This window comes from Brevundimonas sp. 2YAF1 (assembly GCF_052114745.1).
GTDB lineage: Bacteria > Pseudomonadota > Alphaproteobacteria > Caulobacterales > Caulobacteraceae > Brevundimonas.
Map to the genome: position 1 here is coordinate 113,520 of NZ_JBFRFI010000007.1, position 54,017 is coordinate 167,536.

At 68.5% G+C, this 54,017-nt stretch carries 60 protein-coding genes, 1 other RNA gene and 1 pseudogene (2 of these 62 cut by a window edge); 28 read left to right on the forward strand and 34 right to left on the reverse strand.

Translation table 11 applies throughout. From position 1 onward, the window contains the following. Positions 1-811 carry the 3' end of a lytic transglycosylase domain-containing protein gene (locus AB4Y68_RS11185; RefSeq protein WP_441455764.1) on the forward strand. Its footprint begins 917 nt before the window's first position, so 811 of the gene's 1,728 nt are visible here — the last part of the coding sequence; its start codon lies off the left edge, out of view; it ends in the stop codon at positions 809-811. Positions 812-1,001: 190 nt separating this feature from the next. Here AB4Y68_RS11185 and AB4Y68_RS11190 read toward each other — a convergent pair whose 3' ends face one another. Beyond that, positions 1,002-1,658: a glutathione S-transferase family protein gene (locus tag AB4Y68_RS11190; RefSeq protein ID WP_441455765.1), complete on the reverse strand. Its 657-nt coding sequence runs from the start codon at positions 1,656-1,658 to the stop codon at positions 1,002-1,004. 30 nt (positions 1,659-1,688) lie between these two features. Beyond that, positions 1,689-2,009: a DMT family transporter gene (locus tag AB4Y68_RS11195; RefSeq protein WP_441455766.1), complete on the reverse strand. Its 321-nt coding sequence runs from the start codon at positions 2,007-2,009 to the stop codon at positions 1,689-1,691. A 206-nt stretch (positions 2,010-2,215) separates the two neighbouring features. Between AB4Y68_RS11195 and purB the strand changes: the two genes are divergently transcribed. The 3 genes from purB to AB4Y68_RS11210 all read left to right on the forward strand — a co-directional run bounded on the left by purB (position 2,216) and on the right by AB4Y68_RS11210 (position 4,796). Beyond that, the gene (purB, locus tag AB4Y68_RS11200) at positions 2,216-3,517 is read left to right on the forward strand and encodes an adenylosuccinate lyase (RefSeq protein WP_441455767.1); all 1,302 of its coding nucleotides are present in this window, start codon (positions 2,216-2,218) and stop codon (positions 3,515-3,517) included. A 25-nt stretch (positions 3,518-3,542) separates the two neighbouring features. Further along, positions 3,543-4,037: a DNA-deoxyinosine glycosylase gene (locus AB4Y68_RS11205; RefSeq protein ID WP_441455768.1), complete on the forward strand. Its 495-nt coding sequence runs from the start codon at positions 3,543-3,545 to the stop codon at positions 4,035-4,037. A gap of 129 nt (positions 4,038-4,166) precedes the next feature. Next, on the forward strand, positions 4,167-4,796 hold the full coding sequence (locus AB4Y68_RS11210) for a fasciclin domain-containing protein (RefSeq protein ID WP_441455769.1): 630 nt from the start codon (positions 4,167-4,169) through the stop codon (positions 4,794-4,796). Between the two features lie 75 nt (positions 4,797-4,871). Here the strand turns inward: AB4Y68_RS11210 and AB4Y68_RS11215 are convergent, their stop codons facing one another. Together AB4Y68_RS11215 and AB4Y68_RS11220 are read right to left on the reverse strand one after the other, a co-directional pair. Beyond that, on the reverse strand, positions 4,872-5,027 hold the full coding sequence (locus AB4Y68_RS11215; protein WP_441455770.1) for an IPTL-CTERM sorting domain-containing protein: 156 nt from the start codon (positions 5,025-5,027) through the stop codon (positions 4,872-4,874). A gap of 21 nt (positions 5,028-5,048) precedes the next feature. After that, positions 5,049-5,372 (reverse strand): DUF1476 domain-containing protein, encoded by a 324-nt coding sequence (locus AB4Y68_RS11220; protein WP_441455771.1) that lies wholly within the window; start codon positions 5,370-5,372, stop codon positions 5,049-5,051. 260 nt (positions 5,373-5,632) lie between these two features. On the opposite strand from AB4Y68_RS11220, the gene purC reads away from it, so the two are divergent. Together purC and purS are read left to right on the forward strand one after the other, a co-directional pair. After that, the gene (gene purC, locus AB4Y68_RS11225; protein WP_441455773.1) at positions 5,633-6,391 is read left to right on the forward strand and encodes a phosphoribosylaminoimidazolesuccinocarboxamide synthase; all 759 of its coding nucleotides are present in this window, start codon (positions 5,633-5,635) and stop codon (positions 6,389-6,391) included. Continuing rightward, entirely contained in the window at positions 6,391-6,630 is a 240-nt protein-coding gene (gene purS / locus AB4Y68_RS11230; protein ID WP_441455775.1) for a phosphoribosylformylglycinamidine synthase subunit PurS, read from the forward strand. The genes purC and purS overlap by 1 nt, the downstream gene beginning before the upstream one ends. Before the next feature lie 157 nt (positions 6,631-6,787). Here purS and AB4Y68_RS11235 read toward each other — a convergent pair whose 3' ends face one another. Next, complete coding sequence (locus AB4Y68_RS11235) at positions 6,788-7,957, reverse strand: class I SAM-dependent methyltransferase (RefSeq protein ID WP_441455777.1); 1,170 nt, start codon at positions 7,955-7,957, stop codon at positions 6,788-6,790. 117 nt (positions 7,958-8,074) lie between these two features. Between AB4Y68_RS11235 and AB4Y68_RS11240 the strand changes: the two genes are divergently transcribed. From AB4Y68_RS11240 to purQ, 4 genes are all read left to right on the forward strand, one after another. Next, positions 8,075-8,542, forward strand: coding sequence for a YbhB/YbcL family Raf kinase inhibitor-like protein (locus AB4Y68_RS11240; RefSeq protein WP_441455778.1), 468 nt, complete (start codon positions 8,075-8,077; stop codon positions 8,540-8,542). Beyond that, positions 8,539-8,964, forward strand: a complete 426-nt coding sequence (locus AB4Y68_RS11245) for a hypothetical protein (protein ID WP_441455780.1) — start codon at positions 8,539-8,541, stop codon at positions 8,962-8,964. Before AB4Y68_RS11240 ends, AB4Y68_RS11245 begins: the two co-directional genes overlap by 4 nt. A 112-nt stretch (positions 8,965-9,076) precedes the next feature. After that, positions 9,077-10,324, forward strand: coding sequence for an MFS transporter (locus tag AB4Y68_RS11250; protein WP_441455781.1), 1,248 nt, complete (start codon positions 9,077-9,079; stop codon positions 10,322-10,324). Between the two features lie 33 nt (positions 10,325-10,357). Next, a complete protein-coding gene (purQ, locus tag AB4Y68_RS11255; protein WP_441455782.1) occupies positions 10,358-11,020 on the forward strand; it encodes a phosphoribosylformylglycinamidine synthase subunit PurQ in 663 nt (220 codons plus the stop codon). On the opposite strand, the gene AB4Y68_RS11260 is transcribed toward purQ, so the two are convergent. After that, positions 11,017-12,090, reverse strand: a complete 1,074-nt coding sequence (locus tag AB4Y68_RS11260; protein ID WP_441455784.1) for an aspartyl/asparaginyl beta-hydroxylase domain-containing protein — start codon at positions 12,088-12,090, stop codon at positions 11,017-11,019. The two genes, purQ and AB4Y68_RS11260, sit on opposite strands and share 4 nt — an antisense overlap. Before the next feature lie 60 nt (positions 12,091-12,150). Then, positions 12,151-12,438 (reverse strand): hypothetical protein, encoded by a 288-nt coding sequence (locus tag AB4Y68_RS11265; RefSeq protein WP_441455785.1) that lies wholly within the window; start codon positions 12,436-12,438, stop codon positions 12,151-12,153. A 121-nt stretch (positions 12,439-12,559) separates the two neighbouring features. On the opposite strand from AB4Y68_RS11265, the gene AB4Y68_RS11270 reads away from it, so the two are divergent. The 4 genes from AB4Y68_RS11270 (at position 12,560) to AB4Y68_RS11285 (ending at position 17,451) form a co-directional block, all read left to right on the forward strand. Beyond that, entirely contained in the window at positions 12,560-13,357 is a 798-nt protein-coding gene (locus AB4Y68_RS11270) for a hypothetical protein (protein WP_441455786.1), read from the forward strand. 57 nt (positions 13,358-13,414) lie between these two features. After that, positions 13,415-15,625 (forward strand): phosphoribosylformylglycinamidine synthase subunit PurL, encoded by a 2,211-nt coding sequence (purL, locus tag AB4Y68_RS11275; protein WP_441455788.1) that lies wholly within the window; start codon positions 13,415-13,417, stop codon positions 15,623-15,625. Beyond that, positions 15,625-15,999: an indole-3-glycerol-phosphate synthase gene (locus tag AB4Y68_RS11280; RefSeq protein ID WP_441455790.1), complete on the forward strand. Its 375-nt coding sequence runs from the start codon at positions 15,625-15,627 to the stop codon at positions 15,997-15,999. The genes purL and AB4Y68_RS11280 overlap by 1 nt, the downstream gene beginning before the upstream one ends. A gap of 66 nt (positions 16,000-16,065) precedes the next feature. Beyond that, the gene (locus AB4Y68_RS11285; RefSeq protein ID WP_441455791.1) at positions 16,066-17,451 is read left to right on the forward strand and encodes a cytochrome P450; all 1,386 of its coding nucleotides are present in this window, start codon (positions 16,066-16,068) and stop codon (positions 17,449-17,451) included. A 127-nt stretch (positions 17,452-17,578) separates the two neighbouring features. Here AB4Y68_RS11285 and AB4Y68_RS11290 read toward each other — a convergent pair whose 3' ends face one another. The 5 genes from AB4Y68_RS11290 to AB4Y68_RS11310 all read right to left on the reverse strand — a co-directional run bounded on the left by AB4Y68_RS11290 (position 17,579) and on the right by AB4Y68_RS11310 (position 20,097). Further along, on the reverse strand, positions 17,579-18,400 hold the full coding sequence (locus AB4Y68_RS11290) for a TIGR00282 family metallophosphoesterase (protein ID WP_441455793.1): 822 nt from the start codon (positions 18,398-18,400) through the stop codon (positions 17,579-17,581). Further along, a complete protein-coding gene (locus AB4Y68_RS11295) occupies positions 18,397-18,942 on the reverse strand; it encodes a 5-formyltetrahydrofolate cyclo-ligase (protein WP_441455794.1) in 546 nt (181 codons plus the stop codon). The genes AB4Y68_RS11290 and AB4Y68_RS11295 overlap by 4 nt, the downstream gene beginning before the upstream one ends. A 234-nt stretch (positions 18,943-19,176) precedes the next feature. Beyond that, a non-coding RNA gene (ssrS, locus tag AB4Y68_RS11300) (6S RNA) lies at positions 19,177-19,337 on the reverse strand. 164 nt (positions 19,338-19,501) lie between these two features. Continuing rightward, on the reverse strand, positions 19,502-19,840 hold the full coding sequence (locus AB4Y68_RS11305) for a cell division protein ZapA (protein WP_441455796.1): 339 nt from the start codon (positions 19,838-19,840) through the stop codon (positions 19,502-19,504). Next, the gene (locus tag AB4Y68_RS11310) at positions 19,840-20,097 is read right to left on the reverse strand and encodes a hypothetical protein (RefSeq protein ID WP_441455797.1); all 258 of its coding nucleotides are present in this window, start codon (positions 20,095-20,097) and stop codon (positions 19,840-19,842) included. Before AB4Y68_RS11310 ends, AB4Y68_RS11305 begins: the two co-directional genes overlap by 1 nt. Positions 20,098-20,196: 99 nt before the next feature. On the opposite strand from AB4Y68_RS11310, the gene tkt reads away from it, so the two are divergent. The 4 genes from tkt to AB4Y68_RS11330 all read left to right on the forward strand — a co-directional run bounded on the left by tkt (position 20,197) and on the right by AB4Y68_RS11330 (position 26,207). Further along, positions 20,197-22,191, forward strand: coding sequence for a transketolase (gene tkt / locus AB4Y68_RS11315; RefSeq protein WP_441455798.1), 1,995 nt, complete (start codon positions 20,197-20,199; stop codon positions 22,189-22,191). A 249-nt stretch (positions 22,192-22,440) separates the two neighbouring features. Continuing rightward, positions 22,441-23,634 (forward strand): formate-dependent phosphoribosylglycinamide formyltransferase, encoded by a 1,194-nt coding sequence (gene purT / locus AB4Y68_RS11320; RefSeq protein ID WP_441455800.1) that lies wholly within the window; start codon positions 22,441-22,443, stop codon positions 23,632-23,634. A gap of 247 nt (positions 23,635-23,881) precedes the next feature. Then, positions 23,882-25,969 carry a carbon starvation CstA family protein gene (locus AB4Y68_RS11325; protein ID WP_441455802.1) on the forward strand — a complete coding sequence of 696 codons (2,088 nt, stop codon included), beginning with the start codon at positions 23,882-23,884 and terminating at the stop codon, positions 25,967-25,969. After that, positions 25,962-26,207, forward strand: coding sequence for a YbdD/YjiX family protein (locus tag AB4Y68_RS11330; RefSeq protein ID WP_441455804.1), 246 nt, complete (start codon positions 25,962-25,964; stop codon positions 26,205-26,207). The genes AB4Y68_RS11325 and AB4Y68_RS11330 overlap by 8 nt, the downstream gene beginning before the upstream one ends. Here AB4Y68_RS11330 and AB4Y68_RS11335 read toward each other — a convergent pair. Then, positions 26,184-27,311 (reverse strand): S41 family peptidase, encoded by a 1,128-nt coding sequence (locus tag AB4Y68_RS11335; protein WP_441455805.1) that lies wholly within the window; start codon positions 27,309-27,311, stop codon positions 26,184-26,186. The two genes, AB4Y68_RS11330 and AB4Y68_RS11335, sit on opposite strands and share 24 nt — an antisense overlap. 289 nt (positions 27,312-27,600) lie before the next feature. Between AB4Y68_RS11335 and gap the strand changes: the two genes are divergently transcribed. From gap to fba, 4 genes are all read left to right on the forward strand, one after another. Next, positions 27,601-28,608 (forward strand): type I glyceraldehyde-3-phosphate dehydrogenase, encoded by a 1,008-nt coding sequence (gene gap / locus AB4Y68_RS11340; RefSeq protein ID WP_441455806.1) that lies wholly within the window; start codon positions 27,601-27,603, stop codon positions 28,606-28,608. A 188-nt stretch (positions 28,609-28,796) separates the two neighbouring features. Beyond that, on the forward strand, positions 28,797-29,057 hold the full coding sequence (locus tag AB4Y68_RS11345) for an endonuclease domain-containing protein (RefSeq protein WP_441455867.1): 261 nt from the start codon (positions 28,797-28,799) through the stop codon (positions 29,055-29,057). Positions 29,058-29,149: 92 nt separating this feature from the next. Then, the gene (locus AB4Y68_RS11350; protein WP_441455807.1) at positions 29,150-30,343 is read left to right on the forward strand and encodes a phosphoglycerate kinase; all 1,194 of its coding nucleotides are present in this window, start codon (positions 29,150-29,152) and stop codon (positions 30,341-30,343) included. 301 nt (positions 30,344-30,644) lie between these two features. After that, a complete protein-coding gene (fba, locus tag AB4Y68_RS11355; protein ID WP_441455809.1) occupies positions 30,645-31,730 on the forward strand; it encodes a class II fructose-bisphosphate aldolase in 1,086 nt (361 codons plus the stop codon). A gap of 188 nt (positions 31,731-31,918) precedes the next feature. Here the strand turns inward: fba and AB4Y68_RS11360 are convergent, their stop codons facing one another. Continuing rightward, on the reverse strand, positions 31,919-32,557 hold the full coding sequence (locus tag AB4Y68_RS11360; RefSeq protein ID WP_441455811.1) for a DUF2799 domain-containing protein: 639 nt from the start codon (positions 32,555-32,557) through the stop codon (positions 31,919-31,921). 75 nt (positions 32,558-32,632) lie between these two features. Here AB4Y68_RS11360 and AB4Y68_RS11365 point away from each other — a divergent pair, with 75 nt between their 5' ends. Both AB4Y68_RS11365 and rpoH read left to right on the forward strand, forming a co-directional pair. Further along, positions 32,633-33,634, forward strand: a complete 1,002-nt coding sequence (locus tag AB4Y68_RS11365; RefSeq protein ID WP_441455812.1) for an RluA family pseudouridine synthase — start codon at positions 32,633-32,635, stop codon at positions 33,632-33,634. 228 nt (positions 33,635-33,862) lie between these two features. Next, complete coding sequence (rpoH, locus tag AB4Y68_RS11370; RefSeq protein ID WP_441455813.1) at positions 33,863-34,747, forward strand: RNA polymerase sigma factor RpoH; 885 nt, start codon at positions 33,863-33,865, stop codon at positions 34,745-34,747. A 179-nt stretch (positions 34,748-34,926) separates the two neighbouring features. Here the strand turns inward: rpoH and AB4Y68_RS11375 are convergent, their stop codons facing one another. The 9 genes from AB4Y68_RS11375 to AB4Y68_RS11415 all read right to left on the reverse strand — a co-directional run bounded on the left by AB4Y68_RS11375 (position 34,927) and on the right by AB4Y68_RS11415 (position 45,738). Further along, positions 34,927-35,733 carry a response regulator gene (locus tag AB4Y68_RS11375; protein WP_441455814.1) on the reverse strand — a complete coding sequence of 269 codons (807 nt, stop codon included), beginning with the start codon at positions 35,731-35,733 and terminating at the stop codon, positions 34,927-34,929. A gap of 115 nt (positions 35,734-35,848) precedes the next feature. Next, on the reverse strand, positions 35,849-37,144 hold the full coding sequence (locus AB4Y68_RS11380) for an adenylosuccinate synthase (protein ID WP_441455816.1): 1,296 nt from the start codon (positions 37,142-37,144) through the stop codon (positions 35,849-35,851). Between the two features lie 77 nt (positions 37,145-37,221). Next, the gene (locus tag AB4Y68_RS11385; RefSeq protein WP_441455818.1) at positions 37,222-37,845 is read right to left on the reverse strand and encodes an NYN domain-containing protein; all 624 of its coding nucleotides are present in this window, start codon (positions 37,843-37,845) and stop codon (positions 37,222-37,224) included. Positions 37,846-37,949: 104 nt separating this feature from the next. Further along, positions 37,950-39,107 (reverse strand): phosphoserine transaminase, encoded by a 1,158-nt coding sequence (locus AB4Y68_RS11390; protein ID WP_441455820.1) that lies wholly within the window; start codon positions 39,105-39,107, stop codon positions 37,950-37,952. A gap of 43 nt (positions 39,108-39,150) precedes the next feature. Next, positions 39,151-40,053: a DnaJ C-terminal domain-containing protein gene (locus tag AB4Y68_RS11395; RefSeq protein ID WP_441455821.1), complete on the reverse strand. Its 903-nt coding sequence runs from the start codon at positions 40,051-40,053 to the stop codon at positions 39,151-39,153. A gap of 251 nt (positions 40,054-40,304) precedes the next feature. Next, positions 40,305-44,030, reverse strand: coding sequence for a baseplate multidomain protein megatron (locus AB4Y68_RS11400; RefSeq protein ID WP_441455822.1), 3,726 nt, complete (start codon positions 44,028-44,030; stop codon positions 40,305-40,307). Beyond that, positions 44,031-44,474: an NlpC/P60 family protein gene (locus tag AB4Y68_RS11405; protein ID WP_441455823.1), complete on the reverse strand. Its 444-nt coding sequence runs from the start codon at positions 44,472-44,474 to the stop codon at positions 44,031-44,033. Continuing rightward, positions 44,471-45,124, reverse strand: a complete 654-nt coding sequence (locus tag AB4Y68_RS11410; protein WP_441455825.1) for a DUF2163 domain-containing protein — start codon at positions 45,122-45,124, stop codon at positions 44,471-44,473. The genes AB4Y68_RS11405 and AB4Y68_RS11410 overlap by 4 nt, the downstream gene beginning before the upstream one ends. A 2-nt stretch (positions 45,125-45,126) precedes the next feature. After that, on the reverse strand, positions 45,127-45,738 hold the full coding sequence (locus AB4Y68_RS11415) for a phage distal tail protein, Rcc01695 family (RefSeq protein WP_441455826.1): 612 nt from the start codon (positions 45,736-45,738) through the stop codon (positions 45,127-45,129). Between the two features lie 161 nt (positions 45,739-45,899). Between AB4Y68_RS11415 and AB4Y68_RS11420 the strand changes: the two genes are divergently transcribed. Continuing rightward, complete coding sequence (locus AB4Y68_RS11420; RefSeq protein ID WP_441455828.1) at positions 45,900-46,601, forward strand: DUF805 domain-containing protein; 702 nt, start codon at positions 45,900-45,902, stop codon at positions 46,599-46,601. A 77-nt stretch (positions 46,602-46,678) separates the two neighbouring features. Here the strand turns inward: AB4Y68_RS11420 and AB4Y68_RS11425 are convergent, their stop codons facing one another. From AB4Y68_RS11425 to AB4Y68_RS11460, 8 genes are all read right to left on the reverse strand, one after another. Then, entirely contained in the window at positions 46,679-47,209 is a 531-nt protein-coding gene (locus AB4Y68_RS11425) for a phage tail tape measure protein (RefSeq protein ID WP_441455830.1), read from the reverse strand. Positions 47,210-47,352: 143 nt separating this feature from the next. Then, positions 47,353-47,523, reverse strand: a complete 171-nt coding sequence (locus AB4Y68_RS11430) for a phage tail assembly chaperone (RefSeq protein ID WP_441455832.1) — start codon at positions 47,521-47,523, stop codon at positions 47,353-47,355. Then, complete coding sequence (locus tag AB4Y68_RS11435; protein WP_441455833.1) at positions 47,520-47,810, reverse strand: GTA-gp10 family protein; 291 nt, start codon at positions 47,808-47,810, stop codon at positions 47,520-47,522. The genes AB4Y68_RS11430 and AB4Y68_RS11435 overlap by 4 nt, the downstream gene beginning before the upstream one ends. Beyond that, on the reverse strand, positions 47,810-48,220 hold the full coding sequence (locus AB4Y68_RS11440; RefSeq protein WP_441455834.1) for a phage major tail protein, TP901-1 family: 411 nt from the start codon (positions 48,218-48,220) through the stop codon (positions 47,810-47,812). The genes AB4Y68_RS11435 and AB4Y68_RS11440 overlap by 1 nt, the downstream gene beginning before the upstream one ends. Positions 48,221-48,375: 155 nt before the next feature. Further along, positions 48,376-48,783, reverse strand: coding sequence for a DUF3168 domain-containing protein (locus AB4Y68_RS11445; protein ID WP_441455836.1), 408 nt, complete (start codon positions 48,781-48,783; stop codon positions 48,376-48,378). Then, on the reverse strand, positions 48,780-49,082 hold the full coding sequence (locus tag AB4Y68_RS11450; protein WP_441455837.1) for a phage head completion protein: 303 nt from the start codon (positions 49,080-49,082) through the stop codon (positions 48,780-48,782). Before AB4Y68_RS11450 ends, AB4Y68_RS11445 begins: the two co-directional genes overlap by 4 nt. After that, a complete protein-coding gene (locus AB4Y68_RS11455; RefSeq protein ID WP_441455838.1) occupies positions 49,079-49,345 on the reverse strand; it encodes a head-tail connector protein in 267 nt (88 codons plus the stop codon). Before AB4Y68_RS11455 ends, AB4Y68_RS11450 begins: the two co-directional genes overlap by 4 nt. Before the next feature lie 160 nt (positions 49,346-49,505). After that, entirely contained in the window at positions 49,506-50,732 is a 1,227-nt protein-coding gene (locus AB4Y68_RS11460; protein ID WP_441455840.1) for a phage major capsid protein, read from the reverse strand. Between the two features lie 107 nt (positions 50,733-50,839). Here AB4Y68_RS11460 and AB4Y68_RS11465 point away from each other — a divergent pair, with 107 nt between their 5' ends. Next, a complete protein-coding gene (locus AB4Y68_RS11465) occupies positions 50,840-51,646 on the forward strand; it encodes a hypothetical protein (RefSeq protein ID WP_441455841.1) in 807 nt (268 codons plus the stop codon). 40 nt (positions 51,647-51,686) lie between these two features. Further along, positions 51,687-52,166, forward strand: a complete 480-nt coding sequence (locus AB4Y68_RS11470) for a hypothetical protein (RefSeq protein ID WP_441455843.1) — start codon at positions 51,687-51,689, stop codon at positions 52,164-52,166. Here the strand turns inward: AB4Y68_RS11470 and AB4Y68_RS11475 are convergent. Together AB4Y68_RS11475 and AB4Y68_RS11480 are read right to left on the reverse strand one after the other, a co-directional pair. Next, entirely contained in the window at positions 52,148-52,552 is a 405-nt protein-coding gene (locus tag AB4Y68_RS11475) for an HK97 family phage prohead protease (protein ID WP_441455844.1), read from the reverse strand. The two genes, AB4Y68_RS11470 and AB4Y68_RS11475, sit on opposite strands and share 19 nt — an antisense overlap. A 170-nt stretch (positions 52,553-52,722) precedes the next feature. Continuing rightward, positions 52,723-52,947, reverse strand: a complete 225-nt coding sequence (locus tag AB4Y68_RS11480) for a hypothetical protein (protein ID WP_441455846.1) — start codon at positions 52,945-52,947, stop codon at positions 52,723-52,725. 18 nt (positions 52,948-52,965) lie between these two features. On the opposite strand from AB4Y68_RS11480, the pseudogene AB4Y68_RS11485 reads away from it, so the two are divergent. Then, positions 52,966-53,062 (forward strand): annotated as a pseudogene (locus tag AB4Y68_RS11485) (hypothetical protein); the annotation flags it as partial. Positions 53,063-53,087: 25 nt separating this feature from the next. On the opposite strand, the gene AB4Y68_RS11490 reads toward AB4Y68_RS11485, so the two are convergent. Continuing rightward, positions 53,088-54,017, reverse strand: partial view of a phage portal protein gene (locus tag AB4Y68_RS11490; RefSeq protein ID WP_441455847.1) — the 3' portion only. It continues 237 nt past the right edge of the window; the window shows 930 of its 1,167 coding nt (coding positions 238-1,167); the start codon falls outside the window, past its right edge; its stop codon occupies positions 53,088-53,090.

Sequence of the window (54,017 nt, forward strand, 5' to 3'; positions counted from 1 at the left end):
GGGCGTGGAGACGCGCGAACTGAACGCCTTCATCCAGACCGACGAGACGGCGCGCCGCACGGTGGCCCTGTACGAGGTCGGCCGCCGCAGCGACGCCGAACAGGCCGCGCGCGACGGCATGCGGTCCGCCGGCGACGACGGCGCGCGCCGCCTGTGGGCCGGTCTTTACCGCACCGTCGCTCCCAACCGCGCGGCCCAGGCCGAGGCCAGCCGCATCGACGCGACCCGCTATCCCATGCCGGAGCTCTCGCCCGAGGGCGGCTTCACCGTCGAAAAGGCGCTGGTCTATGCGATCGCGCGCAAGGAAACCGACTTCAACGCCAGCGCCCGGTCCGGGGCCGGCGCCTATGGCATGATGCAGGTGATGCCGGCGACCGCCGCCTACATGACCGGGGATCAGGGCTACGTCCGCAATCCCGAGCGGCTGTTCACGCCCGCGACCAACCTGAAGCTGGGTCAGGACTACGTGAACCGCCTGTTCCAGATCGAGTCCTTCCAGGGCGATCTGCTGAAGGCCGTGGCCTCCTACAACGCCGGACCGGGACCGATGCTGGCGGCGATCCGCAAGCTGGGGCCGGACGCCGATCCCCTGCTGCTGATCGAGACGATCGACGTGCCCCAGGCCCGCGAATACGTAGAGAAGGTCGTGGCGGCCTACTGGATCTATCAGCGGATGCTGGGCGCGCCGCTGAACACGCTGGACGCCGTGGCGTCAGGCGCCAAGGCCGTGCCGATCCGCCTGGACTATGTCGCGCCGCCGCCCGTCCCTCTGCAGGTGGCCGAGGCCACGACGGTCGGCGGTACGCGTTAGGTCGTCAGACCACGCTGGACAGCAGCATGGCCCAGACGAAGGCGAAGGCCAGGGCCGCGAAGAAATAACTGCGCGCCGTCCGGCCCCAGTTCGTATTCCGGCTGATTGTCCGCATCGCCCGTCCCCCACGGCCTCCCGCCGTGAGTACAGCCTGCAACATCACTCGTTAATCGTCGGTTTTCGGCCGAGGTTAAGCCGCGTTAGCCACGGCGTCCTCGCCCCAGGCGATGAAGTCGGGCTGAGCCAGCAGGGCGTCGACATAGGCGCGCGCCACGCCGTCCGTGTCGCCATGGGCCGCCAGGTCGATCTGGAAATGACGGAAGCGCGCCGCCACCGGCGTGAAGAAGGCGTCGGCGATCGACCATTCGCCATAGAGGTATTCCCCGTCGGCACCGAACCGGGCGCGCGCCTCGCGGAAGATCTGCACCAGACGGCGGATGTCGGCGGCGACCGCCTCGCTGGTCGGGGCCGGGCAGCGGTCAGGACCGACCATGGAATGATCGGGCGCCATGCCGCATTCGGTGCGCAAGGCCATGAAGCCCGAATGCATCTCGCAGACTACCGACCGGGCCTGCCAGCGCGCATGGGCGTCGGCGGGCCACAGCCGGGCCTCGGGGAAGCGTTCGGCGCACCAGACCGAGATCGACAGGCTGTCCCAGATGGTCTCGCCGTCGACCTTCAGCACCGGCACGCGACCGGCGGGGGAATGACGGGCGATCTGTTCGGCGGTGTCGGGCCGGTTCAGGCGCACCACCGTCTCGACGAAGTCCGCGCCGCAGCGCTTCAGCACCAGCCACGGCCGCAAGGACCATGTGGAATAGAGCTTGTCGCCGATCACCAGTTCCATGGCCGTTTTTCCCTGTCAGGCTGTCGCCTATCAATGGCTGGACGCGAGCTTCAGCACAACCAGGCCCGAGACGATCAGCGCCACCCCGCCGATGCGCATGGGCGTCAGCGCCTCGCCCAGCACCATGACGCCGACGACGAAGGCGCCCACCGCGCCGATGCCGGTCCAAATGGCGTAGGCCGTGCCCAGCGGCAGGGTCTTCATCGCCATCGACAACAGGCCGAAGCTGACGACCATGAAGGCGATGGTTCCGATGGTCGGCCAGGGCTTGGTGAACCCGTCCGAGGCCTTCATCAGAAAGGCCCAGACAACCTCGAGGCCGCCGGCGAGAAGAAGGAAAATCCAGGCCATGACGGTGCTCCCTTGCATGGCGAGCCGGGTCGTCCCGGCGGTCATGCCCCAGAAGGGAGAGGTCGTCCTCTGAAGCCGCCTATCTGGGACAGGGCGGGTGGAAGTCAAGGCCGACCCTCCTTTCACCTTGCGGGAGAAGGATTCGTGAAGCTGGAAAGTCCTAGCCGCCTTGACTCCCTGCCCCTCTGGACCGACACGACCGGTCCATGATCACGCGCTATACCCGCCCCGACGCCGTCGCCATCTGGTCGCAAGAGACCAAGTACAAGATCTGGTTCGAGATCGAGGCCCACGCCGCCACCAAGATGGCCGAGTTGGGGGTGATCCCGCAGGACGCCGCCGACGCCATCTGGGCCAAGGGCAAGGACGTGGTCTTCGACGCGGACCGCATCGACGAGATCGAGCGCACCACCAAGCACGACGTCATCGCCTTCCTGACCCATGTGTCGGAAATCGTCGGCGAGGAAGCCCGCTTCCTGCACCAGGGCATGACCTCATCGGACGTGCTGGACACCTGTTTCGCGGTGCAGCTGGCGCGCTCGACCGACCTGCTGCTGGGCGGCGTCGACCGCGTTCTGGCCGCGCTGGAAGTCCGCGCCAAGGAACACAAATACACCCCGACCGTCGGCCGTTCGCACGGCATCCACGCCGAGCCCGTGACCTTTGGCCTGAAGCTGGCCGGCTATCACGCCGAGTTCCAGCGCGCCAAACGCCGCCTGATCACGGCGCGCGAGGAAATCGCCACCTGCGCCATCTCGGGCGCCGTCGGCACCTTCGCCAACGTCGATCCGGCGGTTGAACAATACGTCGCCGACAAGATGGGTCTGGCCGTCGAGCCCGTCTCGACCCAGGTCATCCCCCGCGACCGTCACGCCGCCTATTTCGCCGCCCTGGGCGTCGTCGCCTCGTCGATCGAGCGCCTGGCCGTCGAAATCCGTCACCTGCAGCGCACCGAGGTGCTGGAAGCCGAAGAATTCTTCGACAAGGGCCAAAAAGGCTCGTCGGCCATGCCGCACAAGCGCAACCCGATCCTGACCGAGAACCTGACCGGCCTGGCTCGTCTGGTCCGCTCGGCTGTGGTCCCGGCCATGGAAAACGTCGCCCTGTGGCACGAGCGCGACATCAGCCACTCCTCGGTCGAGCGCGGCATCGGCCCCGACGCCACGGTCCACCTGGACTTCGCCCTGCACCGTCTGGCGGGCGTGATCGAGCGCCTGAACATCTATCCCGAGAACATGCAGAAGAACATCGACCGCCTGGGCGGTCTGGTGCATTCGCAGCGGGTCATGCTGGCCCTGACGCAGGCTGGCGTGTCGCGTGAGGACGCCTATGCGGCGGTTCAGGAGAACGCCATGAAGGTCTGGCGCGGCGAAGGCGCCTTCCTCGACTTCCTCAAGGCCGACGCCCGCGTCACCCTGCCCGCCGACCAACTAGAAGCCCTGTTCGACCTCGACTATCACACCAAGAACGTGGACGTGGTGTTCAAGCGGGTCTTCGGCGAGGGCTGAACCTACTGAGCGAAGGCGCGTGATCATGCGAAAGCGCGCCTTCGATCCCGTCGTCGATGCGAACACCCGGCTGTTGATCCTCGGCAGCCTGCCCGGCGAAGCGTCATTGGCCGCCGGTCAGTATTACGCCCATCCGAGAAACGCCTTCTGGCGGCTGCTGGGCAATCTTCTGGATCAGCCGGACCTGCATGAGCGCGCTTACGCCGACCGTCTGGCGGCGCTCAGGGCGCGGGGCGTCGGCTTGTGGGACACGGTGGCCGAGGCCGAGCGGATCGGCAGCCTGGATACGGCCATTCGCCTGCCTATCCACGCCGACCTGCCCCGCCTGGCCGCCGCCCTGCCCGATCTGCGCGCCATCGCCTTCAACGGCGGCAAGGCGGCGCAGTTGGGACGCCGCATTCTGGCGGGGTCGGCGATCACGGCCGCCCTGGTCGACCTGCCCTCCTCCAGCCCCGCCCATGCGCGCCCGTTCGAGGAAAAACGCCGGCAATGGTCGGCGCTTGCGCGCTTTCTGTCCTGAACGGTCGGGACCGGTCGATCACGGGCCGCGCCGGATAATTTGAAGTAGGACGCATCCTTTTGCGGTCCTGAACCGTAGTTCTCCCCGAAGCCGCCGCCCCATGAGCGGCTGTCGATGGAGAGAGACGCCATGAAGATGACCCGTACCGCCACCCTCGTCACCGTGTCCGCCGCCGCCCTGCTGGCGCTGGCCGCCTGCAACAACCAGCCTAAGAAGGAACAGGCGCCGGTCGAAGCCATGCCCCCGGAACCGACGGCGATGGAGCCGGCCTCAACCGAACCCATGGTCGGCGGCGTGGCCATGAGCCCGACGGAAACCATCGTCGCCAACGCCTCCAAGGCCCCGAACCTGAGCACCCTGGTCAGCGCTCTCAAGGCCGCAGGCCTGACCGGCACCCTGGAAGGCGCCGGCCCCTTCACCGTCTTCGCGCCGGACAACGCCGCCTTCGACAAGATCCCGGCAGCTACGCGCGACAACCTGATGAAGCCGGCTGAAAAGGCGGCCCTGACCAAGATCCTGACCTATCACGTCGTGCCCGGCCGTCTGACCGCCGCCGATATCGCCGCCGAGGCCCAGAAGGGCGGCGGCACGGCCACCCTGACCACCGTCGAGGGTGAGAAGCTGATGGTCAAGGACGCCGGCGGCGGCAGGTGGGAGATCACCGACGCCAAGGGCGGGAAAGCGACCATCACCCAGGCCGACGTCGGCCAGTCGAACGGCGTGGTCCACGTCATCGACACGGTGCTGATGCCGAAGTAGCCGTATCCGCGTCGCTCAATGCAAAAGGCCGCTGCCGGAGAACGGCAGCGGCCTTGTTTCTTGCTGATCCGAAGATCAGACCGCCGTCGCGCGGAACCGGCGCGAGGCGAAGACGCCGCCGCCGATCAGCAGCAGGCCCGTCAGACCCCACAGTGTCCATTCACTCGTGGTAGGCACGGCGGTGGGGGCGGCGAACTGCCAATGCGTTGATTGAACGAGAAGCTCAGCCAAGGACGCTTCTCGTTCGAAGGCTTACTCGCCGGCGCGGATCTGTTCGCGGGCGATCGAGGCCAGTTCGTCCATCTTGGAGCGCAGCTCGCCTTCGGACACGGTCAGGCCCGAGCCCTTGAAGTCGCCGGCGACCTTGCGGAAAACGTCTTCCTCGCCCGGCTGCTCGAAATCGGCGCGGACCACGGCCTGCGCGTATTGGTCGGCGCTGTCCGGCGACAGGCCCATCTTCTCGGCCGCCCACAGGCCCAGCATCTTGTTGCGACGCGCGATGGCCTTGAACTCTTGTTCCTGATCGAGGGCGTATTTGGACTCGTAGCCCTTTTCCCGATCGTCGAAGGTCGTCATGCGGTCGTCACTCCAGTGGCGGACGAAGCGAGGTCCGCATGGCCCGTCTATAGCCCCCTTCCGTCCGAACGCAACCGGACTTGCGGTCGCGGTTCCGACGCCGCGTCGCGGGAGGATATTTGTGTCACAGACGCCCTTCGGTTAAAGGGCGTGCGATCTTATATACCGTCGTCGATTCAGGATCGCGCCGCCCATAGCCGTCGGGCCGCGCGTTTTTCGTCTTGAGGACAGTCTGTTTTCTTCCCTTCCGGGACACGACCATGAATTCCAAGCGCAAGAAGCTCTACGAGGGCAAGGCCAAGATCCTTTACGAGGGTCCCGAGCCGGGTACGCTGATCCAGTATTTCAAGGACGACGCGACCGCGTTCAACGCCCAGAAGAAGGCCGTGCTGGAAGGCAAGGGCGTGATCAACAACCGCATCAGCGAGTTCATCATGTCGCGCCTGAACGGCATCGGCGTGACCAACCACTTCATCAAGCGCCTGAACCTGCGCGAGCAACTGATCCGCGAAGTCGAGATCATTCCGCTGGAAGTCGTCTGCCGCAACATCGTCGCCGGCTCGCTGGCCACCCGCCTGGGCCAGGAAGAGGGCACGCCACTGCCCCGTTCGATCATCGAATTCTATTACAAGAAGGATGAATTGAACGACCCGATGGTGACGGAAGAGCACATCACGGCCTTCAACTGGGCCACGACCCAGGAACTGGACGACATCCTGGCCATGACGGTCCGCGTCAACGACTACCTGTGCGGCATGTTCGGCGCCGTCGGCATCACCCTGGTGGACTTCAAGATCGAGTTCGGCCGGGTGTGGGAAAACGACTTCGCCCGCGTCATCCTGGCCGACGAGATCAGCCCGGACTCCTGCCGCCTGTGGGACAGCAACACCGGCGAGAAGCTGGACAAGGACCGCTTCCGTCGCGACCTGGGCGACGTGATCGAAAGCTACACCGAGGTGGCCCGCCGCCTCGGCATCATGAAGGACATGCCGACCGTGATCCAAGGAGGACTGCACTAATGGCCAAGGTCAAGATTCACGTCTTCCTGAAACCCGGCGTGCTGGACGTTCAGGGCAAGGCCGTCGAAGGCGCCCTGCAGGGTCTGGGCTGGACTGGCGTCGCCAACGCCCGCGTCGGCAAGATGATCGAGTTCGACCTCGACGACAGCGTCGCCGACAAGGAAGCCGAGGTGAAGCGCATGTGCGACACCCTGCTGGCCAACACGGTCATCGAAAGCTACCGGATCGAAGTCGCCTGACGGCGAGAACACATCAGACGATCAAGGCCGCCCTTCGGGGCGGCCTTTTTTGTTTTCAACACGAAGTGGTGGAGGGACCAGCCCCTCGCAAATCAAGCCCCTCCGTCACGCCGGCTTCGCCCCCGCGCCACCTCCCCATTTCATGGGGAGGTGAAGCTCATTCGCAGAGATAATCCCGGCTCAGCGGCACTGCGGTCTGCTTCTTCGTCAGCTGCAGCTGGAAGACCATGTGCCCCAACTCACGGAAGGCGACTTCGCTGGAGGCGAGGTAGTATTCCCACATCCGGCAGAAGCGCTCGTCATACATGGTCAGCGCCTCGTCGCGGCGGGCGAGGAAACGGGCGCGCCAGTTCTTCAGCGTCTCGGCATAGTGCAGCCGCAGCACCTCCATGTCCGTCACCCACAGACCCGACCGCTCGATGGCCGGCAAGACCTCGGACAAGGGCGGGATATAGCCGCCGGGGAAGATGTATTTCCGAATCCACGGCTGGGTGCGCATCGGCGGATTCTTGCGTCCGATGGAGTGGATCACGGCCACGCCGTCGTCGTTCAGGAGACGGGCGACGGTCTGGAAATACTCGTCGTAGTTCGGCACGCCGACATGTTCGAACATGCCGACCGAAACGATGCGGTCGAAGGTCTGGTTCAGGTCACGATAGTCCTGAAGCCGGAACTCCGCCTGCGCCGACAGGCCACGCGCGGCGGCCCGATCATTGGCCGTGCGGTGCTGTTCAGTGGACAGGGTCACGCCCGTGACGCGCGCGCCGCGATCAGCCAGCGACAGGCCCAGTCCGCCCCAGCCGCAACCGATGTCCAGCGCCGTTTGCCCCGGCGACAACAGCAGCTTGTCGATCAGACGGCGCTTCTTGGCGACCTGGGCCTGCTCCAGCGTCGCATCCGGCGCTTCGAAGAAGGCGCAGGAGTATTGCAGGTCCTCGTCCAGAAACAGCCGATAGAAGTCGACCGTCAGGTCATAGTGATGATGCACGTTCTGACGCGCATGCCGCCGATCGTTGGCCTGTTCTGCGCCTCGGCGAATGCGCTCCAGCAGGCCCAGCTTCGGCACGCGGGGACGGAGCGCCATCTGCGAGGCGGCCAGTTGCAGGAAGTCGTAGATGTCGCCGCCTTCGACCCGAAAGGCGCCGTCCATGAAGGCCTCGCCCATCGCCAGGTCGGGATTGGCCGCAATGGCCAGCGCCGCCTTCCCGTCCGTGATCACCGCCGTGAGTTCGGGCTCGCCCGGTCCCGCCGTCAACTCGCGCCCGTCGGGTAGCCGCACCCGGATGGCGCGCGTGCGGAAGGTTCGGTCGAGAAGGGACTGCAGCATCCGGCTCTCCGCGCTTTGAACGTCGATGAAGCTTAGCTTAGGAACAGACTGTCGCAACGCAACGGTGTCAAACCCCGACCGTTCCGTTCACGGCCAAAGAACAAGGGAGCCCCGCTGATGACCTTCACCCTCACCTCCGCCGATTTTCGCGACGGCGACGTCCTGCCCGACGCCCAGGTGATGGCGCAGGGCAATACCTCGCCCCAGTTGTCCTGGTCCGGCGCGCCGGCCGGCACGAAAAGCTTCGCCATCACCTGTTTCGACCCGGACGCCCCGACCGGTTCGGGCTTCTGGCACTGGACGGTGGCGAATATTCCCGCCGACGTGACCGAACTGGCCGCGGGCGCCGATCTGCCCAGGGGCGCGGTTCAGGGCCGCACGGACTTTGGCGAGCCGGGCTTCGGCGGCGCCGCTCCGCCGCCGGGTCATGGGCCGCACCGCTATGTCTTCACTGTCTTCGCCGTGGACACGGACAGGCTGAACGTAAGCAACGCCGATTCCGGCGCCGTCTTCGGCTTCAACCTGCACTTCCACACCCTGGCCAAGGCCTCGATCACCGCCACCTACGAGAACACCGGCGGGTGACGCTCGCGCTCAAGGATCACGACCAGCGCTTGGCGGCGGTCCCTGACCTGTTCCGCCGCCTGATGGAGCAGCCGCTGCACCCGCTCACCCGCGCGCGGCTGCCGACCCGCGCCGCGGTCTATGTCTTTTATCACGGGGACGAGCCGATTCACGTCGGCAGCCCGCCGCATCTGGAGGAACGGCGGATGCTGGCGCCGTCGGTGCGGCTGTCGCTGGCGGCCAGGGTGCACCGACCGGTCGGCGGCGGCGTCCTCCGGATCAGCGTCAGCGAACCTCCGCCTCGCCACGGCCGCCGCGAGCCGATCGCGGCGCGCTGGCTGCCTCTGCCCGATGATCAGGACCGGTTGCTGCTGGAGCTTTACGCCGCCCAGACCCTGGGCCTGTCGATGTCGCACCCCAGGGTTCGTGCCAGCCTGGCCTGAACGGGGCCGCCGCCGCATACAAAGCGTGATGAGGCGCCCGGCCAAGGTTGCGCCTTGGGTCTCGCTCCCTATTTTGCGACGCAGCGTAAAATTTGTTGCATTGCGATAGTTCATGGCCCCCACCGACGCCGCCCCCTGTCTCGACGATGTCGACGGCGGTTCTCCAGCCGTCGTCTCGGCGGCGCTGGCCGCCCCCGGCAAGGTGGCGCTGGTGCTGCTGGCCCTGGCCATGGGCGGTTTCGCCATCGGGGTCACCGAGTTCGCAGCCATGAGCGTCCTGCCCGACTTCGCGGCAGGTCTGGGCGTCGATGAGCCGACCGCCGGCCACGTCATCAGCGCCTATGCCGCCGGCGTGGTCGTGGGGGCGCCGATCCTGGCGGTTATGGGCGCACGCGCGCCGCGCTGGCTGCTGCTGATTGGCTTTATGGCCCTGTTCGCCGTCGGCAATGCCCTCAGCGCCATCGCGCCGACCTATGAGTGGATGCTGGCCTTCCGCTTCCTCAGCGGCATTCCGCACGGGGCCTATTTCGGGGTGGCGGCGCTGGTGGCGGCGTCGCTGGTGCCGCTCAGGCTCAGAACGCGCGCCGTCTCGACCATCCTGCTGGGCCTGACCGTGGCCACCGTGGTCGGCGTGCCGGTCGCCACCGCCGTCAGCCATAGTTTCGGCTGGCGCTGGACCTTCGCCATCGTCAGCGTGCTGGCGATCGTCACCATGGCTCTGGTCGCCCTGTTCGCCCCGCGCGATCCGGCCCACGCCGACGCCAGCCCGATGCGCGAGCTGGGCGCCCTGAAGCGAGGCCATGTCTGGCTGACCCTGGGCGTCGGCGCCGTGGGCTTTGGAGGGATGTTCGCGGTCTATGCCTATCTGGCCTCGACCCTGATCGCCGTGACCGGCGTCGGGCCTGAGGTCCTGCCCTGGGTCTTCGCCGTGTTCGGCCTCGGCATGCTGACCGGCAACCTGCTGGGGGCCTGGGCCGCCGACCGTTACGGCATGAAGGCGGCGGGCGGGCTGCTGCTGTGGAGCGCGGCGGCGCTGGCCCTGTATCCGTTCGCGGCTCCGCACCTGTGGGCCATGCTGATCGTGGTCTTCCTGATCGGCGGCGGCGGCGGGCTGGGCTCGGTGCTGCAGACGCGGCTGATGGACGTGGCCGGCGATGCGCAGACCCTGGCCGCCGCCCTGAACCACTCGGCCTTCAACACCGCCAACGCCATCGGCCCCCTGCTGGGCGGCATGGCCGTGGCGGCGGGCTGGGGCTGGACCTCGACCGGCTGGGTCGGCGTCGGCCTGTCGCTGGGCGGTTTCGCGGTCTGGGTCGTCGCCTGGGTGACCGGACGCAAGACGGTCCAAAGCCACGCCTGACATCCCCATCAAATGATGCTAGGAGCCCCGCCCATGAGCGCAGCCGTCATCGTCTTCCCCGGTTCCAACTGTGATCGCGACTGCAAGGTCGCCATCGAACGTTCCACTGGCGAACAGGTCCAAATGGTCTGGCACGCCGAGACCGAACTGCCCACGGGCCTGGACCTGATCGTCCTACCGGGCGGCTTCTCCTACGGCGACTATCTGCGCTGCGGCGCGATGGCGGCCCAGGCTCCGATCATGCAGGCGGTCAAGAAGGCCGCCGACGACGGCGTCGCCGTCCTGGGCATCTGCAACGGCTTCCAGGTCCTGTGCGAAGCCGGCATGCTGCCGGGCGCCCTGCTGAAGAACGCCGGACTGAAATACGTCTGCAAACCGATCAGCCTGACCGTCGCCAACGGCCAGACCCGCTTCACCTCGGGCTATCAAGGCCAGCGCGAAGTCGTCATGACCCAGGGCAACGGCGACGGTAACTACTTCGCCGACGACGAGACGCTGAAGCGCATCGAGGGCGAGGGCCAGGTGGTCTTCCGCTACGTCGACAACCCCAACGGCTCGGTCGCCGACATCGCCGGCCTGCAGAACGAGCGCGGCAACGTCCTGGGCATGATGCCCCACCCCGACCGCGCCTTTGAAGCCGAACTGGGCTCCGCCGACGGCGCGACCCTGTTCCAGAGCATCTACGCCGCGGCCTAAACCCCCAGCTTCGGCGCGCCGCCTCCGGCTGCGTCGATGACGGCGAACAGGGCGCGGATCAGGTCCTGTTCCTCGGCCGTGATCTCGGGCTTCCACACGTCGAAGATCAGGATGGTGCGTTCGCGCCCGCTGTCGTTCCACGCCTCGTGCTCGATGGTGTCGTCAAAGGCCCAGGCCTGCCCCTCTTTCCATTCCCGCGTTTCGCCCCCGACGCGGAACTGCGAGCCGGGCGGCGCGGCCAGCGGCAGGTGGCAGATCAGCCGCGTGTTGATCAGGCCGTGGTGCGGCGGGATCTTCGCGCCCGCCTGAAGCTTCGAAAACAGGATCGACGGCGAGCGGCCCGGGATGCGGCACAGGGGCGCTTTCGCCAGGACCCGCATCGTCTCGGGACAGCGGGCGGCGATCGCGGGGACCTCTGCCCCGTCCTTCCACAGGAAGACCGCGCTCCACGCGGCGTTCTCCAGCATCCCCGCCTGATCGCTTTTCGGCCGGTTGGAGCGATCCTCGACGTAGGGGGCGAACAGGGCCGGTTCGGCCAGGACGGCGTCCAGTTCGGCCCGGATCGCCGGCGCCGCCGCCTCGACCCCGCCCAGCCAGTCGACCGTCTCGCGCGGCTGGAACTCGATCTGCGGCAGGCCCGGGAACATGTAGAATTTCGGCTGCTGATAGTAGAGCCGACGCTTGCCGGTCATCAGGTCCAGCGAGGCGGCGAAACGCGCGCTGGACGTCGCCGGGTCAAACCCGCGCGCCTGCAGTCCATCACACAGGCCCCGTTCGAACCGCCGCGCGCCCTCGGCCTGGGCCTGACCCGCGCGCTCCAGTTCGGCTCGCACATCGGGCGGCGGCGCAGTCATCACCCGCCCCTGCGCCAAGGCGGCGCCGTAGAAGGTCATGGCCGAACGGGCATCGCCCTGACCGGCCAAGGCGTCCGCCTTCAGCACCAGGGCGCGCGGATCGCGCGGGTTCACCCGCAGCAGGGCCTCGGCGCAGGCGGACAGGGCGGAGAAGTCGGAACGGTCCCGCGCGGCGCGGGCCTGCGTCAGCAAGGTCTGGGGATCGGCCGGACGCACATCGCTCTGCATCCGCTGATGGAACGATGATCGGCCAGCGTGGTCAAGCGCCAGTGACGATCAGGCGTCCGAGGTTTTCGACGACTGCTCCTCGTCGTCTTCGTCCAGAACGCTGGCGCTGCGCCCCAGGGCGTCGCCGCCCAGTTCGGGCTCCTCGTCCTCAGACCCGGGTTCAGCGTCTTCGGCGCGCTCCAGCGTGCCCTCGGCGCCGGATTCGTGGATCGCCGCCAACTCGCGCGCGCCGACGCCCAGCCCCTGTTCCAGAGCTCGGTTGGTTTCGACTTCGCTCGGCTCGCCGTCGTCGCTCGTGACCGGCGGTTCCTCCTCGGGGCGTTTCGGATCGGCCATGGCGCATCTCCTTTGCAAGGGGTCTGTCCTGAACTAAGCGGGGCGCGCGCCTCGCGGTTCCGGTGAACCAAACCCGCGCCCGGCGCGTAAGTAGGGCGAAGCTGAGCCGGAGACGCCGTCCATGTCCGCCATCGAACGCCCCACGCCCGCCCAGAGGACCCGGCGACTGGTCGTCCTGGCCGCCGCCGTCTTCGCCGTCGTGATTCCCATTGTGCAGAACCTGGGCGGTTTCGGCCTGTCGCAGGCCGAGTTCGCGGCGGACGGCAATCAGACGCTGCAGGTGGCGGGCTACGCCTTTTCGATCTGGGGCCTGATCTATCTGGGCCTGCTGATCTACGCCGGGCGGCAGGCTCTGCCGCAGACGGGCGAAAGCGTGCTGATCAATCGGATGGGCTGGCCCTCGGCCGTAGCGCTGTTCGGCATCGGCATGTGGATCGTGGCCGCCGCCCTTGACCTTAAGGCGGCCAGCGTCGTCATCATCTTCGCGTCGCTGCTGGCCCTGCTGGTTCCCCTGCTGGCGGTCGCTCAGACCATTCGGACGACGGGCGCGATGGACCGCGATCGCTGGTTCCTGATCTGGCCGCTGGCGGCGCTGGCGGGATGGCTGACCATCGCCTCGCCGCTGAACCTGATCACCACGGCCACGGCCTTCGACGCCCTGCCCGCCGTCCTGTCGCCCACCGGCTGGGCCATCGCCGCCGTCGTGGTCGTGGTGCTGGTCGGGGCGGCGGTGACGATGAGCCTGCGGACCCTGGCCTATCCCCTGCCCATCGCCTGGGGTCTGGTAGGCGCCTTCGTGGCGGAACAGGCGCGGAATCCGGTCCTGGCCTTCACCGCCCTGGGCGCCGCCTTCCTCCTGGTCGTCGTCGCCGTCATCCTCGTCTTCAGCCTGAAACGCGGGATCGAGCGTCCTCATTGAACTGTTGGGATCGCGCCGGGCTGACAGGAGGCTCAGACCCGGCTAGAAGCCCCGCCCATGAGCGCTCCGCAAAAGACCACCGCTGAACTGGCCGCTGAATACGGTCTGGCTCCGAACGAGTATCAGGTCCTGCTGGACCGGCTGGGCCGAGAGCCCAACCATGTCGAGCTGGGCGTCTTCTCGGTGATGTGGTCCGAGCACTGCTCCTACAAATCCTCCAAGAAGCAGCTGATGAAGTTCCCGGTCACGGGACCGCGCGTCATCTGCGGCCCGGGCGAGAACGCCGGGGTCATCGACATCGACGACGGCGACGCCTGCATCTTCAAGATGGAGAGCCACAACCACCCCTCCTATATCGAGCCCTATCAGGGCGCGGCGACGGGCGTGGGCGGCATCATGCGCGACGTCTTCACCATGGGCGCCCGCCCGGTGGCCCTGCTGAACGCCCTGCGCTTTGGCGAGCCCAGCCACGAGAAGACCAGGCATCTGGTCAAGGGCGTGGTCAGCGGCATCGGCGGCTACGGCAACTGCGTCGGCGTGCCGACGGTCGCCGGCGAGACCAATTTCCACAAGGGCTACAACGGCAACATCCTAGTCAACGCCATGTGCGTGGGCATCGCCAAGGCCGATGAGATCTACTATTCGGCCGCGCCGGAAGCAGGCCATGACGTGGTTTACTTCGGCTCCAAGACGGGCCGCGACGGCATCCACGGCGCCACCATGTCCTCGACCGAGTTCGACGACGAATCGGAATCGAAGCGCCCCACCGTCCAGGTCGGCGATCCGTTCGCCGAGAAGCTGCTGATCGAGGCCACGCTGGAGCTGATGGCCTCGGGCGCCGTCGCCGCCATCCAGGACATGGGCGCGGCGGGTCTGACCTCTTCATCCGTCGAGATGGCGGGCAAGGGCGGCGTCGGCGTCGAACTGGACCTCAACAAGGTGCCCCAGCGCGAAGTGGGCATGACCGCCTATGAGATGATGCTGTCGGAAAGCCAGGAGCGGATGCTGGCGGTCCTCAAGCCCGGCTTCGAGGACGACGGCTATCGCATCTTCCAGAAGTGGGGTCTGGACTTCGCCGTCATCGGCAAGACGACGGACACCGGCCATCTGGTGCTGAAGCATCACGGCGAGGTGGTCTGCGACGTGCCGCTGGCACCGCTGTTCGACGACGCCCCCCTGTACGACCGTCCCTGGGTCCAGCCTGAGCTGCAACCGCGCCTCGACCCGTCGGACGTTCCCGCCCCCGAGAGCTGGAACGACGCGGTGATCAAGGTCATCGCCTGCCCCGACATGGCCTCCAAGCGCTGGATCTGGGAACAGTACGACCGTCACGTCATGGCCGACACGCTGCAGGACTCGTCGACCGGCGCCGACGCCGGCGTGGTCCGCGTCCACGGCACGGACAAGGGTCTGGCCGTCACCAGCGACTGCACCCCGCGCTATGTCCAGGCCGACCCCTATGAAGGCGGCAAGCAGGCCGTGGCCGAGGCCTGGCGCAACCTGACGGCCGTGGGTTCGCGTCCCATCGCCATCACCGACAATCTGAACTTCGGCAACCCGCAGCGCCCCGAGATCATGGGCCAGATCGTCCGCGCCACCGACGGCATGGCCGAGGCCTGCCGCGAGCTGGACTTCCCCGTCGTGAGCGGCAACGTCAGCCTCTATAACGAGACCAACGGCGTCGCCATTCCGCCGACCCCGACGGTCGGCGCGGTCGGCCTGCTGAGCAACTATGACGTCGTGACCAGCTTCAGCGGCATGGCCGAGGGCGATGTCCTGGTCCTGATCGGCGAGACGGTCGGCGAGCTGGGCTCGTCCATCTATCTGCGCGAGGTTCTGGGCCGTGAAGAAGGCGCCCCGCCGCCGGTCAACCTGAAGCTGGAACGCAAGACCGGCGACTTCGTGCGCGGTCTGATCGAGGCTGGCGAACTGACCGTGGTCCACGACCTGTCCGACGGCGGACTGGTCGGCGCCGCCGCCGATCTGGCCCTGGCATCCGACGTCGGCATCGAACTGAACGCCTCCAGCGCTGCGCACGCCCACGCCTTCCTGTTCGGCGAAGACCAGGCCCGCTATCTGGTCGCCGTGGCCGACGCCGCCCCCCTGCTGGCGCAAGCCAAGGACGCCGGGCTGCACGCCTCGGTCGTCGGCGTGGCCAAGGGTCGCGACTTCGCCTCGTCGGGGCCGAAGGGCGAGCTGTACCGCATCCCCGTCGACCACCTGCGCGAGATCCACGAAAGCTGGATGCCGAACTGGATCGAGGGCTGATGCGCGCAAGGGCGCGGATTGGCGCCGTCGCTCTCGTCGTCGCCAGCGCGGCCCTCACGGCCGCCTGCGACATCGAGGGCGGCGACCCGGTCCAGCACGCCCTGCGCGACGCCTCCGCCGCCCGGCACGCGGCGGCGCTGAAGACCACTGAGGAAGAACAGGCGGCCGCCGCGCGGCGCGCCTCCGTTCAACCGGCCACAGCCCCCGTCGACGAGCTTTCGCGCCTGATCGCCGCGCGCCGTCAGGCCGTCGCGGACACCCGCGCCCTGCTCGCCGCCACCACCGACCCCGCGCTCAAGGCCCAACTGACCGGCGACCTGAAGGCCGAGGAAGGCCGGTTGCGGGCGCTGGAGGCGCGGCAGGCGGCCCAATAGGTCCGAACGCCCTTCCTTTCGGCGCCATCGTCAACACATATGGATCGATCCTGAGAAGGAGCGATCATGACCGCCGCCGCGCCGACTGCCCCATTCCGGCCCTGGACGCCGCCGCGCCGGACGCGGCCGCTGCCCTTCCTGTCCTTCTTGTGGCAGAGCTGGCGCGATCCCCTGCTGATCTGGTCCGAGCGGCATTTCACCGAACCGCAGCTTTACGGCAAGGGACCAATGGGGACGGTGATGGTGGTCAGCCATCCCGAGGGCGTGCGCCACGTCCTGACCGAAAACGCCTCCAATTATGAGAAGGGCGCCTTGCAGCGCCGGGTTCTGGGCCCGCTGCTGGCCGAAGGGCTGCTGCTGACCGAGGGGGACGTCTGGCGGCGCGCCCGGCGCATCCTGGCCCCTCTGTTCACCCCCGCCCGCACGGCCAAGACGGCCCGCCGCATGGCCCAGGTCTGCGCCGCCCGGGTCGCGGGATGGAAGCTGGACTACGGCGCGCGAGTGCTGAACATCGACAGCGAGATGTCGGGCCTGACCTTCGACATCCTGTCGGCAGCCCTGTTCTCGGACGAACTGGCGGGCGACGCCAAGGGCTTCGAGCAGGCGTTGAACCGCTATCTCAGCATCGGGGCGCGCATCGACCCGCTGGACGTGATCAACGCCCCCGGCTGGATCCCGCGCCTGGGCCGCACCGCCAGCTATGGCTCGGCGCGCTTCTTCGAGGAAAGGGTGGCGTCACTGGTCGCCGCCCGGCGCAAACGGATGGAGGCCGGCGAGGCCGCCCCCGACGATCTGCTGACCGCGCTGCTGGCCGCGCGCGACGAGACCGATGGAGCCGCCCTGACCGACCGCGAGGTGGCGGCCAACATCCTGACCTTCATCCTGGCGGGGCATGAGACGACGGCCCGGACCCTCGGCTGGACCCTGCACCTGATCTCGCGCAGCCCCGAGGTCGCGGCCCGGCTGAAGACCGAGGCCGACGCCTTTGACCCCGCCCAAGACGACTGGGCCGCGCGCCTGCCCTGGACGCGGGCGGCGATCGAGGAGGCCATGCGCCTGTTCCCGCCCGCTCCGACCCTGATGCGGCTGGCGCTCAAGCCCGACGTGATCGGCGGTCAGGCGATCGAGGCCGGCACCGCCGTCATCATCTCGCCGTGGATCCTGCATCGCCACGAGACGTTGTGGGAGGAACCCGACGCCTTCCGCCCCGAACGCTTCCTGCCCGAGAACCGCAAGGCCATCGACCGCTACGCCTACATCCCCTTCAGCGCCGGGCCGCGCGTCTGCATCGGCGCCGCCTTCGCCCTACAGGAAGCGATGATCGCGCTCGTGACCATCCTGCACGGCGCCGAGGTCGAGGCCATCACCCCCGTCGAGCCGCGCCCCACCCACCAGATCACCCTGCGCAGCCGCCAACCGATGCGGCTGAGGCTGCGGGCGCGACGGGGCTAGCCCCTCTCCTCCGTCATCCTCGGGCTTGACCCGAGGATCGAGCGCAGCGGCCCGCTCACCCTTCCAGATGTCGCGCAGGCGGACGGTCCGATCCCCGGGTCAAGCCCGAGGATGACGGCGTGGGGTTTCAGACCTGCGGGATGGCCTGGCTCAGTCGCCCGCCGACGCGGATGGCTTCGACGCGGATGGCCAGACCCGTGCGGTCGTCGGTCTCGACGAAGACGCCGCAGATGGTGGCCGGGCCGCTGGCGGGGACGTAGCGCCCACCCGACAGGCGGGTGGTGAAGCGGCGCAGCGGCTCTTCCTTGTCGTTGCCGATCACCGAGTCATAGTCGCAGCAACCGCCGGCGTCGGTCTGATAGGCCGTGCCGTGGGGCAGGATCTGGGCGTCGGCGGTCGGGACGTGGGTGTGGGTGCCGACCACCAGGCTGGCGCGGCCGTCGCAGAAATGGCCCATGCCCATCTTCTCGCTGGTCGCCTCGGCGTGCATGTCGACGATGACGGCGTCGGCGACGACGCCCAGAGGCGCGGCCTCCAACTCGCGCTCCACAGCGCCGAACGGGTCGTCCATCGGGTCCATGTGAATCCGGCCCAGGACGTTGATGACCAGCACCCGGCGGCCGTCGGCGGTGATGAAGACATCGGCGCCGCGTCCCGGCGCGTCCATCATGCGCGGATAGTTGGCGGGACGGATCAGGCGCGGCTCGCGCACGATATAGGTCAGGGCCTCGCGCTGGTCCCAGCTGTGGTTGCCCAGGGTCAGGACGTCGGCCCCGGCGGCGAAAATCTCGCGCGCCGTGTTCTCGGTGATGCCGAAACCGCCCGCGGCGTTTTCGGCGTTGACCACCACGAAATCCAGTTTGAGGTCGCGCCTCAGCCCCGGAAGATGGTCCGAAAGTCCATCGCGCCCGGACTTGCCGACCACGTCACCAAAAAATGCCAGTCTCATTGGAAGGCTCTATAGCCCTTCTCAGTCAGAACGCCATGCAGGCGCATGTCATGCGGCTCCAGAGCCAGGCGTTCGACCTCTTGCCCGGCATAGGCGAAGCCGACGCGCATAGCGTCCGGCAGGCTCGCAAAAGTCCGGTCGTAATAGCCGCCCCCCTGCCCCAGCCGTCCGCCGTGAGCGTCGAAGGCCAGCAGCGGCGCCAGGATCAGGTCGGGAACGACGATCTCGCTCAGCGGCAGAGGCGCGGGGCATCCTGCGGCGTCCAACTCCAGCGGCTCGCCCGGCGTCCAGGCGCGAAAGATCATGGCGGCGTCGCGTTCGACCACCACCGGCAGGCACAGGCGGCGGCCCACCTGATGCAGGGCGACAGCCAGGGCGTCCGCATCCAGTTCCGAGCCCATGGCGCGATAGAGGGCGACGGTCGCGCCGGGCGGCAGGGCCTCGGCGTGACCCGCCGCACGCTCGGCGGCCTCGGGGTCGACCTCGGCCAGTCGCTTGCGCAGCGCGCGCATGGAGGAGCGGAGTTCGTGTTTGGAGGTCATGGGGCTTCTCTACACCAGCGGTGCCTGTCTTTCCTCCCCACTCTGTGGGGAGGAGGACCGCGTAGCGGTGGAGGGGGCGGCGTAGACGGATGACGCCGCGTCGCCCCCTCCGTCTCGTCGGCTACGCCGTCGATCCACCTCCCCATTCGCTCCGCGAACAGGGAGGAAGAAGCTTCCGCGCTCAAGCAGCAAGCCCCCGCGGGGCGAGCGATAGCGCACTAAGAATGATGGGGTGGCGGCGCCGCAAGAGCCGTGAAGAACGTTTAAATCCTCTCGACCTGGGTAGCCAGGTGGGCTCCGTGTGACCAAGCCCTCGAGCCCGGTCAGGGACAGATCCCTTTGAGTGAATTAAGGTCAGAAGGAAATGTTGTCTTCGACGTGAGCCGCAGCAGGACCCGCCGTCGAACAAGATAGGCGTTCCGAGGCGTTTCAACAATGGCGAACCACCGCCCGTCGTCCCGGAAAGCACGCAGCGCTTATCCGGGACCGCAAGAAAAGCGGCGTCCTGGGCGGCCCCGGCTCTTGGCTAGGCTGCGGCCGGGATGTCGGTTGGGGACGATCAGATCGTCTGACAGATCTTCTCGATCCGCGCCGCCACGGCGTTCAGGGCTTCGGCCACGCCGTCGCTGGCGGGCGGCGGCGGAGCCTTGACCGGGCCGTTCTGCGGCGCCGGGCCTTCGCCGTTCTCGAGCCTTTGGCGCGCCTCGTGCAGTTCGTCGGCCAGCATCAGCGCGGCCATCAGGAACAGACGCAGGTCGCCGACATGGCCCACGTCGCCGGAAATCTGGCGCACATGGCTGTCGAACTGTCTGGCCAGGATGCGGACGCGCTCTTCCTGACCGTCGGCGCAACCCACGGCATAGGGACGGCCGTTAACATCGACTGTGACGGTCGCCATCAGCGGGCCTCCTGTTCGGCCAGAACGTCGCGCACGGCCTCGGCGGCGCGGCCCAGGACCTCGGCGGCGTCACGGCCCGCGGCCTCCAGTTCGGCGATCCGCACCAGGTCGGCGACGTTCGACGGGCGCGGCGCAAACAGGTCGTCGTCGGTGATGGCGGGGGCGGTGGCCGGACGCGCCTTCAGCTCCAGCACCTTGCGTTCCAGCAGGGCCAGGGCCTTGTCGATGCGTGTCTTTGCGGCCGTCACGGCGTCCATTGGGGTCCTTTCATCCAGATTCCGTATAGAACCTGTGCGCACGTCGGGGTAAAGCGGCGCCGCCCCGCTATATCCTGTTTCCTGAGGAAAGGTCTCGCCATGACCGACGCTCTCGCCGCATTCGCCAAGCCTTCGCCCAAGCAGATGGCCGACGCCATCCGCGTCCTGGCCATGGACGGGGTTGAAAAGGCCAAGAGCGGCCACCCCGGCATGCCGATGGGCATGGCCGACGTCGCCACCGTCCTCTACTCGAAATTCCTCAAGTTCGACGCCAGCCGCCCCGACTGGGCCGACCGCGACCGCTTCATACTGTCGGCCGGCCACGGCTCGATGCTGATCTACAGCCTGCTGCACCTGACGGGCTACAAGGACGCGACCAGGGAACAGCTGGAAAACTTCCGTCAGTGGGGCGCCAAGACCGCCGGCCACCCGGAATACGGTCACATGACCGGCATCGAGACGACCACCGGCCCCCTGGGTCAGGGCATCGCCAACTCGGTCGGCTTCGCCCTGGCGGAACGCCATCTGGCCGCACGCTTCGGCGACGATCTGGTCGACCACCGCACCTGGGTCATCGCCGGCGACGGCTGCCTGATGGAAGGCGTGTCGCAGGAAGCCATCGCCCTGGCTGGCCGTCTGAAGCTGAACAAGCTGTGCGTCCTGTGGGACGACAACGAAATCACCATCGACGGCAAGGTGTCCCTGTCGGACGCCACCGACCAACTGGCCCGCTTCAAGGCCTCAGGCTGGGCGGTCAAGGCCATCGACGGCCACGACCACGGCGCCATCAAGAAAGCCCTGGCCTGGGCCACCAAGCAGTCCAAGCCGAGCCTGATCGCCTGCAAGACCAAGATCGGCAAAGGCGCCGCCACCATGGAAGGCAGCCACAAGACCCACGGCGCGGCCTTGGGCGCCGCCGAGATCGCCGCCACCCGTCTGGGCCTGAAGTGGACGCACGCGCCCTTCGAACTGCCTGAAGGCATCCAGAAGGCCTGGGCCAAGGTCGGCAAGCAGGGCGCCAAGGCCCGCAAGTCGTGGGAAGCCCACCTGCTGAACCACGCCCAGCGCGACGACTTCACCCGCGCCATGGCCGGCGACCTGCCGGACGGCGCCTTCGAGGTTCTGGACGCCAAGCTGAAGGAACTGGTCTCGACCCAGCCCGCCCTGGCCACGCGCCAGTCGTCGGGCGAGGCGCTGGAGACGGTGTTCAACGCCATCCCCGAACTAATCGGCGGCTCGGCCGACCTGACCGGTTCGAACAACACCTTCGTCAAGAACACCCAGATCCTCGACACGCCCGACTACGCCGGTCGTTACGTCAACTGGGGTGTCCGCGAGCACGGCATGGCCTCGGCCATGAACGGCATGGCCCTGCACGGCGGCGTCATTCCCTACGCCGGCACCTTCATGGTCTTCTCGGACTACAGCCGCCCGGCGATCCGCCTGGCGGCCCTGATGGGCGTGCGCGTGGTCCACGTCCTGACCCACGACAGCATCGGTCTGGGCGAAGACGGCCCGACGCACCAACCGGTCGAGCACCTGGCGGCGCTTCGCGCCATCCCGAACCTGATGGTCTTCCGCCCCGCCGACACGGTCGAGGCCCTGGAGTGCTGGCAGGTCGCCCTGCAGCACAAGAAGACGCCGTCGGCCATGTGCCTGTCGCGTCAGAAGACCCCGGCGATCCGTCTGACCGACGCGGGCGAGAACCTGTCGCGCAAGGGCGCCTATGAGCTGAAGGCCGCCAACGGCGAGGCGAAAGTCACCCTGTTCGGCACCGGCACCGAAGTCGCCCTGGCGCTGAAGGCCGCCGAAACGCTGGAAGCCGAAGGCGTGCCCACCCGCGTCGTCTCGGTCCCCTGCTTCGAACTGTTCGAGCAGCAGCCCAAGGCCTATCAGGACGCCGTCATCGGTCGCGGCACCGTCCGCGTCGCCGTGGAAGCCGCGATCAAGCAGGGCTGGGAACGCTTCATCGGCGAGGACGGCGGCTTCGTCGGCATGTCGTCCTTCGGCGCCTCGGCCCCGGCCGAAGTCCTCTACCGCGAGTTCGGCATCACCGCCGAGGCCGTGGTCGAAGCGGCCAAGGCGCGGCTTTAACCCGACTTCCTTCTCCCCTTGAGGGAGAAGGCCCTCAAGCAGCCTCAGGCGTTAGCGCGCTAAAAATCCTTCTCCCCTTGCGGGAGAAGGTGGTCTGCGAAGCAGATCGGATGAGGGGTGTCGGCGCACCCCTCATAAGACTGTTCCAATCGGCGGCCTGACATTGGAAAGGGCGCCGCCGTCACCCCTCATCCGGGTCGCGCTGCGACCCACCTTCTCCCTCAAGGGGAGAAGGAAGCGGAGACGATCATGCGCATCGGCACCCCTCTCACCGACAACGCCACCCGCGTCATGCTGCTCGGCTCGGGCGAGCTGGGCAAGGAGGTGGCGATCGAGCTGCAGCGTCTGGGCGCCGAGGTGATCGCGGTCGACCGCTATCCCAACGCCCCGGCCATGCAGGTGGCGCACCGCAGCCACGTCATCCCGATGACCGATCCGCAGGTGCTGAACGGCCTCATCATGGCCGAGGCTCCGCACATCATCGTGCCCGAGATCGAGGCCATCGCCACCGAGGTGCTGGCGGCCATCGAGGCGGCGGGCATGGCGCGGGTCATCCCGACCGCCCGTGCGACCCAGTTGACCATGAACCGCGAGGGCATCCGTCGCCTGGCCGCCGAAGAGCTGGGCCTGCCGACCAGCCCCTACGCCTTTGCAGGCAGCGCCGAAGAACTGGCGGCGGGCGCGGAGACCGTCGGCTTCCCCTGCTTCGTCAAGCCGGTCATGTCCTCGTCGGGCAAGGGCCAGTCCTATGTCGAGAGCGCCGACGCCGTCGCCGACGCCTGGACCTACGCGGAAAGCTCCGGCCGGGTCGCGGGCGGGCGGGTCATCGTCGAGGGCCGCATCGACTTCGACTATGAGATCACCCTGCTGACCGTCCGGTCGCTGCGCGACGGCGCGGTGCGGACCGACTTCTGCGCCCCCATCGGCCACCGCCAGCAGAAGGGCGACTATGTCGAAAGCTGGCAGCCGCAGATCATGAGCGAGGCCGCGCTGAAGGCGGCGCAGGACATCGCCGGCAAGGTCACCGACGCTCTGGGCGGTCTCGGCGTCTTCGGCGTCGAACTGTTCGTGACGGGCGACCGGGTCTGGTTCTCCGAGGTCTCGCCGCGCCCGCACGACACCGGACTGGTGACGCTGGCCACGCAGACCATGAGCGAGTTCGCCCTGCACGCCCGCGCCATCCTGGGCCTGCCGGTGGACGTGTCTCTGCGCGAACCCGGCGCCAGCGCCGTCATCTACGGCGGCATGGAGGCCGAGGGCGTCATGTTCGAGGGCGTGGCCGAGGCCCTGTCCGTTCCGACCGCCGACCTGCGGCTGTTCGGCAAGCCCGAAGCGTTCGAGCGTCGCCGCATGGGCGTGGCCCTGGCCCGCGGCGCCGACACCGATCAGGCCCGCCAACGCGCGACCGAAGCGGCGGGCAAGGTGCGGGTGGTTAGACCGTAAATTCCCCTCTCCCCTTGCGGGAGAAGGTGGACGGCGAAGCCGGACGGATGAGGGGTCGCATCGCCCTGGCCGTCGCCCTTGGCGCGCGCCGTCGCGAGACCCCTCATCCGGCCCTGACGGGCCACCTTCTCCCGCAAGGGGAGAAGGGCGAGACTCGTCTTCGACTTTAGTCGATTGGCGCCGATGGTCGTTCCGGTCCAGAAAAGGTCAAAGGTCGCATCCCCAGCCGACCGGAGGACCGTTCGTCATGGGCAAGCTCAGGACCGCGCTGATATTCGGCGCCATCGCCATACTCGGGGCCGTCGCCCTCGCGGTCATCGCCCTGCATCAGGGCGAGAGCATCAGCGCGGTCTGGATCGTGATCGCGGCGGTCTGCGTCTACGCCATCGCCTATCGCTTCTACGCCCGCTACCTGGCCGGCAAGGTCATGGGGCTCAACGCCGCCCGGCCCACCCCGGCCCAGCGGCATAACGACGGCATGGACTATGTGCCGACGCCAAGAAACGTCCTGTTCGGCCACCATTTCGCGGCCATCGCGGGCGCAGGGCCGCTGGTCGGGCCGGTGCTGGCGGCGCAGATGGGCTATCTGCCCGGCGTGCTGTGGATCCTGATCGGCGCGGTTTTGGCGGGGGCGGTGCAGGACATGATGGTCCTGTTCATGTCCACCCGCCGCGACGGCCGTTCGCTGGGCGACATGATCCGTACCGAAATGGGCCCTGTCCCCGGCATCATCGCCCAGGTCGGCGTGCTGATGATCATGGTCATCATCCTGGCCGTGCTGGCCCTGGTGGTGGTCAAGGCCCTGGCCGAAAGCCCGTGGGGCACCTTCACCGTCGCCGCCACTATCCCCATCGCCATCTTCATGGGTCTCTACACCCGCTATCTACGGCCCGGCCGCGTCGGCGAGGTCTCGGTCGTCGGCGTGGTCCTGCTGGTCCTGGCCATCATCGGCGGCGGCCATGTGGCGGCCGATCCCTTCTGGGGGCCGGCCTTCACCCTGACAGGCACGACGCTGGCCCTGGCCATGATGGCCTATGGCTTCATCGCCTCGGTCATTCCGGTCTGGCTGCTGCTGGCCCCGCGCGACTACCTGTCCACCTTCCTCAAGATCGGCGCCATCCTGGCCCTGGCCATCGGCATCCTGATCGTGCGCCCGCACATCCAGATGCCGGCCATCACCCCCTTCATCGACGGCTCGGGGCCGGTCTTCTCGGGCGCCCTCTTCCCCTTCCTGTTCATCACCATCGCCTGTGGGGCCGTCTCGGGCTTCCACGCTCTGATCTCCTCGGGCACCACGCCCAAGTTGCTGGAGAATGAGAACCAGATCCCGCTGATCGGCTACGGCGCCATGCTGTGCGAGAGCTTCGTGGCCATCATGGCCCTGATCGCGGCCACGGTTCTGGACCCGGCCGTCTATTTCGCCATGAACAGCCCCGCCGCCGTCATCGGCACGGACGCCGCCTCGGCCGCCGCCGCCGTGGCCCAGTGGGGCTTCCACATCACCCCGGCCGAGCTGGAAACCATCGCCCGTCAGGTCGGCGAGCACACCATCCTGTCGCGCGCGGGCGGCGCCCCGACGCTGGCGGTCGGCATGGCCCACATCCTGTCCAAGGTGATCGGCGGCGAGGCCATGATGGCCTTCTGGTATCACTTCGCCATCCTGTTCGAGGCCCTGTTCATCCTGACCACGGTCGACGCCGGCACACGCGTCTGCCGTTTCATGATCCAGGACCTCATGGGCGTGGCCGTGCCTAAGATGCGCGACACCCACTCCTGGACCGCCAACATCATCGCCACGGCGCTGACCGTCGGGGCCTGGGGCTATTTCCTCTATCAGGGCGTGGTCGATCCGCTGGGCGGCATCAACACCCTGTGGCCCCTGTTCGGCATCGCCAATCAGATGCTGGCCGCCGTGGCCCTGATCCTCGGCACGGTCGTCCTGTTCAAGATGAAACGCGAGCGGTTCGCCTGGGTGACAATGGTTCCGGCCTTCTGGCTGCTGGTCTGCACCCTGACGGCGGGCTTCCAGAAACTGTTCCACCCCGACGTGCGGGTCGGCTTCCTGGCCCACGCTCGCAAATACAGCGAGGCGGCGGCGAACGGCGAGCTTCTGGCCCCGGCCAGGACCGCCGCGGACATGGGCCGGATCGTCATGAACGACTACGTCAACTCGGTGCTCACGGCGGGCTTCCTGTTCGTGGTCCTGACCATGGTGGTCTATGGCGTCACCGCCTGCCTCAAGGCCTATCGCAACAACCGGCCCACCGTGCAGGAAACCCCGGCCGCACACGAACTGACGCTGGAAGATCAGGCCATGGATGCGGCCCGTGGCTAGGCTCCAGCCCCCCGCGGCCCCAGCCGATCTGGTCTGCCTGTGCCGCGAGGCCGTGGTGCGGTGGGGCAAGGACGCCCGCCGCACCGCCAATCTGATGATCGGCCAGCCGGACTATGACGCCTATGTCGCCCATGCGAAGGCCACCCACCCCGACCAGCCGCCGCTGGACCGCACCGCCTTCTTCCGCTTGCACGAACAAAGGCGGTTCGGCGGCTCAGGCGGCTTCCGCTGCTGCTGAGCCGGGAACTTCCCGCCGGGCGCCGACGGCCCCGACGGCGGCGTCCAGCGCTGGATCGCGACGGGCGCGACGGTCCTGGGGACTGGTCTCCGCCTCCAGATCCGGCGTGACGCCCCGTTTCTCCAGCCGCACTCCGCCGACAGTAACGAAATCGAAGCGGCTGAGGATCATCCGGCCGCCATCGGGCAATTTGGCCTCCTGTGCGATCAGCACCGCGCCCGCCGTCTTGCGCCCCACGATCAACGCCCGCCCGGCTTCCTGAAGCGCCGCCGGGGTCAGCTCGGCCGCGCTGCTGCTGTTCGCATCGACCAGCACGACCACCTGGTTCGTCGCCGGTCGGCGCAAGCCCCCGCATCCGCCGCCTGTCCGCATCACCCTATGCCGCCCTGACCGCGCCGTCTGCGTGGCCCAGGTCCGTCCGCGCGGCAGGAAGCAGGACAGGACTGCGTCCGCCTCGGACATATGCCCCCCGGGATTGCTCCTTAAGTCCAGTATGACTGCGTCGCCCTCGGGAATGGCGGCCAACTGCTCGCCCATCCAGCGGCCAAGTCCCGGAAGGAAGGCGGCTATGGTCAACACGGCTACGCCCGGCCGCGTCCGGTCGGCGATGAACAGCGGCAGCGGTTCCATTATGCGCGGCGTCAGGGTGATCTCGCGACGCACGCCGTCGTCGTCCAGAAGGCCCAGACGCACCGGCTGGCCATCGGCCACCTCCCGATCCAGCGCCCAGCTTTCGTCGTCCACGTCGGCCAGGACCCAGCCCGGCATGACCCCCGCAGCCTCGGCTGGCGATCCGGCCCGCACCTGTTCGATGCGCCAAGCGCCGCTGTCCTGCAGGGCTACCGTCACGCCCATGACCGCCCGGCTCTGGCGCGCTGCGTCCTGCCGCCGGGCCGCGGCCGGATCCATGACATTGGCGTGGGAGTCGTCCAGCAGCCGCATCATTGAGCGCACGGCGTCGTAAAGCTCGCGGTCGTTGATTGCCGCCAGCGCCTTCGGCCGCCACTCGTCGCCCGCAGCATCCCAGTCCACGCCATGCAAGTCGGGGTCATAGTAGCGATCGCGGACTTCTTTCCACACGCCGTCGAAGACACGGGCGTTCATCTCCGCGCGCTCTATCGGGGTCGCCGCCGAAACGACGGCGACGGTCGGAACCGACGCTTGCTGCACACGCGCCGCCGCGGGCGCGCCAGTTCCGACGAGCAGGGCTGAAACGGCCAGGATGCAAAGGCGAACGGATGGCGTCATAATCTCAGGATAGCCGATCCGCCGCCGATGAGGACCCTAGCCGTTACACCCGATCACACCTTGTTAACGCGGCGGGGTTGAATCACGACGCCGATCGTCCGAGTAAGGCATCCAATCAAAACGCCCTGCTCAGGAGACCTCCCCCATGACCGTTCGCGTCGCCATTAACGGCTTCGGCCGCATCGGCCGCCTTGTGCTTCGCTCGATCATCGAGCATGGCCGCACGGACATCGAGGTCGTGGCGATCAACGACCTGGGCCCGGTCGAGACCAACGCCCACCTGCTGCGCTATGACTCGGTGCACGGCCGCTTCCCCGGCACCGTGACCTCGGGCGCCGACTGGATCGATGTCGGCACGGGCAAGATCAAGGTCACCGCCGAGCGCGACCCGGCCAACCTGCCGCACGCCGAACTGAAGGTCGACATCGCCTTCGAGTGCACCGGCATCTTCACCTCCAAGGACAAGGCCTCGGCCCACCTGAAGGCCGGCGCCAAGCGCGTCCTGGTCTCGGCCCCCGCCGACGGCGCCGACAAGACCATCGTCTTCAAGGTCAACCATGAGACCCTGACCGCCGACGACATCATCGTCTCGAACGGTTCGTGCACCACCAACGCCCTGGCCCCGGTGGCCAAGGTGCTGAACGACCTGTTCGGTATCGAGCGTGGCTACATGACCACCATCCACGCCTACACCGGCGACCAGCCCACGCTGGATACGATGCACAAGGACCTGTACCGCGGCCGCGCCGCCGCCCTCAGCATGATCCCGACCTCGACCGGCGCCGCCAAGGCCCTGGGCCTGGTCCTGCCGGAACTGAAAGGCAAGCTGGACGGCTCGTCGATCCGCGTCCCGACCCCGAACGTCTCGGTCGTCGACCTGAAGGTCGTCGCCGGTCGTGAAGTCACCGTCGAGGAAATCAACGCCGCTCTGCAAGCCGCCGCCGACGGCGCCATGAAGGGCGTCCTGGCCACGACGACCGACCCGCTGGTCTCGGTCGACCTGAACCACATCGCGGCTTCGTCCACCGCCGCCCTGCCGCAAACGCAGGTCGTCGACGGCAAGCTGGCCCGCGTCCTGACCTGGTACGACAACGAGTGGGGCTTCGCGACCCGCATGGCCGACACCGCCCTGGTGATGGCGAAGCTGATCTAAAAGACGAAACGCTGGGCCCTCTCCCACTGGGAGAGGGCTTGAGCGCCCAAGAGCCGAAGGCGATTGGTCGCGCGAAAGGGTGAGGGTCGGCGGCCATGACTGTGGAACGCACCATCTTCGCCCGCACGCTTCGGCAAAAATCCCGCCTCGCCTAACAACGCGTCTGGATCTCGCTGCGAGGCGGCAAGATCGACGGCCACAAGTTCCGTCGCCAGCATCCGATCGGTCGTTACGCCGCGGATTTCGCCTGCGACCGATTGAAGCTGCTGATCGAGATCGACGGCGGGGTCCACGATAGCGACGAAGCCGCGACCAGCGATCACCTGCGACAGACCGAACTGGAAGCCCTGGGCTGGACGGTTCTCCGCTTCACCAACCCTCAGGCGCTGAGCGAACCCGAACTTACCGTCACCGCCGTTCGTGGACACGCGCGCTTGATTGCGCCCTGACCACGGCTTACGCCGACTGCAACGTCCGACCCTCATCCGGCCCTGCGGGCCACCTTCTCCCACAGGGAGAAGGAAGACCTGGAACTACTCCCATGACCTTCCGCACCCTCGACGACGCCGCTGACCTGTCCGGACAGACCGCTCTGGTCCGCGTGGACTTCAACGTGCCGATGGAGGGCGGCAAGGTCACCGACGACACCCGCCTGAAGGCGGCCCTGCCGACCATTCACCGGCTGCGTGAAGCTGGCGCCAAGGTGGTGCTGCTGGCCCACTTCGACCGGCCCAAGGGCGAGCGCGTCCCGTCGATGAGCCTGCGCCCCGTGGTCGAGCCGCTGGAACTGCTGCTGCACGGCCCCGTCCGCTTCGCCGACGACTGCGTGGGTGATGAGGCCAAGGCCGCTGTCGCCGACCTCGACGCGGGCGGCGTGCTGCTGCTGGAAAACGTCCGCTTCCACAAGGGCGAGGAAAAGAACGACCCCGCCTTCGCCGCCCAGTTGGCGGAGTTGGGCGACCTCTACGTCAACGACGCCTTCTCGGCCGCGCACCGCGCCCATGCCTCGACTGAGGGTCTGGCCCGCCTCCTGCCCGCCTACGCCGGCGAGGCGATGAAGCGCGAGCTGTCGGCGCTGGACGCTGCCCTCGGCAATCCGCAGAAGCCGGTGATCGGCATCGTCGGCGGCGCCAAGGTCTCGACCAAGCTGGACCTGCTGAAGAACCTGGTCGCCAAGCTGGACTACCTGGCCATCGGCGGCGGCATGGCCAACACCTTCCTGCACGCCCAGGGCGTCGATGTCGGCGGTTCGCTGTGCGAGAAGGACCTGGCCGACACCGCGCTCGAGATCATCGAGGAAGCCCGTCAGAAGGGCTGCGAACTGCTGCTGCCGGTCGACGTCGTGGTGGCCAAGACGGTCAAGCCGGGCGTGGAATCGGGCGTTCGCGCCCTGGACCGCATCGCCGCCGACGACCTGATCCTGGACGCCGGCCCTGAAACCGTCGCCCGTCTGGCCCGCGCCATGGACCTGTCCAAGACCCTGATCTGGAACGGCCCGCTCGGCGTGTTCGAGGTCCCGCCCTTCGACAAGGCCACCGTGGCCGCCGCCCAGCACGCCGCCGAACTGGCCAAGGCCGGCAAGCTGGTCGCCGTGGCCGGCGGCGGCGACACGGTCGCGGCCCTGAACCACGCCGGGACCGCTGACGACATGACCTTCGTCTCCACCGCCGGCGGCGCCTTCCTGGAATGGATGGAGGGCAAGGTGCTTCCGGGCGTCGAGGCGTTGCGCGTCTAAGACCATTTCCCGCTGGCGGGAGCCGCCTTCCTCTTTCCTCCCCATTTCATGGGGAGGTGGCGCGGCGCGTTTGCGCCGTGACGGAGGGGGCGGCGCGACGGAAGACGGCAAGAGGCTCAAAATGGCGAAGGGCGGCGTCGCCCCCTCCACCACTTCGTGGTCCCCCTCCCCATTTCATGGGGAGGAAAGGTGCATCCTTCTCCCACAAGGGGAGAAGGACCCCCACCTGTAACCCGGCGTGACTTCCCCGCCCCTTCGGGCTAAAGCCTGAGCAAAATAATACCGGTTCAGGAGACTACTCATGGCGCGCATCACGCTGCGACAGCTGCTCGATCACGCTGCGGAGAACGACTACGGCCTGCCCGCCTACAACATCAACAACATGGAACAGGGCCTGGCGATCATGGAGGCGGCGGACGCCGTCAACGCCCCGGTCATCATCCAGGCCTCGCGCGGCGCCCGCAGCTACGCCAACGACATCGTCCTGGCCAAGCTGATCGACGCCCTGGCCGAGCTCTATCCGCACATCCCCGTCTGCATGCACCAGGACCACGGCAACGGCCCGGCGACCTGCGCCACCGCCATCCAGTACGGCTTCACCTCGGTGATGATGGACGGCTCGCTGGAAGAAGACGCCAAGACGCCCGCCTCTTATGAATACAACGTCGACGTGACCCGTCGCGTCACCGAAATGGCCCACTCGTGCGGCGTCTCGGTCGAGGGCGAACTGGGCGTGCTCGGCTCGCTGGAAACCGGCATGGGCGAGGCCGAAGACGGCCACGGTTTCGAAGGCAAGCTGGACCACTCGGCCCTGCTGACCGACCCGGATCAGGCCGTCGACTTCGTCCGCGCCACCAAGGTCGACGCCCTGGCGATTGCGATGGGCACCAGCCACGGCGCCTACAAGTTCAGCCGCAAGCCGGACGGCGAAGTCCTGGCCATGAACGTGATCGAGGAAATCCACCGTCGCCTGCCCGACACCCATCTGGTCATGCACGGCTCGTCCTCGGTGCCTCAGGACCTGCAGGACATCATCAACGCCTACGGCGGCCAGATGCCCCAGACCTGGGGCGTGCCGGTCGAGGAAATCCAGCGCGGCATCAAGCACGGCGTTCGCAAGATCAACATCGACACCGACAATCGCATGGCCATGACCGGCGCCGTGCGCAAACTGCTGATGGAAAAGCCGGGCGAGTTCGACCCGCGCGCCTGGCTCAAGCCCGCCAAGGAAGCCATGCGCAAGCTGTGCATAGAGCGCTACCAGCAGTTCGGCTGCGAAGGTCAGGCGTCGAAGATCCGCCCCCTGTCCACCGCCCAGATGGCCAAGCGCTATGCCGCCGGCGAACTGGACCCGCACTTCGGCAAGTCGGCCACCCACGCAGCCTGACGCCTGCCCCCCTTGATCCTCCCCCGCTTGCGGGGGAGGGGGACCACGTAGTGGTGGAGGGGGCGGCAACAGACGCAGCGTTCAATGGGACGAGGCGACGCCAGACCTCGCCCCCTCCACCATGCTGCGCATGGTCCCCCTCCCCCGTTCCGCTACGCTGCTCGGGGGAGGATCAAGAGGCCGCAGCTTCACCAACTGCCGTAAAGCCCCATCAGGGCGCCGCGCACCGCCCGCGCCTCGATTTCGGCGTAGCGCAGCTCCTCCTCGGCCCGGCGCGCATCACGACGAGCATCCATGATCTCGCCCCGCACCTCGCGGATGCGGTCACGGATGCGCTGGCGCTGCTCGTCCGTCAGCCCCGACTGACGCAGTTCTCGCTGCTTGGCCTCCAGCTTGTCCTCGCGGTCGCTGATACGGCTGACGGCCGCGTTCAGCGCGCTCTCGGCCGAGGACACGGCCTGTTCGACGACATAGATCCGACGCCCGTCCTCATAGGCCGGCAGGAACCCAGCCTCCTCGGCCCGAGAACAGACCCCTCCATAGCTGTTGCCCTGACGCCCCTGCCGGAAGCCGCTCTCCCAGGTGCAGTAGGTCCGCAATCCGTCCTCGCGCGCCGACAGATAGGCGCTGGGGTTCGGCGCCGCCCCGTATTTGGCGCAGGCCTGCGCATGATCGTCCAGCCGGCTAGTGCGATAGCCCGACAGCCCGTCCTGATAGCCCTTCTCGCCCCAGGCGCCCGCCAGACACTGGTCCTTGCTCATGGTGGTGCAACCGGCCAATAGGGCGACGCCGGTCGCAGCGGCAGCGGCGGCGATCATCAGCTTCATGTCCATCTCCCCAACAGCTTGGCCGCAAGACTGGACGATTGACGACCCGCCGGGCAAGCCATGCTAGATCGCCCTATGGCCGATGAACCTTTGCTGACGGAAGACGACGACGCGGAAATTCTGGAGGCGCGCATCGACGCCCCCGGCGTCCGCCTGGACAAGGCCCTGGCCGCCGCCTTCCCCGCGCTGTCGCGCGCCCGCCTTCAGGCCCTGCTGGCCGAAGGCGCCGTCCGCCGCGACGGCCAACCTGTGACCAGCGGTTCTGCCAAGGCTCAGGCCGGCCTCTACGCCGTCATCATGCCGCCGGTCGTCGCCGCCACGCCCCAGCCCGAAGCCATTCCCCTGACCGTCCTGTTCGAGGACGCCGACCTGATCGTCATCGACAAGGCCGCCGGCATGGCTGCTCACCCGGCGCCGGGCTGCGAGACCGGCACCCTGGTCAACGCCCTTCTGGCCCACTGCGGCGACACCCTGTCGGGCATCGGCGGCGTGGCCCGTCCCGGCATCGTCCACCGCCTGGACAAGGACACCTCCGGCGTCATGGTCGCCGCCAAGTCCGACCGCGCCCACGCCGGCCTCTCGGCCCTGTTCGCCGCCCACGACATCGAGCGCACCTACGTGGCCCTGACGCGCGGCGCGCCCACGCCCGAGAAGGGCCGCATCCAGACCCAGATCGGCCGCTCCAGCAGCGACCGCAAAAAGATGGCCGTCCTGCGCTCCGGCGGCCGCGAGGCGATCACCGACTATGTGGTGCAAAAGACCTTCGGCCAGCCCGCCAAGGCCTCCGCCGCCCCGCTGGCCGCCCGCGTCGCCTGCACTCTGCACACCGGCCGCACCCACCAGATCCGCGTCCATCTGGCGTCCAAGGGCTCGCCCCTGCTCGGCGACCCCGTCTATGGCTCCGGCAGCCCCGCCGCCTCCGTCCGCGCCGCCGTGACCGAAGCCGGCCTGACCCGACAGGCTCTGCACGCCGCCGTCCTCGGCTTCGTCCACCCCGTCACCGGCCAGGCCCTGCGCTTCGAGACCGCCCCGCCCGAGGATATGCGGCGGCTGGAGGAGCTGCTGGCCGCGCTTTGAACCGCGCGCCGCGCGCGATTTGATCTGTAACTATCACTGTGCTAATAAGCCCTCATCCGATGCGAGTGGCGCTGGGGCCACAGTCACGCTGTCATGTGACGATCCGCCCCTGTAAAACGGAGCAACCCGAGGCCATCTGGATCGGTTGAGGGGTGAGGCGATGGCGCACATTGGGTGGCCGGCGCCGCGGAGCCTGCTCTTGCTTATCGGTCGGAGGGACCACGTCTAATGGCTAACTCGACGCTCGCGGTGATGTCGCCTGAACAGGGACTGTCGCGCTATCTCACGGAAATTCGTAAGTTTCCGATGCTCACCAAGGACGAGGAGTTCATGCTCGCCAAGCGCTGGTCAGAGCATCAGGACCCCGAAGCGGCCCACCGCCTCGTCACCTCGCACCTTCGTCTCGTGGCCAAGATCGCCATGGGTTATCGCGGCTACGGCCTGCCGATCGGCGAAGTGATTTCCGAGGGCAACGTCGGCCTGATGCAGGCCGTCAAGAAATTCGATCCGGACAAGGGCTTCCGCCTGGCGACCTACGCCATGTGGTGGATCCGCGCCTCGATCCAGGAATACATCCTGCGTAGCTGGTCGCTCGTGAAGATGGGCACCACCGCCGCGCAGAAGAAGCTCTTCTTCAACCTGCGCAAGGCCAAGAGCCAGATTTCCGCGTTCGAAGAAGGCGACCTGCGCCCCGAACACCTCGCCGCCATCGCCACCAAGCTGGGCGTGTCGGAAGAGGAGGTCACCAACATGAACCGCCGCCTCGGCGGCGACGCCTCGCTCAACGCGCCCCTGCGCGCCGACGGTGAAAGCGAGTGGCAGGACTGGCTGGCCGACGACAATGCGGTGTCTCAGGAAACGGCTCTGGCCGACTCCGAGGAAAAATCCCTGCGCATGGGCCTGCTTCAGGAAGCCATGCAGGAACTGACCGACCGCGAGAAGCACATCCTCACGGAACGCCGCCTCAAGGACGATCCGGTCACGCTGGAAGAACTCGCCGGCCAGTACGGCGTGTCGCGCGAGCGCGTGCGTCAGATCGAGGTCCGCGCCTTCGAGAAGCTGCAAAAAGCCATGCGCGCCGCCGCCGAAGAGCGGAACCTAGTCGACGCCTAAAAATCCCTTCTCCCCTTGCGGGAGAAGGTGGCAGGCGGAGCCTGACGGATGAGGGGTGTGAGCGCCTCCCATCCGATCAAGGCCGAGCCGCCTGGGCCACAACACCCATGCGTCGCGTCAGCACCCCTCATCCGGCCCTGACGGGCCACCTTCTCCCACAAGGGGAGAAGGGATGATCCCTACCCCGCCCGGGACAGCGTCTCGGGCGCGGCCAGCGCCAGCACGGCGCTGACCGGCGCCATGAGGCTCGCCTTGCTCGCCCCGCCGGCCGCCAGAGCCGTCTCCAGCCCCGCCGCCGCAATGGCCAGCGATGCGTCGCCGGTCTTGATCGCCAGCGCCTTCAACGTCTCGGCCTGCTGCTTGACCGCGCGGACTGCCTGCATCGGATCATTGTCGAACTGGGCCAGGGCCGAGGCCAGGATGCGCATCGCCTGATCCTTCACCGCCAGAACCGCCTCGGCGCCCGACGCCGGCTTGTCCGCCTTGCGCTTGGCCGGCCCGGCGTAGTCGTCGGAGTTGAAGCGGCGGCGGTCCGGCCCGATGTAGCCCACCGCCTCGACCCAGTCGCGCGGCTTGGTGGCCAGGTTCTCGACCCGGCGGAACAGGTCGCCGCTGGTGAAGGGCTTCCTCAAGAACTCGTGCACGCCGGAATCCCGCGCGCCCTTGATGGTGCTGGCGGTGGCCTCGGCCGTGACCATGATGATCGGCACGCGGCGGCACGCCAGGCTGGAGCGGCGGATGCGCCGCGTCAGCGCCTCGCCGTCCAGACGCGGCCCCGAGCGCTCGGTCAGGATCAGCCCCGGCTCCATCTCGCGGGCCAGGTCGATCACGCGCGCCTCGTCGCTCTCGACCGCGATGTCGCGCGAGCCGAAGCCCTTCAGTAGGTCGGACAACAGGCGCGCGGCGGCCGGGTTATGGTCGACGATGACCACCCGGCGCACGACCGGCGCGATCTTCTGCATCGTCTTGGCGTCTAAAGCGAACACGGCTTGGCTCCATCTGGAACCAAGAAGGTAAACTCAGGGGGTTAAGGGGCCGTTTCCCGTTACGGGACGCAGCCCCCTTCCCTTTGGCCTTAGCCTTGGCCCTTAGCCCTGGCCCTTAGCCCTGGAAGGGGTCGCGCATCAGAATGGTGTCGTCCCGCTCGGGGCTGGTCGACAGCAGGGCCACCGGCGCGCCGATCAGTTCCTCGATGCGGCGCACGTATTTCAGGGCGTGGGCGTTCAGGTCCTTGAAGGTCCGCACCCCGCCGGTGCTCTCGCTCCAGCCTTCGAGCTCCTCGAACACCGGCTCGGCCGAGGCCTGAGCCTTCAGGCTCGAGGGCAGATAATCCAGCACCTCGCCGTTGATGCGATAGCCGACGCAGATCTTCAGCGTCTTCAAGCCGTCCAGCACGTCCAGCTTCGTCAGGGCGATGCCGTCGATGCCATTGATCGCCACCGACTGGCGCACCAGAACCGCGTCGAACCAGCCGCAGCGACGCGCCCGGCCCGTGTTCACCCCGACCTCGCGGCCGACGACCGCCAGATGCTCGCCGACCTCGTCGTTCAGTTCACAGGCGAAGGGGCCCTCGCCGACGCGGGTCGTATAGGCCTTGACGATGCCCAGCACGTAGCCGACGCCGCGCGGCCCGACGCCCGACCCGGCCGCCGCCTGACCGGCCACGGTGTTGGAGCTGGTGACATAGGGATAGGTGCCGTGATCCACGTCCAGGAAGGCGCCCTGCGCGCCCTCGAACAGCACGCGCTTGCCGTCCCTCTGGGCCTGATCCAGCACGCGCCAGGCCGGCTTCACATAGGGCAGGATCTTCGGCGCGATGTCCAGCAGCGACGCCAGCAGCGCCTCCGGGTCGATCGGCTCCAGCCCCAGGCCCGCGCGCAGCGGATCGTGGTGCGAGCGCAGGCGGTCGATCTTGACCTTCAGGTCTTCTTCATTGGCCAGGTCGCAGACGCGGATGGCGCGACGGCCCACCTTGTCCTCATAGGCCGGGCCGATGCCGCGGCCGGTCGTGCCGATCTTGGCCCCCGGCGCGCTGGCGGCCGCTTCCCGCGCCACGTCCAGCGCCGGGTGGATCGGCAGGATCAGGCAGGCGTTGTCGGCGATGGTCAGGATGTCGGGGTTGATGGCCACGCCCTGAGCGATGATCTTCTCGATCTCGCCGACCAGATGCCAGGGATCAACGACCACGCCGTTGCCGATGATCGAGGGCTTGCCCTGCACCACGCCCGAAGGCAGCAGTGCCAGCTTGTAGACCTTGCCGTCGACGACCAGCGTATGGCCCGCGTTATGGCCGCCCTGGAACCGGACGACCATGTCGGCCCGGTTCGACAGCCAGTCGACAATCTTGCCCTTGCCCTCGTCGCCCCATTGGGCGCCGACTACCGCGACGTTCGCCAAGATCGTTTCTCCGCAATCCAGAATGCGGTGGGAGCCTATAACCCCTGAATCGTCCGGAGTCGCCCTGTCAGCCAGATTTATCCTTCAGGCGGATCATATTCCCTCGGACGAAGGATCGCTTGCGGTCCCGCGATCAGTTTCGGAAACAGCGTCCGTTCAAGGTGACCGACATTGATCGTTATCTTCGCATCAGCGTGAGAGAGGATTTCCTTGCTGTGCGAACGTCCGGTGACCACCACCGTCGTCAACATCTTTCCTGGAAATTTCGCCTTCAGCATACGCGCCGCTGCGGCCTGATCGCTATCAGCGGTGACGAGATAGCAGTGGTCGAATACATTTTCATACGCGTCGGAAAGCACCGTCAACGCCAAATTGACGTCGCCCTGCTTCTCGACCGGCGCCTGCCATACCGCGCCACAGGAATTGCACTTCCGCTTCTCGTTCGAGAAATGCCCTCGAAGGCAGTCCACGCCCGAATGTTCGAGAGCCTTGAGATAGGCCCTATGTCGTAGTTGCTTTTGAACATCGGTCGTCTTCACCGCTGTGCAGATGCACACCTTCACCAAGGTCTCGGATTTCGACGGAATCAGGATCGACGCTAGAGCCTGCCAATCCAGCCATTTCAGGTGCGGCTGATTGAGGTCTGCAATGGTGTGATAGGCGTTGAACCCATCAATGTAGAAGGCCGCGCGAATCGCCATGACCTTAAGCTACAATTGAAAACCCCCGGGTCGAAACCCGGGGGGGGCGACTGGTAAACCAGCCGCGTTGACACCTGTGCATATAGTGCACACGAATGTTCACATCAAGTGAACTCAATGACCGCCGTCTCGAACGCCCATTCCAGCCAGGGCGTAGCGGCCACGACATCGGCCGTCTCGACCGTGCAGCCGCACCACAGACGCAGCCCCGGCGGCGCATAGCGGTGCGGCTCCATGTCATAGACCGCGCCTTCGGTCTCCAGCAGCGCCTTGAACCGCTTCACGAACGCCTTCTGCCCCGCCTCGTCCATCGCCGTCACGCGCGGATCGACGAACTTCAGGCAGACCGAGGTGGTCGAGCGGATTTCCGGCCGGTCGGGCAGGAAGGCGATCCAGTCGGTCCGCTCCACCCATTCGCCCAGGGCCGCATAGTTGGCGTCGGTGCGCCGGATCAGTTCGTCCAGGCCGCCCGCGCCCTTGGCCCACTCCAGGGCGTCGATCCAGTCCTCAATGGTCAGGATCGAGAAGGTGTTGATCACCACCCCGTCCGCCAGCGTCCGGTCGAAGCCCTTCTTGTCGGTGATGCGCAGCACCTTGGGGATCGACCGCTCGGGCCGATAGCTGTCCAGCCGCGCCACGGCGCGCGGCGACAGCACCATGACGCCGATGCCCGCCTCGCCGCCCAGGGCCTTCTGGAAGCTGAAAGTGGTGACATCCAGCTTGTCCCACGGCAGGGCCATGGCGAAGGCCGCCGAGGTCGCGTCGCAGATAGTCAGCCCCTCGCGGTCGTCGGCGATCCAGTCGGCGTTGTCGACGCGCACGCCCGAGGTCGTGCCGTTCCATGGAAACACCACGTCCTTGCTCGGATCGACCCGCGTCATGTCCGGCAGTTCGCCCCAGGGCGCTGTCAGCACCTCGGGCTCCAGCTTCAGGTGATCGCGCACGTCGGTCGCCCAGACCTGGCCGAAATTCTCATAGGTCACGACCTGCACCGGCCGCTCGCCCAGCATCCCCCACAGCGCCGCCTCGACCGCGCCCGTGTCCGAACCGGGCGTATAGAGCATGACGTAGTCTTCGGGCGGGGCCAGAATCTCGCGCGTCAGCTTCAGCCCATAGGCGAACCGCTCCACCACCTCCGGTGCGCGGATGCCGCGCCCCAGCAGGTTGGTCGGCAGCCCCGCCAACGACCACCCCGGACGCTTGGCCGTCGGACCGGCGGAGAACCACGGGCGAGCGGGCTTGGCGTCAGGCTTGGCGATCATGGCGTCGGCGTATCCAGCATGGAGAGAAGAGTAGGAGGTCGAGTCAGCGTCCGGGCTTGTAGGGGCGCTTGTCCCGCCATTCGGTCGCAAAGCGGATCAGCTCGTCATCCGGCGTCTCCGGCAGGGTCACCACCAGCCGGGCCAGCAGGTCGCCGCGCTTGCCCCCGGCATAGGCGCCCCGTCCCTTGAGCCGCAGCATCTTGCCGCTGTTCGAACCCTTGGGGATGGTCATCATCACCGCGCCCTCGGGCGTCGGCACCTGGATCTTGCCGCCCAGCACCGCGTCCGGGACCGACACCGGCAGGTCCATGCTCAGGTCCGCCCCGTCGCGCTTGAATACCGGGTGCGGCGCGATCCTCAGTTCGATCAGGGCGTCGCCCGCCTGGCCGCCGCGTCCCGGCGCGCCCTGGCCCTTCAGCCGGATCACCTGGCCCTCGGCCGCGCCCTTGGGAATGGCCACGTCCAGCATCCGCCCGTCCGAGAACTGGATGCGGCGCGTGGTGCCGGCGATGGAGTCTTCCAGACTGATGTCCAGGGTGGCGCGCACGTCCTGGCCCTTGCCGCCGAAACCGCCGCGCCCGGCCGTGCGCCCGCCGCCGCCGAAGGCGCCGAACAGCTCCTCCAGGTCGATGTCCTCGAACCCGCCGCGCCCGCCCGAACCGCCGAACCCGCCAAAGCCACCCGAGCGCCCGCCGCCGCCCGGCGGCGCGCGAAACTGCTCGCGTCCGTCGGCGTCGATCTCGCCGCGATCGTACTTGGCCCGCTTCTCGGCGTCGCCCAGCAGGTCGAAGGCGGCGGTGATGCGCTTGAACCGCTCCTCGGAGGCCTTGTCGCCGGGGTTCTTGTCCGGGTGCAGTTCCTTGGCCAGCTTGCGGAACGCCTTCTTGACCTCGTCCGCGCTCGCGCCCTTGGCAACGCCCAGTTCCTTATAGGGATCGCCAGCCACGTTCGCTTCACTCCGACATCAGAAAAAGACCAGAGCGTCAGTTAAGCCATGCGCCCCCCGGCTGAAAGGGGCAGCCGCACAAACCCGCCTAAGCTTCCTTCTCCCTCGGGGGAGAAGGTGGGCGCCGAGGCGCTCGGATGAGGGGGCGTGTTCAGCAAGCTGGACGGCGACGACGAACGTGGGGCCGATGTCCCCCTCATCCGTCCCGCTCCGCGAGCCACCTTCTCCCCCGGAGGGGAGAAGGACAGGCTTCAAAGCCTCGTCACCGCCTCCGCTCCCCAGCCATAACCCTCGCCCCACTGCGCCACCGCCGCCCGTGCGCCCTCGCTCACGCCGCCGGGGAAATCCGCCGCCGTCTGCGCCGCCGCATAGACCGCCTCCAGCCCCTCGACTTCCCAGACGCGCTTCTCCACCCCGCCGTCCAGCACGCGCACCCGGAACCGGCGCGGATCGACCTCGACGGGCTCCTGGTCCCAGCGGTCGCCGCCCATCCGCACGCACGGAACCCACGACAGCCGCCGCCCGCCGCCCTCGACCGCCGCCCGCAGATGCGCCGGCCGCCAAGTCCGCGCCGAGCGCTCGGTCCAGGTAAAGTCGACCTCCGCGAACCCCGCCCCGCCCGGCGGCGCGCCCGCCGGCCCCGCCCGCCACAGGCGCGGCAAGCCTCGCTCGCCCGCGCTCATCTCCACACGCGGCAGGTTCCGATCCAGCACCACGACCAACCCGCCTGCCGCCGCGCCCGCCGCCGTCGCCGCCTCTGTCCCCTGCTGCCCGCGCAACAGGCCCGTCAGCCGCCAGACCTCGCCGGCAACCAGGTCCGCGCGCCGGTACTGCACCACCTCCCAGCCCGCCGCCGTCTCGACCGCCAGGGCGTTGCCCCCGCCCAGCACCGCCGCGCCCGACAGGCTCTGCGGCGGCGCCCCTTCGATCCGCACCGTGATCGCGTTCGTCTCATCCCAGCGCCCCAGTACGCCGCGCGTCAGCGGCTCGGTCAGAACCCCGACCGTCGCCGGCTGCGCCACCGTCGCGCGCGGCGTCAGCGTCGCCGCGTCCTGCCCGCCATGCAGCGTCATCGACCGCCACGGCTCGGCGGCGACCACGGCCACCGGTCGTCCGTCGTCCTCCGCGCCCGGAAGCAGCGGCAGGTCCAGCAGCCGCAGGAAGGGCGCAGCCGTAATCGTGGGCGGCTCGCCGGGACGCCAGTCGGGCGTCGCCTCCCCGCCCGCTCCGGCTCGCGTCAGCCGCACCACCGGCTCCAGCGTCGCCGTCGGCTGCTCGTCCCAATCCAGCCGCGCCACGCGCCATTCACCCGCCCGCCCCTCGACCGCCACCCCGTCGCCCGGCTCCAATCGCAGGGCCTCCAGCGGCCCCAGACGCGCCGTCAGCCGCTCTCCCGCATCGCCCAGCGCCAGCGCTCGCCGCGCCACGCTCGTCGCCAGTTCGGCGTCGCACACCACCGGCAGGTCCGCATCCAGCCCGCCGCCGTCGCCGCCCTGCTCGGCCCGCGCCACCACCGATCCGGTCTGATAGTCCGCCGTCTCGTCGATGAAGCGCACCCGCGCGACGTTCGGCCTCGGCTCCAGCGACCGCTCCGCCGCCAGGCTCGCGCCCTCGTCGGGCAGGGCCAGCGCCTCGCCCGTCAGCGTCAGCACCGCCGCCTCGTCGCCCCGCACCGCCACCCGCCCGTCGCGCTCCGCCGCCGTCGCCCCGAACGCGGCCAGCAGCGGCTCCAGCGCGTCGCGCGTCCGCATCGGCCGGTCGATGACATAGCCCGCCGCTTCGCCGTCCAGCGCGCCGATGGCGAAATCGTCTTCCTCCAGCCCCCCGCGCCTCAGCACGGCGGCGATCAGATCGACCGCCTCGCCGCTCATCCGCCCGTTCAGCCAGTGGCCGGCGCGCCAGGCCCCGGCGTCGGCCCAGACCTCATCCAGCGCCGGAAACGCCGGATAGGGCCGCGCGTCCCAGCACCAGGCGTCCGCCCCCTCCAGCATCGGCCTGCCATAGACCGGCGACGTCGGATTGTTTTCGGCCTTGGCGAAATGCTTCAGCACCGCCTCCAGCGCCCGCCGCTGCATCCGGTCATCGCGCGCGCCCGTCGAGAAGGGCGGCAGGGCGTTTTCCGAACTCTTGGGGTCCTGAAACAGGTTCGGCGCATTGCCGCCCCGGTCCACCGCCGCACAGCCGAACTCGGTCAGCCGGATCGGCTTCATCTTCGGAACCCAGGCCGTCGGCGTCGGCGCGCGCACGCCCGCGACCCGCTCATGGTGCGGGTTCGACCACCAGCCCTTCAGGTCCTTGGGCCGAAAGACCCAGTCCTCGCCGTGAGCGGTGTCAGCAATGGGCGTCCGCGTCTGCGCCGCCCGGTCGGCGCTGGAGGCGTAATACCAGTCATAACCCTCGCCGCCCGCCACCTGTTCAGCCAGATAGGCGGGCGCGGACGGTCCCCGGAAACCCGCCTCGGCGTCCAGACCGCCGCCGCCGTCGCGCCATTCCCCCTCGCGCCAGTCGCCCAGCGGCGGATACCAGTCGACGCCGACGTAATCGATGTTGGGATCGGCCCAAAGCGGGTCGAGATGAAACCGCACCTCCCCGCCCGCCTGCCGCCCGAAATACTCCGACCAGTCGGCGGCGTAGGACAGCTTCACCCCCGCCCCGACCACCGCCCGGCACTCCGCCGCCAGCGTCCGCAACTGCGCCACCGCCGGAAAGCCGCCCCCGGCGTCGCGCGTCCAGGTCAGCCCCCGCATCTCCGAGCCGATCAGCAGGCCGTCCGCCCCTTCCTCGGCCGCGATCGCCGCATAGTGCAACGCCAGCCGCCTCAGCCCCCAGCCGTCGGCGTCGCCGAACAGGGCCGCGACCTCGGCCGTCGCCCCCGCTCCATCGGTTCCCGCCACACGGCCACGCCACGGATAGCCAGCCGCATCCATGAAGACGAAGGGATAGAGCGTCACCTCCAACCCACGGCCTTTCAGCGCCCGGATCGCCTGCCGCACGCTCTCGTCGGACGGCGTGCCGCCATAGGCCGGCCCCTTGCCGCCCTTGCCGTCGTCCACTTCGGAAATCAGATGCGCCTCAGCCCGCCCCAGGCCCGCGACCTTCCACGTCAGCGGCGCGGTCGTCTTGGCGCGGTTCTCCACCCCCGGCCGGATGCGGCACATCCCCGCCTGCACATCATCGCCGAACCAGCCGACGATCAGGCTGACCCGCTTCAGCTTGGGCGCCTGGGCCATCAACTGATCCAGCGATACCGCGAGGTCCGCCCGCCCCTCGGCGTGATGCACGTTCTCGGGCGTGGTCCGCGTCAGTCCTTCGCGGCGCATCACCGCCTCGGTCGCCAGACAGAACTCCCCCGCGCCGGGGATCAGGCAGACTCCTTCGAGCAGGTCCTCCAGCCGTCCCTCGCCCGGCGCGCGGCGGAACACCTCGAACGCCAACTGCGGCGCGCGATTACCGAAGGGCCCCAGCGGCAGGTCCTCGAACACCGCATAGGCCACACCCCGGAACGCCGGCGCCGCCCCCTCGACCGCCTCGATCAACGGGTCCGGCGTCTGATCCTGCGTCCCGCGATGCACCCGCATCGTCACCCCGGTCATGTCCAGCGGCTGGCCGTCGGCCCAGACCCGGCCCACCCCGTCGATCGGTCCCTCGCCCAGGGCCACGGCGAAGCTCAGCGAATAGTCGTACTCGACCGTCTTCTGCCCGCCCTTGCCGCCCGACCGCCTGTTCCTGTTCTCTAGAAACCGCGCGGCCCAGATCACCTGCCCTACAACCCGCGCCCGGCCGAAGACGCAGCCCATGGGCGCCCCGTCCGCCGAGGACTGCAGGTTCAGCGCCTCCAACCTCGGCCCGACTTGCCGCGTGGGCGACAGGCTGGCGATCACTCGGTTGTCGATGGCCCGCCCAATGGTCGCGCCGACAAAGGCGCCGATCGGCCCGCCGATCGACCCGCCGATCGCAGTCAGAACCACCTGCGCCATTCAGTTCTCCTTCGTCGCCGGCCAGCGGAAAGCCGCGACCAGTCTTCGCCGCCACCACGGCCCCATCCAGCTCTCGACCACCGACCGCCCCCAATAGGCGTGGATCATCTTCCACTCGGGCCCGTCATCCGCGCTCAGGATGGCGCAGTGTTTGACCGGACAGCCCGCGCTCATGCGGAACAGCAGCACGTCCCCCGGCCGCGCCCTCTCCAGCGCCACCTCGACCAGGCGCCGCCTTGCAGCGTGCAGCAGCGTCTCCTCGCCACCGACCTCGGCCCAGTCGGCGCGGTAAGGCGGCGGCGCCTCCGGCTCCACGCCCACCACCTCGCGCCACACCCCGCGCACCAGACCCAGACAGTCCGCGCCCTCGCCCTTCACGCTGGCCTGATGCCGATACGGCGTCCCCAGCCAGCCGCGCGCGGCGGCCACCACCTCCGCCCTCATCGTCGGCTCCCGCCGTCGTGCCGCCCCGCCGTGGCCGGACGCGCGGCGATGAAGTCGTCGCCCGGAATATCGGGAAAGCCCTGGAAGTTGACGCCGTTGCCGAACCGCCTTGTGCAGGTCGCCCAGCGCTTGTCGCAGCGCCTTCCAGCGACCGCCTCGACGCTCAACCCGCAGCGTGCGTCGCCCAGCACGGCGTCGCAGGTCCGGCCATAGGTCCGCCCCACCACCCGCTGCAGCGCCGCCATCGGCCCGTCCAGATCGGCGACGAAGGCCCCGTTCTCGCGCCGGATCCGCGCCAGCCTCCCGGCCCACAACCGCACCCTCAGGTCCGACCGCGCCCAGTCCACCCGCCACAGCTCCACCCGCGCCCCGTCATAGAGGCCCGCCGCGATGTCGCCCTCGGTAATCGCCGCGTCGTCCAGCCCGCCCGACGCCGACAGTCCCCCGGCCGCCAACCCGACCGCGCTCTCTCCGGCGCCCCCCGTCCAGCCGCTGCCGGCGCGACAGACGACGCCCTCGACCGCCAGATCCCGATCATGATCGGTGAAGCCCATGGTCACGCCGTCGCTCCGCCTCAGCACCCAGGCATGGCACAGCATCGCCGCCCCGCTTTCGATGCGGGCGGCCAGTTCGTTCGGTATGTCGCGCATGCCTAAACCCGCACCTCGATCAGCGGCATGGCGACCATCCGCCCGGCGCCAAAACTCTCCAGCGTCATCTCGATCCGGTCGGCGTCGAACCGCACCGGCGTGTCAAAGACAAACCCCGCCGTCACCACCGCCCCCGGCGCCGGCGGCGTCGCCAGCGTCGCCTCCCCCGTCAGGTGATCCAGCACGAAGGCGCCCGTCTCGACGCCGTTCACCGCCACCCGAACCGAGCCCTCGACCGGCTTCCTGATCCGCCGCTCATGATCGCCATAGGCCTTGCACAACCTGAACATCCGCCGCGTCCCGTCGCCCGTCCCGATCCTCTGATCCGTGGCGGCGACTGCCTCTCCCGGCGCGCAGCTCTTGAAGTCGGCGAAGTCGCGGAACCGGAACCCGTACAGCCGCCCGCGTCGCGCCTCGAAGAAGGCGGTCAGCGCCGCCATGTCGTCCAGCGACCGCAGCCCCGCCCCGATCAGATAGCGCCTGCGTCCCTCGGCCCAAGGGGTCGAGCGCCGTTCGAACCCCGACCCCAGGGTCGTGATCTCCGTCCGCCGCTCGACCCCGCCGGTCGATCCGAACGCCAGCCGCGCGGGCAGGCGCACCTCATGAAAGGCCATGCATCCTCGCTCATGTCTTGAACTGCGCCATTCTGGGAACAAGCGGCGATCCGCTCGCGGATATCCGGTCCCAAGGCCACGCTTCGGGTTGTCTGGAAACCAACGCTCGGTCATGCTCGCGTCCAGGCGGCAGGGGGCCGTTCAGATCAGGAGACTTCCGAATGCGCGGTGAAATTCTCAGCTATGACGACGTCTCGGGCACCGGCCTGATCAGCGGCGACGACAGCATCCGCTACGGCTTCGCCCGCGCCGCCATTCAGGCGGGCGGCGTCATCCGTTCCGGCGCTCGCGTCGACTTCGTACCCGAGGGCGTCGAGGCGACCCAGATCATGGTCCTGGCCAGCTCGCCCGCCGCCGCCTTCGGCCAGGCCGCCGCTTCGTCCTACGTCGCCCGCGACACCGGCGGCGGCTACGACATCAAGAGCGCCTTCTTCTCGTTCAAGGGCCGCATGCGCCGCCAGCATTTCTGGATCAGCTGGGCCATCCTGTTCGGCCTCGGCATCGTCTCCAGCTTCATTCCGAAGATCAGCTTCTTCCTCGGCCTGATCCTGCTGGTCGGCCATCTGGCGGTCGGCTTCAAACGCTTCCACGACATGGGCAAGCCGGGCTGGCTGGTCGTCATCCCCTGGGCGCTCTGGTACGCCGCGCTCGGCCTGATGGTCGCGTCTTTCGGCCTCGCCGTCCTCTTCGACCCCAACGCCATGCAGTCCATGGATCCCGAAACCCTTCTCGCCACCGGCGGGACCTCCTTCGCCCTCGTCTTCCTCTCGGCCATTGTCAGCCTCGGCTTCTGGCTCTGGCTCGGCATCGGCGACAGCCAACGCGGCGACAACCAATACGGCCCCAATCCCAAGGGCGAATAGGATCAGGGGCGCTCTCCGGAGCGCCCTTTTTTCTTGCGCGATCGCGAAGCGCGCGGCGCTCCGCTGCTTGAGCGCGGTTACATCCGCCGCGCGCCCAGAGCCGTGACCCGCGCCAACATCCGCGCGATCTGCGCTTCGGATCGCAACAGGCCCTGCGCTCCGCCGTCCACGCTGACATTGACCGTCAAACCTGCACCACCGCCCATCGGCTCGATGCTGCCCGCGCTGCCCGGTCGAAACACCTCCGGCCCGCGCTCGCCTACCAGATAGGCCCCGCCGCCCAGCACCGGCCCGCCTTCGGCCCGCGCCCCGGCGAAACCGCTCATCGCCGCTGCAATGGCGTCCGACAGGCCGCCGCCTCGGCCCGATCCCGCCGCCGCATTGACCGCGTTCAGCACCGCCCGCGCCAGTTCGGCCAGCGTCACCTCTCCATCCGCCGCCGCCCGCGCCAGCGACCGCGTCAGGCTCTCGCCTGCTCGCCCAAAGGCGTCCTCGATCGACGCCGCCGCCCGCTCGGCCGGCTCCCTAAGGGCCTCCAGCGCCGCCGCCGCCTCGGCCGCCTTCACCGGCACAGCGTCCAACCCGTCCGGCCTGAAACTATCGGTCATCTTCTTTCCTCCCCATTTCATGGGGAGGGGGACCGCGTAGCGGTGGAGGGGGCGACACCGCCCTCTCCCGTCGAGACGCCCCCTCCGTCACGGACGCTGCGCGCCCGCGCCACCTCCCCATGAAATGGGGAGGAAAACACGCATCAATCCGGCCACATCGCCTGCATCCGCTCCAGCTCGCCCCGTCCCAGCGGCGCCGCCTGCACCGGCCCCGCCGTCAGCATCCGCCATTCCTTCAGCGACAGCCGCCAGAACCCCTCCGGCCCCACGCCCATCCGCGCCGCCGCCTGCATCATCTCGCTCCAAGGCGTCATGCCGCAGCCGCAAACGCCTTCGCCACCGCCTCCGCCGCCTCGCGCGGATCAACGGCCGCGCCCGCCAGCCCATCCGCCAGCGCATCCTCGCCCCCGCCGCGCAGCAGGGCCGCCAGCACCACCAGCAGATCCCGCGCCGACAAGGCCCGCATCCGCTCGGCCAGCGCCGCCATCCCGGCGACGCCCAGCCCCGTCTCGATCTCGGCCAGGGCCCCCAGCGTCAGACACAGCCTCCGCTCCGCCCCCGCCAGCACCGCCACCGCCTCGCCCCGCACGCCGTTCGTCATCACAGCGCCGAGAACCCGATCTCGCCCGCGCTGGCCAGGCTCATCGCAAAGCTCGCCTCGCCCTCGTGCTCGCCGGCGTATTCCAGCGCCGCCACGAGGAAGGGCCCCTCCAGCACGCCGAAGTCCGGCACGATCAGCCGCCACGTCCTGGCCGCCTGTTCAAAGAAGGCCTCGCGGATCAGGGCGTCGGACGCCGCGTCGCGGAAAATCCCCTGCCCCGACACCGCCGCCGACTTCACACCGGCCCCCGCCAGCAGCTCGCGCCACCGCCCGGCGCTGTCGCCGTCCGTCGCGTCCACCGTCCTGGCGTTCAGCGAAATCGTCCGCGCCCTCAGGCCCGCGACCGTGGTGAAGACGCCTGCCGCGCCCTCGACCTTCAGCAAGATGTCCTTGCCGCGTTGCGCCGTCATGTTTTCCTCTTTCCTCCCCATCCCTGATGGGGAGGGGGACTACGTAGTGGTGGAGGGGGCGACGCCGCCGTCAGACGTCGAGCCGCCCCCTCCGTCACGTCGCTATCGCGACGCGCCACCTCCCCATCGCTCCGCGACAGGGAGGAAAGCGTTCGTCAAACCTCTTCCGTCACCGCCCGCAGCCGCATCACCGCCCAGGCCCGTTTCAAGTCCGCGCTGCGGAACACATCGGTAAAGGTCACGCCCAGACTGACCGCCTTCACCCCGTCCGCCTCGACCGGCGCATCCGCGACCCGCGCCCGCACCGCCGCCGCGACCGCCCGCGCCTCCTCCAGCCCAGCAAACCGACTGGCGCAGGTCAGGGTCAGCCGATGCTCGACCCCGCCGCCGTCCGCGTTCACCGCCCGGCTCTCGCCCTTGCCGATCAGCAGATGCGGAAACGCCGCCTCCTCCGGCGGCTGGTCCCAGACCCTTGCCGGATCGCCCAGCAGCGCCGCCAGCGCCCCGTCGCCCTTCAACCAGGCGATCAACGCCTTGATCAGCGCCCCCTCATGATCCCTCATCGCGCCCGCTCCAGGTTCAATCGCACCCGCCCCGCGGCCTTGGGATCCGCCTCGATCTCGACGACGGCCCAGTCCGCCCCGCCGAAACGCACCACCAGCCCCTCGGCCAGTCGCGGATCAGCGCGCACCGTGGCGCTCAGCGTCTCCACGCCCCGCGTCACGCCGCCTTCCGTCCGTTCGCGCCGTCGCCGTGCGCCAAGGCTCAGCCACAGCGACCCGACCGGCTCATAGCTGACGACCCGCCCGCCATAGGGCGTCTCCGCCTCCACCGGCCGCACCAGCCTCGCGACAATCTTCACAGCCGCACCACGCGATAGGGCGCGATCCACCCCTCGACCGACGCGACCGACATCTCGCTCTCGCCGCGCTCATAGGCCCGCAGCACCAGCATCAGCACCGCCAGCCGCAGCGGCGCGGGCGAAGTCGACGTCAGGCTCAGCCCCACCTCTCCCTCCACCCGCGCCCTGGCCGCGCCGATCAGCGTCTGGATCAGCCCGTCCTCCGCCTCATGCTCGACGCGCAGGAACAGCTTCGCCTCCGTGAGGGTCACGGGTGCGCTCATTTCAAATCTCCTGTTTCCCTCTTCCTTCTCCCCCTGCGGGAGAAGGTGGCCCCCAAAGGGGGTCGGATGAGGGGTCTTGCCGCCTGCGAAACCCCTCACCCTCCCACCGCTCACGCGGCGGGTCCCTCCCTCTCCCGCAAGGGGAGAGGGGTCAGTCCGCTCAGCTCGCCGCGAACTTCATCAGCTTGATCGCGTCGAAGTTCTGCACCCCGCCGCCCACGCGCTTGGTCGTGTAGAACAGCACATACGGCTTGGCCGAATAGGGATCGCGCAGCACCCGCACCCCCGCCCGATCGACGATCAGATAGCCGCGCGCAAAGTCGCCGAACGCGATCGACAGACTGTTGGCCGCCACATCCGGCATGGTCTCGATCTCGGTGACCGGATAGCCCAGCAGCGACGCCGTTTCGCCCGGCCGCGTCGCCGGCGACCAGATGTAGTTCCCGTCCGCGTCCTTGAACTTGCGCACCGCCGAGACCGTGCGCCGGTTCATCACGAAACGCCCGTTCGGCCGATACTGGGCCTTGGGCGCATAGATCAGGTCGATCAGCTTGTCCGCCGGACTGGCCGAGGCGAAGGCGCCCGCCGCCCCCGAGGCCACCGTGCCGATCTGGCCCCAGGTCTGCGTGCCCTCGCTCGCCGTCGCATAGGCCAGGAAGCCCTTGGGCTTGTTCACCCCGTCGCCGCTGACAAAGGCCGCCGTCTCCTGCGCCGCAAAGGCGTCCTCGACCTCGGCCGCCAGCCATTCGTCCAGATCGATCAGGGCGTCGTCCAGCAGGCTCTGCGTCGCCGCCGGACAGGCGTAAAGATCCGCCGAAGAGAACTCGAGCAAGGACAGCGTCGCCGGGTCCGTCTCCGGCCGCGCCGCCGTCTCGGCCACCCAGCCCGCCGCCACGCCCGCCGTCGACACCGGCTTCCTGAACACGCCCGAGCCGACCGTGCGCACCGTGGCGATCTCGCGCATCGGCGAGCCCGCCATCAGGCGCCGCTCAATCGCGCGCTCCGTCTCCGGCGGCACGACATAGCCGGCCGAGTTCGACGCCGACGACAGCCCCGCCTTCAGCTCCAGACCATGCGAAGCGCCCGACTTCATATAGCCGTCCCAGGCCGCCTTGGCCTCCGGCGCCGCCGCCACGACGGCCGGCTCAGCGCCCAACATCGGCCTGCGCCCCTCGCTCAGCGCCCGATCCAGACGCGCCTGAGCCCCCGCCACCGCCTGGTCGATGCGCGCCACCTTCTCCTCCAGCAGCACGTCGGCCGAAGCCTTCTTCTCGATCTCGTCCAGCCGGGCGTCGTTGGCCCCTTTGAACGCCTCGAACGCCGCCATCATCTCATGCATGGCGGCGCGCGCCTCGGGATTGCCCGAGGCGGTCTTGGTCTCTTTCATGCTCTCTCCGCTTGAAGAACCGCGTTTCGCGGTTACGCTTGGGCGTGGCCGTCGTGCGGTCGCGCCCTGTCCCTGCCGCGCGCAGGACGCTCCCTAAAGGATCGCCCATGCGGCCGCTGATGTTGTCCCTGTTCGCCGCCCTGTCGCTGGGCCTTGCCTCCCCCGCCCAGGCCGAAGACTCGCGTCCGCCCCAGGTCGAGGCCTGGCCTCTGGCTCAGACCAGCGCGATCGGCACGGCCATCTTCATGCAAGATCGCGCCGCCGCGCGCGCCACCGACGCCCTGCTCGCCCGCTTCCGCGGCAAGCCGCCCGAGGGCCTGATCGGCTGGATCGTCGTCCCGAACGGCGAGGACCAACTGGTCCGCTTCCTTGTCGGCGATCCCGCCGCACCACGCCCCGGCTACGACATCCGGGTCGGCAAGAACGGCCGCGCCGGCGCGGTGGTCGAAAGCTCTGACATCGCCCTGCCGGACGATCAGGCCGCGCGCTATTTCGCTCGCAACACCGCCGCTGCGGGCATCGGCGCCCTGCGTTGCGCCGCCCTCTACAACACCGTGGTGCTGGACGATCCCGACGGCGACGGCTGGCTAGTCTGGCTCCTGGCCTCGACCACAGACGCTGACAAGGTGCCGATGGGCGGCCACTACCGTTTCCACGTCAGCGCCGACGGCCGCACTGTCGACAAACGCGAGCAGCTATCCACGGGCTGCCTTGACGGGAATCGTCGTCAGGTCGGCCAAGGCGGCCAGGTTCTCGCGATCGTCACCAACGTCGTCGTCGCCCCTCAGCCGCTCGAGATTCACGTCTTCCTGTCTCTGCTCCACCAGCTGCGGATCTATGTCGTGACGGGCGAAAAAATGTGGACTGTCGAGGGGGCGGGGATCAGCGAATTCGACACGTCGAAGAGGCGCTAGATCGCAATGCCCGTCCCGATCTCCTCAAAGGCCCAGCCAGGTGATCACCAGAATCGTCCAATCTTTTCTCTTACTTTCGGCCATCGCTGCGGCGTCCGCATTGAGCACGAGCAGCGCCATTGCCCAGGATACGGACTGCTACGACGCCGAGGTCACGGCCCACATCGTTTCGCAGACACCGACCGTAGTTCCGAATTGCGGCGATGACTGCATCGTCATCAGTTGGCCCTGGATCCTCGATCTGGATGTTCGCCGCATTCACGCCGGGGACGTTCGTCGTGGACGGCTAACGATCCTCGCCATTCTGCATACCGATTTCCGCCGCGATCTCGGCTCTCGCAGCTGGAAGCTGCGCCGCAACGACCAGGACGGCTTCAACCTCCTCCGCAGTGAGGAGAGCATCACAGCCAGATGTACGCCCGACGCGGCTCCGGCGACAGCCTACATCACGCCGCCGGACGGCCAGACCCTCGAAGACCTTCGTCGCGAGGGCCGCGAACACTACGACCGCGACAACTGAAACCGCGCCCCCGGCAGCATCGGAAACGTCACCAGCGACACCTCCCACAGCTCCACCGCGCTCAGCACCCGCAGTCGCCCGTCGCGTCGCGCCCTGGCCGCGCGAAACCCGATCGACAGCCCGTCCAGCGCCCCCGCCCGCGTCAGGGCCTGGGCGTAGCGGGCCTCGGCCGACCAGTCGTGGATGCGCCCGCACACCCGCAAGCCCCGCTCGTCCTCGACCATCTCGTCCCAGACGCCGACCACGGCCCGGCTCTCGTGCTGATGCAGCATCCGCACCCCGCCCGCGCCCGTCTTGGCCAGGCTGTCGGCGAAGGCGCCCTTCGCTACGACGTCCCCGTTCAGGTCGGCGACGCCCCACAGCGAGGCGTAGCCTTCGATGGTCACGTCCCCTCTCCCCTTGCGGGAGAGGGAGACCGCGCACGACGGCGCAGCCGTCGTCCTCGCGCGGTCGGGTGAGGGGTCGCACCGCCCCTTGAACTCAAGGTCGCGAAACCCCTCATCCGGCCCTTCGGGCCACCTTCTCCCGCAAGGGGAGAAGGGCAAATTCGTCGCCATCATCGCTCCTCCAGCCGTCGCTCGATCCGTTCGACCGCCGCGCGCACGGCCTCGCCCTGGGCTTCCACGCGCGCCAGCCGTTCCGCCACCAGCCGCTGCTCGCCGACCCGCTGCTCCAGCGTCGCGATCCGCGCCGCCGCCCCGCCGGCCCACACCAGCCCGCCGACGCTCTGCACCAGCAGCGCCGCGATCAGGGCCACGGGGACTTTTCGTAGCTCAGGCATCTTTCCTCCCCATTTCATGGGGAGGGGGACCGCGTAGCGGTGGAGGGGGCGACGCCGCCCTCTCCCGTCGAGACGCCCCCTCCGTCACGCCGCTGACGCGGCGCGCCACCTCCCATTCGCTCTGCAAACAGGGAGGAAAACTAATCCCCCACCCCCGCCATCCGTCGCCGCTCTTCGTCCGTCAGGAAGCTCGCCGCGTTCAGCCGCGCCCACAGCGCGTCGCGCTCGACCTGCAGGGCCGGAACCGCGTCCAGATCCGGCTCGATCCGGCAGTCCGCAAACCGCCCGCCCAGCCAGCCCGTCATCGCCCCCGCCGCCTTCCTCACCAGCGGGATCACCGTCCCGCGCCAGAAGGCCGCGTTGGCCTCGCGATAGTTGGCGTAGGTCGCGTCGCCGGGAATCCCCAGCAGCTGCGGCGGCACGCCGAAGGCCAGGGCGATCTCGCGCGCCGCCGCGTGTTTGCCGGCGATGAAGTCCATGTCGTGCGGCGTCAGGCTCATCGGCTTCCAGTCCAGCCCGCCTTCCAGCAGCAGCGGCCGCCCGGCGTTCCGCGCCCCCGCATGGGCCTCGCCTAGCTCCGATTTCAGCGCCTCGAACTGATCCGCCGTCAGCCGCTCGCCGTCCTTGGCCCCATAGACCAGCGCCCCCGACGGCCGCGCCGCATTGTCCAGCAGCGCCTTGTTCCAGGCCCCCGAGGCGTTGTGCACGTCGATGGCGAAGGCCGCTGCCTCCAGCGGTGAAAATCCGTAGTGATCGTCCGTCGGGTGAAACAGCTTCAGATGCATGACCGGCGACCAGCCGTCGCCATGCCGCGTAATCCGCACCGCCTGTCCGCCGACCGCATACTCATAGGCCTCGGGCCAGCCCGCGCTTCCCGGAACCACCTTCACCCGGTCCGGCCGCAACGCCCATAGTTCATCCGGCGCGCCGTCCCCATCCGCGTCTCCGCTCGCCTCGACATAGGCGTTCCCCGCCGTCTGCAGCGCGCCATAGACCGCCTCCATCAGCTCCCCGCCCGACTGCTCGGGATTGGGCTTGGCCAGCAGCCGCGCCAGCGGATGCTCCGTCGT

Bases quoted from the DNA above. Each gene is read 5' to 3' on its own strand.
- AB4Y68_RS11425 (WP_441455830.1), bottom strand. From the start codon at position 47,209: ATGACCGATAGTTTCAGGCCGGACGGGTTGGACGCTGTGCCGGTGAAG.
- AB4Y68_RS11460 (WP_441455840.1), bottom strand. From the start codon at position 50,732: ATGAAAGAGACCAAGACCGCCTCGGGCAATCCCGAGGCGCGCGCCGCC.
- AB4Y68_RS11280 (WP_441455790.1), top strand. From the start codon at position 15,625: ATGCGCGCAAGGGCGCGGATTGGCGCCGTCGCTCTCGTCGTCGCCAGC.
- purL (WP_441455788.1), top strand. From the start codon at position 13,415: ATGAGCGCTCCGCAAAAGACCACCGCTGAACTGGCCGCTGAATACGGT.
- AB4Y68_RS11360 (WP_441455811.1), bottom strand. From the start codon at position 32,557: ATGAAGCTGATGATCGCCGCCGCTGCCGCTGCGACCGGCGTCGCCCTA.
- AB4Y68_RS11310 (WP_441455797.1), bottom strand. From the start codon at position 20,097: ATGGACGCCGTGACGGCCGCAAAGACACGCATCGACAAGGCCCTGGCC.
- AB4Y68_RS11440 (WP_441455834.1), bottom strand. From the start codon at position 48,220: ATGACGGCGCAACGCGGCAAGGACATCTTGCTGAAGGTCGAGGGCGCG.
- AB4Y68_RS11415 (WP_441455826.1), bottom strand. From the start codon at position 45,738: ATGGCCTTTCATGAGGTGCGCCTGCCCGCGCGGCTGGCGTTCGGATCG.
- AB4Y68_RS11220 (WP_441455771.1), bottom strand. From the start codon at position 5,372: ATGACGACCTTCGACGATCGGGAAAAGGGCTACGAGTCCAAATACGCC.
- AB4Y68_RS11265 (WP_441455785.1), bottom strand. From the start codon at position 12,438: ATGGCCGATCCGAAACGCCCCGAGGAGGAACCGCCGGTCACGAGCGAC.
- rpoH (WP_441455813.1), top strand. From the start codon at position 33,863: ATGGCTAACTCGACGCTCGCGGTGATGTCGCCTGAACAGGGACTGTCG.
- AB4Y68_RS11435 (WP_441455833.1), bottom strand. From the start codon at position 47,810: ATGACGAACGGCGTGCGGGGCGAGGCGGTGGCGGTGCTGGCGGGGGCG.
- AB4Y68_RS11205 (WP_441455768.1), top strand. From the start codon at position 3,543: ATGCGAAAGCGCGCCTTCGATCCCGTCGTCGATGCGAACACCCGGCTG.
- AB4Y68_RS11365 (WP_441455812.1), top strand. From the start codon at position 32,633: ATGGCCGATGAACCTTTGCTGACGGAAGACGACGACGCGGAAATTCTG.
- AB4Y68_RS11400 (WP_441455822.1), bottom strand. From the start codon at position 44,030: ATGGCGCAGGTGGTTCTGACTGCGATCGGCGGGTCGATCGGCGGGCCG.
- AB4Y68_RS11295 (WP_441455794.1), bottom strand. From the start codon at position 18,942: ATGACCTCCAAACACGAACTCCGCTCCTCCATGCGCGCGCTGCGCAAG.
- AB4Y68_RS11325 (WP_441455802.1), top strand. From the start codon at position 23,882: ATGGGCAAGCTCAGGACCGCGCTGATATTCGGCGCCATCGCCATACTC.
- purQ (WP_441455782.1), top strand. From the start codon at position 10,358: ATGAGCGCAGCCGTCATCGTCTTCCCCGGTTCCAACTGTGATCGCGAC.
- AB4Y68_RS11420 (WP_441455828.1), top strand. From the start codon at position 45,900: ATGCGCGGTGAAATTCTCAGCTATGACGACGTCTCGGGCACCGGCCTG.
- AB4Y68_RS11270 (WP_441455786.1), top strand. From the start codon at position 12,560: ATGTCCGCCATCGAACGCCCCACGCCCGCCCAGAGGACCCGGCGACTG.
- AB4Y68_RS11250 (WP_441455781.1), top strand. From the start codon at position 9,077: ATGGCCCCCACCGACGCCGCCCCCTGTCTCGACGATGTCGACGGCGGT.
- purB (WP_441455767.1), top strand. From the start codon at position 2,216: ATGATCACGCGCTATACCCGCCCCGACGCCGTCGCCATCTGGTCGCAA.
- tkt (WP_441455798.1), top strand. From the start codon at position 20,197: ATGACCGACGCTCTCGCCGCATTCGCCAAGCCTTCGCCCAAGCAGATG.
- purS (WP_441455775.1), top strand. From the start codon at position 6,391: ATGGCCAAGGTCAAGATTCACGTCTTCCTGAAACCCGGCGTGCTGGAC.
- AB4Y68_RS11210 (WP_441455769.1), top strand. From the start codon at position 4,167: ATGAAGATGACCCGTACCGCCACCCTCGTCACCGTGTCCGCCGCCGCC.
- gap (WP_441455806.1), top strand. From the start codon at position 27,601: ATGACCGTTCGCGTCGCCATTAACGGCTTCGGCCGCATCGGCCGCCTT.
- AB4Y68_RS11335 (WP_441455805.1), bottom strand. From the start codon at position 27,311: ATGAACGCCCGTGTCTTCGACGGCGTGTGGAAAGAAGTCCGCGATCGC.
- AB4Y68_RS11430 (WP_441455832.1), bottom strand. From the start codon at position 47,523: ATGACGCCTTGGAGCGAGATGATGCAGGCGGCGGCGCGGATGGGCGTG.
- AB4Y68_RS11350 (WP_441455807.1), top strand. From the start codon at position 29,150: ATGACCTTCCGCACCCTCGACGACGCCGCTGACCTGTCCGGACAGACC.
- AB4Y68_RS11385 (WP_441455818.1), bottom strand. From the start codon at position 37,845: ATGGCGATTCGCGCGGCCTTCTACATTGATGGGTTCAACGCCTATCAC.
- AB4Y68_RS11285 (WP_441455791.1), top strand. From the start codon at position 16,066: ATGACCGCCGCCGCGCCGACTGCCCCATTCCGGCCCTGGACGCCGCCG.
- AB4Y68_RS11410 (WP_441455825.1), bottom strand. From the start codon at position 45,124: ATGCGCGACATACCGAACGAACTGGCCGCCCGCATCGAAAGCGGGGCG.
- AB4Y68_RS11290 (WP_441455793.1), bottom strand. From the start codon at position 18,400: ATGAGACTGGCATTTTTTGGTGACGTGGTCGGCAAGTCCGGGCGCGAT.
- AB4Y68_RS11455 (WP_441455838.1), bottom strand. From the start codon at position 49,345: ATGAGCGCACCCGTGACCCTCACGGAGGCGAAGCTGTTCCTGCGCGTC.
- AB4Y68_RS11190 (WP_441455765.1), bottom strand. From the start codon at position 1,658: ATGGAACTGGTGATCGGCGACAAGCTCTATTCCACATGGTCCTTGCGG.
- AB4Y68_RS11390 (WP_441455820.1), bottom strand. From the start codon at position 39,107: ATGATCGCCAAGCCTGACGCCAAGCCCGCTCGCCCGTGGTTCTCCGCC.
- AB4Y68_RS11240 (WP_441455778.1), top strand. From the start codon at position 8,075: ATGACCTTCACCCTCACCTCCGCCGATTTTCGCGACGGCGACGTCCTG.
- purC (WP_441455773.1), top strand. From the start codon at position 5,633: ATGAATTCCAAGCGCAAGAAGCTCTACGAGGGCAAGGCCAAGATCCTT.
- AB4Y68_RS11445 (WP_441455836.1), bottom strand. From the start codon at position 48,783: ATGAGGGATCATGAGGGGGCGCTGATCAAGGCGTTGATCGCCTGGTTG.
- AB4Y68_RS11195 (WP_441455766.1), bottom strand. From the start codon at position 2,009: ATGGCCTGGATTTTCCTTCTTCTCGCCGGCGGCCTCGAGGTTGTCTGG.
- AB4Y68_RS11405 (WP_441455823.1), bottom strand. From the start codon at position 44,474: ATGAGGGCGGAGGTGGTGGCCGCCGCGCGCGGCTGGCTGGGGACGCCG.
- AB4Y68_RS11465 (WP_441455841.1), top strand. From the start codon at position 50,840: ATGCGGCCGCTGATGTTGTCCCTGTTCGCCGCCCTGTCGCTGGGCCTT.
- AB4Y68_RS11305 (WP_441455796.1), bottom strand. From the start codon at position 19,840: ATGGCGACCGTCACAGTCGATGTTAACGGCCGTCCCTATGCCGTGGGT.
- fba (WP_441455809.1), top strand. From the start codon at position 30,645: ATGGCGCGCATCACGCTGCGACAGCTGCTCGATCACGCTGCGGAGAAC.
- purT (WP_441455800.1), top strand. From the start codon at position 22,441: ATGCGCATCGGCACCCCTCTCACCGACAACGCCACCCGCGTCATGCTG.
- AB4Y68_RS11480 (WP_441455846.1), bottom strand. From the start codon at position 52,947: ATGCCTGAGCTACGAAAAGTCCCCGTGGCCCTGATCGCGGCGCTGCTG.
- AB4Y68_RS11235 (WP_441455777.1), bottom strand. From the start codon at position 7,957: ATGCTGCAGTCCCTTCTCGACCGAACCTTCCGCACGCGCGCCATCCGG.